We start from the raw sequence: 56,765 nt of genomic DNA, 5'->3' as shown, positions 1-56,765 counted from the left end.
TTGATACCCGGGCCCGCCAGCAGCTCGAAGAGGTGGGCCTGACGCTGTTCGATATTGTGCTCTTCAACCAGATTGTCGGGTTTATCGCCTTCCAGGCGCGGGTGCTCGCCATTTTGCAGGCGCTGCTGGGACAACCGGTGCGCTATATTCCCGGCATGGAGACGCAGCCGCCCGCCGACGCCAGCCTGTTTGCCGATGAAAACGCGGGCTGGCAACCGGCGATTGAGGGGGTTGATCCCCGTGTTTCAAACGCCGCGCAAATGGGCTCCCTTGCCCACTGGCAGCCGCTGCCCGAGCTGCGCCAGCTTGCGCCGCTACTGGCGCACGAGCATCTGCTGCTTAACGAGCTGGGCGAGATTTGCCAGCAGGTGAACGCCATTACGCCGAATAAAACGCTGGGCTGGCTGGTCGGGGCCTCTACAGCGCGCATCAATGGCAGCACCGGCTGTTTTGCTGAACGCCTGCAGCGCGGCGTTCACGCCGCCGGACTACGGGAAGCGCTGCGCCAGGGCGAACCTGCCCTCAGCGCGTTTCTGGCCGATAACGATAAAGAGCGCTCGCTGGTGCAAGCGGTGCAGGTGCTGACCTGCGCGCCGGACAGATTCAGCCCCGCTCAGCTTGCAGCACTCTCAGATGCGGGTTTTAGCCCCCAGATAGCATTCAGTCTGCTGCTGCGCTGTGCCCTGTGCGGCTGGATCAACCGGCTGAAGATCGCCCTCGGCGAGCCTGCGGCGTAAGGCTATAAACCGGGCGGCGCGCAGGAGATTTTGCTGAAAGAGCGCTTGCTGCAACAGGCGGAATCGCGTAAAACTGTCAGCCGCTCTTTTAGCCACGAAAATAGATGATTATGCTCCAGGATAACCCGCTGCTCGCGCAGCTTAAACAGCAGCTCCACTCTCAGACACCGCGTGCAGAAGGTGTTGTTAAAGGCACCGAGAAAGGCTTCGGATTTCTGGAAGTCGATGCTCAAAAAAGCTATTTCATCCCGCCGCCGCAGATGAAAAAAGTGATGCACGGCGATCGTATTGTTGCCGTTATTCACACGGAAAAAGAGCGCGAAAGCGCGGAGCCGGAAACGCTGGTCGAGCCTTTTCTGACCCGTTTCGTGGGCAAAGTGCACAAGAAAGATGACCGCCTGTCGATTGTGCCGGATCATCCTTTACTCAAAGACTCCATCCCCTGCCGCGCCGCGCGTGGCGTGGAGCATGATTTTAAAGAGGGTGACTGGGCGGTCGCTGAGATGCGCCGTCACCCGCTGAAGGGCGATCGCGGCTTCTACGCGGAACTCACGCAATTTATCACCTTCTCCGATGACCACTTTGTGCCGTGGTGGGTAACGCTTGCCCGTCATAACCTCGAAAAAGAGGCGCCAAACGGTGTGGCAACAGAGATGCTCGATGATGGCCTGCAGCGTGTGGATTTGACCGCGCTTGATTTCGTCACCATCGACAGCGCCAGCACCGAAGATATGGATGATGCGCTTTACGCTGAAGAGCTGGCGGACGGCAAGCTGCAGCTGACCGTGGCGATTGCCGATCCTACCGCGTGGATTGCCGAAGGCAGCAAGCTTGACGATGCGGCGAAAATTCGCGCCTTCACCAACTACCTGCCGGGCTTCAACATTCCGATGCTGCCGCGCGAACTCTCCGACGATCTCTGCTCCCTGCGCGCGAACGAAGTGCGTCCGGCGCTGGTGTGCCGCATGACGCTGGACAGCGACGGCACGATTGAAGAGAACATTGAATTTTTCGCCGCCACCATCGAATCAAAAGCCAAACTGGCCTATGACGATGTCTCTGACTGGCTGGAAAACCGTGGCGAGTGGCAGCCTGTTAATGACGCCATCGCCTCGCAGATCCGTCTGCTGAAACGCGCCTGCGATTTGCGCGGCCAGTGGCGTCAGACCCATGCGCTGGTGTTTAAAGACCGCCCGGATTACCGCTTTGTACTGGGCGAAAAAGGCGAAGTGCTGGATATCGTTGCCGAGCCGCGCCGTATTGCCAACCGCATCGTTGAAGAGTCGATGATTGCCGCCAACATCTGCGCCGCGCGCGTGCTGCGCGACAAGCTGGGCTTTGGTATCTACAACGTCCATTTAGGTTTCGACCCGGCGAACAGCGAGCAGCTGGTGGCGATGCTGAAAACCCACGGCGTTGAAGTGAATGCTGAAGAAGTATTGACGCTGGAAGGCTTCTGCAAACTGCGCCGTGAACTCGACGCGCAGCCTTCCGGGTTCCTCGACAGCCGCATTCGTCGCTTCCAGTCCTTCGCCGAAATCAGCATCAATCCAGGCCCGCACTTCGGCCTGGGGCTGGACGCTTACGCGACCTGGACCTCGCCGATTCGTAAGTATGGCGATATGGTCAACCACCGCCTGCTGAAAGCAATCATCAAAGGTGAAACGCCGGTGCGTCCGCAGGATGAGACTACCGTGCAAATGGCGGAGCGCCGTCGCCTGAACCGCATGGCCGAGCGCGATGTCGGCGACTGGCTCTATGCCCGTTTCCTGCAAAACAAAGCCGGCACCGACACCCGCTTCGCGGCAGAGATTATCGATGTCAGCCGTGGCGGCATGCGCGTTCGCCTGGTGGATAACGGTGCGGTCGCCTTTATCCCTGCCCCGTTCATTCATGCCGTGCGTGATGAGCTGGTGTGCAGCCAGGAGAGCGGCACCGTGCAGATCAAAGGTGAAGTGGTGTTCAAAGTGACGGATGTCATTGATGTCACCATCGCCGAAGTGCGCATGGAAACCCGCAGCGTGATCGCCCGTCCGGTGATGTAACGCTTCTACGCTCCTTCCCGTTCGGGAGGGAGCGCTTTTCTACCAATATATCGCGCATTTTTAAGCACTTTCCCTCCCACAAATAGCGAAAACCGACCACACTTCTCATCATGCAGCGGTTTGTTTACCGCCCACATTTGCGTGCGGCAGCCGTCTCTGCTTTTCCACACCAGGTAACGCTTTACTCAACACTCCTATAAAAACAATACGTTAACGGAGAACCGTCCTGTTATTAACGGCGGTTGTCGGTCATCAACAGGTGCCCGTCCTGTGGCGGGTAGGTTGGGAGAACGCATGAGAGAGACGCAGGAACAGAGCGTGCTGTTTCGCTATCTGGGTTCACACAGTCCTTACTGGCGGCTTACGGCTGACAGCAACGCCCTGCATTTCGCCCCTGAAGAGCATGCCGATACGACGCAGGTGGTCGCGCTGACCGATGAGCAGGCGGCGCAGATCCGCGCGATGACGGTGATCACCTCCAGCCTGACCATGCCCCTCACCCTGTTTGGCGAAGAGGTGACGGTTCACCTTGTCGGGCGCAAAATTACCCGTAACGCCTGGGCGGGTAGCGTATCGGCATGGGACGATACCCAGGCAGTCGCTCGCGATCTGGTGCAGGGTCTCTCCTTTGCAGAGCAGGTGGTGTCGGAAGCCAATTCAGTGATTGTCATCCTTGACCGGCTGGGCAACATTCAGCGTTTTAACCGCCTGAGCGAAGAGTACACCGGCCTGAAAGAGCATGAAGTGATTGGGCAGAACGTCTTTAAGCTGTTTATGAGCCGCAGCGAAGCGGCGGCCTCAAAGCGCAACATCACCCAATTTTTCCGCGATGGATCTTCTTATGAAGTGGAGCGCTGGGTAAAGACGCGTAAAGGCCAGCGGCTGTTTATCTTTCGCAATAAGTTTGTGCACAGCGGCAGCGGCAAAAACGAGGTTTACCTTATCTGCTCCGGTACCGACATTACCGAGGAGCGCCATGCCCAGGAGCGGCTGCGGGTGCTGGCGAATACCGATACCGTTACCGGTTTACCCAATCGCAACGCTATCCAGGATCGCATCAGCGATGCGATTGCCGCACGCGGCGACACTCAGGTCGGCGTGGTCTATCTCGACCTCGATAACTTTAAAAAAGTGAACGATGCCTACGGGCATATGTTTGGCGACCAGCTGCTGCAGGCTGTTGCGCTGGCCATATTAGGCTGTCTTGATGAGGGCCAGGTGCTGGCGCGTCTTGGCGGCGATGAGTTTATCGTGCTGGCGACGAATACCTCGCAAATGGCGCTGGAAGCGATGGCATCGCGCATTTTGTGTCGGCTGCGCGCGCCGTTCCGTATCGGGCTGATTGAGATCTACTCCGGCTGCTCGATTGGTATCGCTCTTGCCCCTGAACATGGCAACGATCGCGAAAATCTGATCCGCAATGCCGATACCGCGATGTATACCGCCAAAGAGAACGGTCGCGGCAAGTTTTGCGTATTTTGCGCCGAGATGAACCAGCGGGTGTTTGAGTACCTCTGGCTCGATACCAATCTGCGCAAGGCGCTGGATAAAGAGCAACTGGTGATTCACTACCAGCCGAAAGTGAATCGGGATGGCGAAGTGCGCAGCCTCGAAGCGCTGGTGCGCTGGCAGTCGCCCGAACGCGGGTTGATCCCACCGCTCGATTTTATCTCCTACGCCGAAGAGTCCGGCCTGATTGTGCCGCTCGGTCGCTGGGTGATGCTGGATGTGGTACGGCAAGTGGCGCAATGGCGCGACCAGGGGATTAACCTGCGCGTGGCGGTGAATGTTTCTGCCCGACAGTTGGCCGATCAGACCATCTTTAGCGATCTGAAACGGGCGCTCAGCGAGCTTCATTTTGCTGACTGTCCGATTGATGTTGAATTGACCGAAAGCTGCATAATCGAAAACGAAGCGCTGGCGCTCTCGGTGATACAGCAGTTCAGCGCATTGGGATCGCAGGTGCATCTGGATGACTTTGGAACCGGCTACTCCTCACTGTCACAACTGGCGCGCTTTCCGCTTAACGCTATCAAACTCGACCAGAGTTTCGTGCGCGATATTCATCAACAACCGATTTCGCAATCGCTGGTGCGCGCCATTGTCGCGGTGGCGGCGGCGCTTAATCTGCAGGTGATTGCGGAAGGGGTGGAGAGTGCGCAGGAGGATGCGTTTTTGACCGACAACGGCGTCCATGAGCGGCAGGGGTTTCTGTTCGCCAGACCGATGCCCGCTGCCGCGTTTGAACGTTGGTTTACACGCTACCAGCCACGCAAGGCGCGTTAACCGGCTTTACTGAGCGCAACCGCCGTATGGCGGTTTTGCAACAGCACCAGGCGCTCCATATAGGCGATATCTTTCGCTTGCAGGCAGAAGGCGGCATCTACCCAATCTTCCGTGATATCCATTAGCTCACTGCGTGGCAGTTGCAGCACACGCTGACGCGCTCTGAGCATCGCCCGCACGCCATTCAGGCGGGGTTGCAGCGTATCGATAAAGGTACGCACGGCCATAAAGCCTTGTCCCTCTTCAAACGCGATATCGACCAGCCCTTTTGGCGCATACCATTCCGCCGAATGGGACTCCCCTTTGTAGATAAGCTCTTCCGCCAGTTTCATCCCCGCGCGGCGCGTGACTAATGAGTAGGCTCCCATGCCGGGAAAGAGATTAAAGGCGATCTCCGGGAAACCGAGGCGCGCATCGCGCTGCGCCAGCACAAAATGGTGCGCCAGCGCGGCTTCAAACCCACCGCCGAGCGCGCTCCCTTCGATCATCGCCAGCGAAATTGCGCCGGTGTCAAAACCACGTGAAGCGGCATGCACACAGTCAACGCAGGCGCGGGCATAAGCGCGCAACGCTTCGCGCCGCCCGTTTTTGATGCACTCGACAAAAAAGTGCAGATCGCCGCCGGTGTTGAACATACCGGGAACCAGCGATCCGGTGACCCAGAAGTCGACGGCAAATCCGCTCTGCCTGACCAGCCAGGAGAGGTTCATGATCTCCTCAATCAGTTGGTGGTTGAAGCAGGGACGCGGCCTGGCGCGCAGCATCATCCACACGGTGCGCCGCTCCTCTTCGTAAAAACCTGAGAGTTGCGTGAAACGTTGTTCATCGGTAAAGAGTTTGCAGGTCGGTTGATTACTTATCGTCATTGCGTATTCCTCCAGATAGTGCGCGTTGCGCGCCTGAAAAGACTACGTCACGCGCTGAACCGACCACGGGCGGAGAGATGAATATATACTTCATGCAGAGAAGCCGTTGAGATGCGCTTTTTTCCCTTCTCTTTTTAAACGCTTTTCTGCATCATTGAATTTATTCGTTTTTCGATATGAAGGTGAAGGTATGGCAGAGATCGATGTAAAACAGCTGGCCGCCCGGATCGATACCGTGCTTGATATTCTGGTGGCCGGAGATTATCAGTCCGCTATCCGTAATCTGGAAATTCTTAAGACGGAGTTGCGGGATATCGATAACAGCGACCAGTCCCCCCATTCAGGCACGCAGAAAACGCCCTGGGAAATTTAAGTAATCTCTTTTCGCCATGACGCGGCAGCCGGGAATGCCACCGCAGTCGTGGCGATTTACATTCGCGCGAAAGATAAAAAGTGTGGCTATGAATTCCCGACAACAACTTATTTTGCAAACGGTCATCGACAAAGGTCAGATGAGCGTCGCCGATCTTGCTCGCATGACCGGCGTTTCTGAAGTGACGATTCGCCAGGATCTGAATACGCTGGAAAAGCAGAGCTATTTACGTCGTACCCACGGGTTTGCCGTGCCGCTCGACAGCGAAGACGTCGAAACACGCATGCTGACTAACTATGCCGTTAAGCGCGAGCTGGCTGACTTTGCCGCCTCGCTGGTCAGCGCCGGTGAAACAGTGTTTATTGAGAACGGTAGCAGCAACGCCCTTCTCGCCCGCAAGCTTGGCGAGCAGCGGGACATCACCATCATTACGGTCAGCAGCTATATTGCGCATCTGCTTAAATCGGCGCAGTGCGAAGTGATTCTGCTCGGCGGCATTTACCAGAAAAAGAGCGAAAGCATGGTAGGGCCGCTGACGCGCCAGTACATTTCCCAGGTGCATTTCAGTAAAGCCTTTATCGGGATTGATGGCTGGCAGCCGGAAACGGGCTTTACCGGGCGCGATATGATGCGCACCGATGTGGTGAACGCGGTGCTGGAAAAAGGCAGCGAGGCGATTGTGCTGACGGACAGCTCAAAATTTGGCGTGGTACACCCTTACACACTTGGCCCGGTTGACCGCTTTCAGCGGGTGATTACAGATGATGCCATTTCCGCTGAGGCACAGCGCCAGCTTAAAGAAGCGGCGTTAATTATCGATATAGTTCAAACTCCAACCAATGCCTGATCCCTTTGCCCGCCAGGGCGGGCTATCTCTCTCTTTTCTGAGACGATTCTGAGCATTTTATTAAGAGTTTTTACCTGGTTTGTTGCGTGCCGCTGCGTAAAATTATTATCAGCGATATAACAGGGAGTAATTATCACTCAGGTGATTGCATTACCCCCTGCGCAGCAAGGTTTCACGGAAGATCTTTGAGATTATTTCTAAGACTATACTTAGAGAGCCTCTGGTTCCGTGAATCGATTATTCAGGAGAAAGTATGATGATGTTAACAAGTAAAAAAATGGCCGCGGCAGTACTGGCAGTTACCCTGGCAATGTCTCTGAGTGCTTGTGGTCACTGGGATAAACGTTCTCGTAACACCGCGATTGGCGCGGGTGCGGGTGCGCTTGGTGGTGCTGTATTAACAGACGGCAGCACGCTCGGCACGCTGGGCGGCGCGGCAGTCGGCGGTATTATTGGCCATCAGGTCGGTAAATAATTAGTCGGTATTACGGCAAATAAATATCAAGAAATCTACTTTCTTTCAGGTCTGATTTAAAAAACAGGTAAATAAAAGGCCGCGTGAATAACGCGGCCTTTCTTTTTTTAGCCACCGGCAAGTTTTACTTTCATGCCTTTTGCTTCCAGCAGTGTTTTCAGCAGGTCACGTTTATCACCCTGAATCTCAATAACACCCTCTTTCACTGCCCCGCCGCAGCCGCATTTTTTCTTTAGCTCTGCTGCCAGTTTGGTTAGCGCCTCGTCATCAAGATCGATACCGGTGATTAAACAGACGCCTTTGCCTTTACGTCCGCTGGTCTGCCGCTGGATACGCACAATGCCATCGCCTTTTGGGCGCTCTACGGGCGCTTTCTCTTCATCAATGCGCCCGGTTTCGGTGGAGTAGACCAGACGGCTGTTGTTATCGCTCATGCTCTCCCCTTGCCTAACGAGGCGTTGATTGTTTTCAGGGTTTGCGCCGGATCGACAGACTGCGTAACCGGGCGGCCAATTACCATATAATCAACACCGGCCTGCAACGCCTGCTCGGGCGTCATAATCCGGCGTTGATCGCCTGCGTCGCTGCCCTGGGGGCGAATACCCGGCGTGACCAGTTTAAAGGCGTGCCCAAGCTCGCTTTTGAAACGCACCGCTTCCTGCGCCGAGCAGACCACGCCATCAAGCCCACACTGCTGAGTGAGACGCGCCAGGCGTTCGGCATGCTCCGCAGGCGTGGCGGTAATGCCGATATCCTGTAAATCGCTCGCTTCCATGCTGGTTAACACGGTAACCGCAATCAGCAGCGGTGCATCTGCGCCAAATGGTAACAGCGCCTCTTTGGCTGCGGTCATCATGCGCGCGCCGCCCGAGGCGTGGACGTTGACCATCCAGACGCCAAGATCGGCCGCCGCTTTTACCGCATGCGCCGTGGTATTGGGAATGTCGTGGAATTTCAGATCGAGGAAGATATCGAACCCGCGTTGCTGTAACTCACGCACGAACTGCGGCCCGAAGAGCGTGAACATCTCTTTGCCCACTTTCAGCCGGCAATCGCGCGGATCGATGCGGTCTACAAAAGCCAGGGCGCTGTCGCGGTTGGCGTAATCGAGGGCGACAACGACCGGAGAGTCGGTAACCGCGCGGGAAGTCGATAAAGCAGTGGACGTCATGATCAGACCTTCTGAAATGAGGGCACCCGCTCAGGCGCAAAATGGATAAACGGGCAGCATTCTACCTGCGCCGCGAGCGAAATGACAGTTCCCCTTACCTGCAAAGCGCTGACCGCACAGGAGTTGATGAAACCGTCTTAGAAAATCTCTTAAGTATGTTGTAACTAAAAAAGGCGGTTTTAAAAAATTACTGGCCGTCGAGGCCGCGGATCGGTTTAACCGTCGACCAGGCGCGGCAGGATGGGCAGTGCCAGTACATGGTATAGGCCGTAAAACCGCACTTGTGGCAGCGATAACGCGGCTTGCTGCGTACCTGCTCGCCTACCATCTCGCGCAGCACCATCAGGCTCTCTTTCGCGCGCCCCTCTTCCGCTTCGTTGAGGTGGTAGTCCATCAGTTTATGGAACACACGCATAGTCGGATGACGCTGTAGCTGGCGCGTGACGTATCCCTGCGCGGCATCTGCCCCCTCACGGCGCTCAACGATCTCTGCCAGCATCAGTTCGGCGGCAGCACCGGTATTCTCCTCGACGCAACGCTGCAGGAAATCCGCCCACTCATCGGTTTTACCCAATTGCAAATAGCAGGTTTGCAGCATCTCCAGCGTTTCGCTGACCAGGTCTTTATCCTGATCGATCACCTTCAGCAGGCTCTCTACCGCTTTCGCGTAATCACCGCTGGCCATAAAGACGCGCCCCATCATGATAGAGACGCGCGCGCTATCGCGATCGGCTGCTGCGCCCTTCTTCAGCAGCGCCATGGCGCGATCCATATCTTCATTGCCCATCTGCTGCAGCGCTAGCTCGCAATAGAAGTGGGCAATTTCACCGCGCTGCTTATCTTTACCGAGCTTCACAAGGCGTTCAGCGACGTCGATCGCTTTCTGCCATTCGCTGGTCGCCTGGTAGATCTGCAGCAGCTGTTGCAGCGCGCTGACGCGAAAATCGGTCTCATCCACCAGTTGGTTAAACATATCTTCGGCGCGATCGTACATCCCGGCCGCCATATAATCGCGGCCAAGCTGCTGCACCGCTAACAGGCGCTGATCGTAAGAGAGGGAGGCGCTCTCCATCAGGGTTTGATGGATGCGGATAGCGCGGTCAACTTCGCCGCGCGAGCGGAACAGATTCCCGAGAGTAAGGTGTGCCTCAACCGTGCCGGTATCCTCTTTCAGCATATCGAGAAAGAGGTCTACCGCTTTATCCTGCTGATTGCTCAGTAAAAGGTTAACCCCGGCAACGTATTCACGCGACAGCCGGTTAGCCTCATCCTGTTTAGTTTGTTGAGCATTTCTGCGCCCCATGTACCAGCCATAGGCCGCTGCGACAGGCAACAACAGAAACAGCAACTCCAGCATAAAATATTATTCCTTCACCGCCGGCGTGCCGGGCGTAACCGGAACGTCCGCGGCGGGAGCAATCTGCTGCTCGAGGCGTTTGATTTTACGCTCTGCACGCGCGAGAGAAACACGCACGCGTAGCCAGAAGAGACCGCAAATCAGCCAGCCGATCGCGAAGCCGGTAGCAAACAGCACGGCCAGCAGCGTAGAGATGCGATATTCACCCTGTGCAAGGAGATAATTAAACGTGACTTGCTGATCGTTTTGCGCACCAAGCGTAATCGACACGACAAAAATCGCTAACACCAGTAGAAAAATGAGTAAATATTTCACATTACATCCCGTTATGTGGTTCGTGCGATGAATTTATGTGCAACTGACTGCCACAAGCCTTATAAACTACCATTTTAGCGCCCGCCGCGAAATGGGGATGCATAATGTTAATTTCTGATTTGCGGCCAAAATGATGGAAATCAAGTCTCGCTGTCACGCTCGACGATCTCCGGCACCTCTTCCGCTGGCGGCGTGAGCGGCCCGCAGATGCGCTGTGCCAGCCATGTCGCCAGCGTGACCAGAATCCAGGAGATAAGCGTGGCGACCGCTAAATCGCGCGGCCAGTGCATGCCAAGCAACAGACGGCTGCCCATCACGCTCGTCGCCCAGGCGAGCAGAATCACGATAGTCCAGGTTCTTCTGCGCGGCCACAGCAGCCCGACGCCAAGCAATGCCCAGCTTGCCGCAAACATGGTGTGCCCGGACGGGAAAGCAAATCCGGTCTCTTTTTGCCAGTGGTGACGTAAAAACCCCGGAATATCATGCTGGCTAGCGAGCTGCTCTTTTACCAGCGCGCCGCGCTCTTTGCGCTTCAGGCTGTAGAAGTGATCGGTTGGGACAGCATGCTCTTTTTCCAGCCATAAGACGAAGGGGCGTGGCTCCTGCACCTGCCCTTTGACAAAGGATTTCACCCCCTGCCCGGCCACAATCGCGCAGCCGAGGATGACAAAAAGCATCAATGCGGCTTTCAGGCGAAAACGTAAGCACCACAGGAACCAGGCACAAAGTACAACGTGGGTGATAATGCCCCAAGGCTGCGTCACCGTTTCGGTCATCCAGAAGAGCACACGCAGCCACCAGTGGTTTTGCCCGGGCTCCCAGTGCCAGCCGGAGATCCAGACCGCCAGCGGCATAATTAATAAAATCGCCGCACCGGCGGTTGTTCGCTTAGCAATAGACAGCATCTCATCTCCTTGTGCGTAAGTGACACAATCATAACCGAAAAATGACAGTTTCGCTGAAACGGCGCATTTGTGCGTTTATGCGGTATTCACCGCGCAGATGTAGGCGTCGTCAGGCACCTTGTGGCAAAATGGCGCGACTCAGAAAACTTACAGGTTAACGGTGCGCGTTGCGCCCAAATAATCCGGAGATTCACATGCAACTTAAACGTGTGGCAGAAGCCAAACTGCCAACCCCATGGGGCGACTTCCTGATGGTGGGTTTTGAAGAACTGGCAACCGGACAGGATCATGTGGCCCTGGTGTATGGTGATATTTCCGGGCAGTTGCCCGTTCTCGCACGTGTGCACTCCGAGTGTTTAACCGGCGATGCGTTGTTCAGCCTGCGCTGCGACTGCGGCTTCCAGCTTGAAGCGGCGCTGAATCACATTGCTGAAGAGGGCCGCGGTGTCCTGCTCTATCATCGTCAGGAGGGCCGTAACATCGGCTTGCTGAATAAGATCCGCGCCTATGCGCTGCAGGATCAGGGCTATGACACCGTCGAAGCCAACCACCAGCTTGGCTTTGCCGCCGACGAGCGTGACTTCACCCTCTGCGCTGATATGTTCAAATTGCTGGCGGTGGATGAGGTACGTCTGCTGACCAATAACCCGAAGAAAGTGGAGATCCTGACCGAAGCCGGGATCAATATCGTTGAGCGCGTGCCGCTGATTGTGGGACGCAATCCGAAGAATGAGCACTATCTCGATACGAAAGCGGAAAAGATGGGACATCTGCTGAAGTAATAAAAAAAGGCCTGCAGAAGCAGGCCTTTTTGTTTAGTTGAGCATATTACGGATCACATAGTGCAGGATGCCGTCGTTACGGTAGTACGTAAGCTCTGTCGAAGTATCAATACGGCAGCGGCACGGAATCACCTCTTGCGAGCCGTCGGCACGCGTTAAGGTCACCGGCAGTTCGCCACCCGGTTTGATATTTTGCAGATCGGCAATATCCAGCCGCTCCTCCCCGGTGAGGCCCAGTGTCTTACGCGTGACGCCCTGCGGGAACTCCAGCGGCAGGATCCCCATACCAATCAGGTTCGAGCGGTGAATACGTTCGAAGGATTCGGCAATCACCACGCGAATGCCAAGCAGGCGCGGACCTTTCGCAGCCCAGTCACGGCTTGAGCCGGAGCCATACTCTTTCCCGGCGATCACCGCCAGCGGCGTGCCCTCTTGCTGATAACGCATCGCTGCGTCATAGATAGAGATCACTTCACTACCCGGCAGATGGCGCGTCATGCCGCCCTCGACGCCCGGGACCATCTCATTGCGAATGCGGATATTGGCAAAGGTGCCGCGCATCATCACTTCATGGTTACCGCGACGGGAACCGTAGGAGTTAAAATCACCCCGCTCCACGCCATGGCTTTGCAGATAGCGCCCTGCCGGGCTGTCCGCTTTGATACTGCCCGCCGGTGAGATATGGTCAGTAGTCACTGAATCCCCCAGCATCGCAAGGATGCGGGCACCGTGAATATCCTCAACCGGTTTCGGCTCTGCCAGCATCTCGTCAAAGAAGGGCGACAGACGGATATAGGTGGAATCATCCTGCCAGCTGTAGGTATCGGAGCGCTCAACCTCGATCGATTTCCACTCGTCGGTGCCTTCAAACACCTCCGCATACTCTTTGCGGAACATATCGGTTGATACCTGCTCAACCGCACGCGCAATCTCGGCGCTCGATGGCCAGATATCTTTCAGGTAGACCGGATCGCCTTTGCGATCGACCCCGAGCGGATCGGTGGCAAGGTTGATATTCATATTCCCGGCCAGCGCATAGGCGACAACCAGCGGCGGCGAAGCCAGCCAGTTGGTTTTCACCAGCGGGTGAATACGGCCTTCAAAGTTACGGTTACCCGACAGCACCGCGCCAACAGTCAAATCGCCTTCGCGAATCGCCTGCTCGATAGGTTCCGGCAGCGGGCCGGAGTTACCAATACAGGTTGTGCAGCCGTAGCCGACAAGGTTAAAGCCCAGCTCATCGAGGTATGGCGTTAAACGTGCCTGCGCCAGGTAGTCGGAAACTACTTTCGATCCCGGTGCCAGCGAGGCTTTCACCCATGGCTGGCGTTTCAGCCCGAGGGTTACCGCGTTCTTCGCCAGCAGGCCGGCAGCCATCAATACGCTGGGGTTAGAGGTGTTGGTACAGGAGGTGATCGCAGAGATGACTACCGCGCCGTCCGGCAGCTCATACTGATGGCCTTTGTGAACATAGCTGACCGGTTTGCGATCTTTCTGCGCGGTGTTAAGTTCCAGCTCGGTGCTGGCGGCAAAGGCTTTCGGCACTTCATTAAGGGTTACGCGATCCTGCGGACGCTTCGGTCCGGCGATGCTCGCCTCAACCTCGCCCATATCAAGCGCCAGCGTGCTGGTGAAGACCGGCTCATCGCCCGGATTACGCCACATCCCCTGCGCTTTCGCATAGGCTTCGACCAGTGCGACCTGCTCTTCGCTACGTCCGCTCAACTGCATATAGCCGAGCGTGACGCTGTCAATCGGGAAGAAGCCGCAGGTTGCGCCATATTCTGGTGCCATATTGGCGATGGTTGCACGGTCGGCCAGCGGCAGCGAGTCCAGCCCGTCGCCGTAAAATTCGACAAACTTCCCGACCACACCGTGTTTACGCAGCATCTGCGTCACGGTCAGCACGAGATCCGTCGCGGTAATGCCCTCACTCAACTTGCCGGTGAGTTTAAAACCAACCACATCGGGAATAAGCATTGATACGGGTTGACCGAGCATAGCGGCTTCGGCCTCAATCCCGCCCACGCCCCAGCCCAGCACGCCGAGACCATTGATCATGGTGGTGTGCGAGTCGGTACCTACCAGCGTGTCCGGATAAGCAATCCACTCTTTATCCTGCAACTCGCTCCAGACCGCTTTGCCCAGATACTCCAGGTTAACCTGGTGGCAAATACCGGTACCCGGTGGCACGACGCTGAAGCGGCTAAAGGCTTGCTGGCCCCAGCGTAAGAAGGCATAACGCTCGTGGTTGCGCTCCATCTCCAGACGTACGTTCTCTTCAAACGCGTCATCATCACCGAAGTGGTCGACTGTGACCGAGTGGTCAATTACCAGATCGACCGGTGAGAGCGGGTTCACTTTGGCGGTATCGCCGCCGAGGCGTTTAACCGCTTCGCGCATGGCGGCGAGGTCAACAACGGCCGGTACGCCGGTAAAATCCTGCATCAAAACCCTGGCCGGACGATAGGCGATCTCCCGGTCGGCATGGGCATTTTTCAGCCAGCCGGCCAGCGCCTGGATATCCTCTTCGGTGACGGATTCACCATCCTGCCAGCGCAGCAGGTTCTCAAGTAACACTTTCAGGGACTTGGGTAAGCGCGAAATATCCCCAAGTTGTTTCGCAGCCAGCGGCAAGCTGTAGTAGTGGTACGTTTTGTTCTCTGCCTGCAACGTGTCCTTACTGGCTTCGCGTAGGGTCGACGACATGTGCTCCTCCTTTATTACAGGGATAGCTTTACCCTGATGCTTATCAGGGTCTGTATTAAAGATAACACAAACATATCGTAACGTTTTGATAACACCCTAAATTGCTACAAAAGGGAAAATCTTACGGGCGGGGGTAAGGCGCGGATAATAAAAAACCCCGCCGACGCGAGGTTTTTCAATTCGTTACTGCAGGGCCAGCCAGACCAGCTCACCCCAGATGAGGGCGGAAACCGAGAACGCTGTCAGCCATGACCAATATTTCATACCAAGGTTATTAATCATAAAAATTTACCTCGTGAATCTATTCATCGAAACTGAGTTTTTACTCAATTCATTTATGCTGTGTATTAATTAAAGAGTACAAAAGAGCACGTCAATGAATAGCGGGTTAATTCCCCACATTGATCTTGCTGGTATATTTATTGTTTTTTAATGTCATCTTCAGCAAAGGCGTCAATAAACGCTTTCTGCTGCGGCGTCAGCTTCCAGGAGGCCGGAAGAACGGTCACCGCTTTGTTTTTTGCTTTTGGTGGTGTGTCACGAAGCTGACACACTCGCTTAACGGGTTCGTATCGACCTGCTATCGCCATTTTACCCCCAAAATTTCCAGACCAGTAACGCAACCACTGCCCAGAACAAGGCAGAGCCAAGAAATACCGCTAGCCAGGCTTTACGCTTCAGCTCAGGGTCCCTTTGCGGCTCTTCACTTCCTGTTGGCATTGCTAACCTCGTACAATCGACATCGCTTATCATTCTGTGCACCAACAATCGGTATTAGTAATCATGGGATGAGACAAATCCTAAAAGAACTTTAGCGGAAAATCCAGTGAATTTACTCACCATTTCCAAAGAAATATTAAATCTTTTGACAACAAAGAAATAATTGAAGTAATGAATTTGCAGAGTTGCTATTTAGTTTCTATGTTTGTCGCAAAATAGAGACGGTGCGGATTTGAAATGTGACGTCAATCACTCTGCGGAGGGATTTTATCAGAGTTGATGATAATTCTAATTTAGGTTTAGGCGGCATTATGGGTATCTTTTCGGGTGATAAGATACCCGTCGGTATTATTTCTGCGGCAGCTTAATATCTTTAAACATCGCTTCGATATCGTCATTCGAACGCAACGCTACGGCGGCATCGACCACATCGCGCGTTAAATGCGGCGCAAAGCGTTGAATAAAATCATACATATAGCTTCGCAGGAAGGTGCTGCGACGAAAGCCTATCTTGGTCGTGCTGTGGCTGAAAACACCATCAGCATCAAGTTTCACCAGATCCGGATCTGACACGGGATCAACCGCCATGCTGGCAATCACCCCTACGCCTAAACCGAGGCGGACATAGGTTTTAATCACATCGGCGTCTGTCGCGGTAAAGACAATGCGCGGCGTTAAACCGGCGCGATTGAAGGCGGTATCGAGCTCTGAGCGGCCAGTGAAACCAAATGTATAGGTGACCAGCGGATACTGCGCCAGCTCTTCAATCGACACGGACTGCTTCGCCGCCAGCGGATGATCCGGCGTGACCACAATCGAGCGGTTCCAGTGGTAGCACGGCAGCATCACCAGGTCGTCATAGAGATGCAGCGCCTCGGTGGCAATGGCAAAGTCAGCATTGCCTTTGGAGACCGCCTCGGCGATCTGCGTCGGCGATCCCTGATGCATATGCAACGAGACGCGCGGATAGCGCTCAATAAAGCCTTTAATCACATTTGGCAGCGCATAGCGCGCCTGGGTGTGGGTGGTCGCGACGTAGAGTGACCCCTTATCCGGCCAGGTGTGTTCCCCTGCCACTGATTTAATGGCCTCCACTTTGGACAACACTTCCCGTGCAATGCGGATAATCTCCTGCCCGGCTGGCGTCACCTGCGTAAGATGCTTTCCGCTACGGGCGAAGATTTGAATACCGAGTTCATCCTCAAGCATCCGCACCTGTTTGCTGATGCCAGGCTGCGAGGTATAGAGGCCTTCGGCCGTAGAGGAGACGTTGAGGTTGTGGTTGACCACCTCAACAATATAGCGAAGCTGCTGTAGTTTCATGACAGACCATCCGAATGAGGCAAGCGGTGAGCGCTTAAGACGATTTGATAATAAAAAAGAGAAAAACTATAACCACTATATCATTTATAGCTTCTGTGTATAGCGAGGAACTAAGAATAATAACAGATAATAAAAAGGGCCGGATTATCCGGCCCTTCTCAGTAGGTACTTGATAGCGATTACTTTTTCGCTTCAGTCCATTTGTTGTCGATGTAGAAAGCGGACCAGCCGGTGGCTTTCCCCTCTTTCTCAGAGGCGACGTACTGCTGCTTGGTTTTACGGCTAAAACGCACGATGGTTTTATTCCCGTTCGGATCTTCCTGCGGCGCATCGGCGAGATAGCGCAGCTTCTCCGGCAGGCGATCGCGGAAGCGATAGAGCTCTTCCACCAGCGGCGCACGGGTCTCGCGCGATTTCGGGAAGGTGTTAGCCGCGAGGAAGACACCCGCCGCACCGTCACGCAGCACGAAATAGGCGTCAGATTTCTCGCACGGCAGCTCAGGCAGCGGCACCGGATCTTCTTTCGGCGGCGCGACTTCACCATTGCGCAGGATCTTACGCGTATTTTTGCAATCGTCGTTGGTACAGGCCATGTATTTGCCGAAACGCCCCATCTTCAGGTGCATTTCAGAACCACACTTTTCACACTCAACGATCGGACCATCATAGCCCTTGATGCGGAACTCGCCCTCTTCAATCTCGTAGCCGTCGCAGGTCGGGTTATTACCGCAGACATGCAGCTTGCGTTTCGGATCGATCAGGTAGCTGTCCATCGCCGTGCCGCACTTCTGGCAGCGACGTTTGGCACGCAGCGCGTTGGTTTCGGCGTCGTCGCCTTCCAGCACGTTGAGCACTTCATTTTCCGGGATCAGGTTGATGGTGGTTTTGCAGCGCTCTTTCGGCGGCAGTGCATAACCCGAACAGCCCAGGAAGACGCCGGTGCTGGCGGTACGAATACCCATCTTGCGCCCGCAGGTCGGGCAGTCGATGCTGGTCAGCACCATCTGATTCGGGCGCATACCGCCCTCTTCCGGATCCTGTTCAGCCTGCTCCAGCTGACGCGAAAAATCGCCAAAGAAGCTGTCCAGCACGCTGCGCCATTCAGCTTCGTGGTTAGCGACGCGGTCGAGGCTATCTTCCATCTGCGCGGTGAAGTCGTAGTTCATCAGCTCGCGGAAGTTCTCTTCCAGGCGATCTGTGACGATTTCACCCATTTTTTCCGCGTAGAAGCGGCGGTTTTCAACGCGTACATAGCCGCGATCCTGAATGGTCGAGATGATCGACGCATAGGTAGACGGACGGCCGATACCGCGTTTTTCCAGCTCTTTCACCAGCGATGCTTCGCTGAAGCGCGCAGGCGGTTTTGTAAAGTGCTGGGCAGGTGTCAGTTCAACCAGCGTCAGCTCATCACCTTTATTAACCGCCGGCAGGGTGCGATCTTCATCGCCCTTACGCAGCGCAGGCATCACTTTCGTCCAGCCATCGAAACGCAGGATACGTCCGCGCGCTTTCAGGCGGAAATCGCCCGCGCCAACGGTGAGCGTGGTGGAGTCATATTTCGCCGGTGTCATCTGACAGGCAACGAACTGGCGCCAGATCAGCTGATAGAGCTTCTGCGCGTCCGCTTCCATATCTTTTAACGATTCAGCCAGCACACTCACATCAGAAGGACGAATCGCTTCGTGCGCTTCCTGCGAGTTCTCTTTGCTGGCGTACTGATTGGCGTTTTCTGGCAGGTATTTCTTACCAAAGTTATCGCCGATATAGCTGCGCACCATGCTGACCGCGTCCTGGCTCAGGTTGGTGGAGTCGGTACGCATATAGGTGATGTAACCCGCTTCATACAAGCGCTGGGCCATCATCATGGTTTTCTTCACGCCGTAGCCAAGACGCGTGCTGGCGGCCTGCTGCAGCGTAGAGGTGATAAACGGCGCGCCAGGCTTGCTGCTGGTCGGCTTATCTTCGCGATCGATAACGGTATAGCGCGCTTTTTCCAGCAGGCTGACCGCCGCCATTGTCTGCTCACGGTTAACCGGACGGAAGGCTTTATCGCCTTCGTGGGTCACCTGCAGCGGCAGAGTATCACCGCCTGGCGTTGTCGTTGCCGCGTCAATTTCCCAGAACTCTTCCGGGACAAACGCTTTGATCTCGCGTTCGCGCTCTACCACCAGGCGAACGGCGACGGACTGCACACGACCGGCGGACAAACCACGCGCGATCTTTTTCCACAGCAGCGGCGAGACCATATAACCCACCACGCGGTCCATAAAGCGGCGCGCCTGTTGGGCATTCACACGGTCGATATTCAGCTCGCCAGGCGTTTCAAAGGCCTGACGAATCGCATTCTTGGTAATTTCGTTAAACACGACACGGCTGTAGCGTGTCTCATCGCCACCGATCACTTCCCGCAGGTGCCATGCAATGGCTTCCCCTTCGCGGTCAAGGTCGGTTGCGAGATAGATGTGGTCAGCTTTTTCAGCGAGGGATTTCAGCTCGGAAACCACCTTCTCTTTACCGGGCAGCACTTCATAATGCGCGTCCCAGTTGTGCCACGGGTCAATGCCCATGCGGTTTACAAGCGCGCCCCGCTCATCCTTTTTAGGCTTTTTAGCCGGCTTGGTGGCGGTGGAGTCGGCGCTCTTTTTAGGTGCTGAGCCACTGGTCGGCAAATCACGGATATGCCCTACGCTGGATTTCACCACGTAGTCATTGCCGAGATATTTATTGATCGTTTTGGCTTTTGCCGGGGACTCAACGATAACGAGAGCTTTACCCATATTCACCTTTACCTATTGTATTCTTCCGGAAATGCGTCGCATGTTGCGTCACATCCACTGATAAACAGTCACTATTGCGGCGGCGCCAAGGGATATCAACCCTTTGACGTTGCCGGTCACGCGAATAGAGGTATTCAGGTGACTGAGATTTCAGGCTTTTTCATATCAGCGTGGTATAGCAAGACGATAATCCGGTCGAATGTCAAGCAATTCTGTTGCCAGATTGACGAAAGGGTCACACTGTACCTGATAAAATTTGTTAAGCAACTTTATTAGCATGCAAAAACGCATTGCGCCAGGTTAACGAGACCGTAAGCCCCTCACAAGACAAGGGAAAATTTGCCCCTCATCGCGGCTAGCAGTAAACTCCGACAAAAATTGAGGAGAATGAAAATGAGCGAGACATCTCAGCCTATCGATCGTCAGTCCCTGCTTGAGCTGGCAAATCAACTGATTCGCGATCATGACGACACGCTGGCGGGCATTGAAGCCACTGGTGTGACGCAGCGCAACGGCGTGCTGGTATTCAGCGGAGAGTACTACCTGGATGAGCAAGGATTGCCAACGGGGAAAAGTACGGCGGTATTCAATATGTTCAAATATTTAGCCCATGAACTTTCTGAAAAGTACCACCTGATCGATTAAAGAAGAACGCGAGGCCTGAGCCTCGCGTTTTTGTTTACATCATCGGTTTTTGCCCGCGCTGCCACCAGCGCATCAGCAGATGATCAACGCTTTCTGTTGCGCTACCGGTAAAGCGCTCCAGCAACTTTTTACGCTGTTGGTAACGCACGCCTATCGCTTCATGCTCCTGAATCAGGCCCAGTAACAGCTCATCGCTGGTGCCGACCTCATCCACCAGCCCCTTCTCCAGTGCCTGGCTACCGTACCAGTGCTCGCCGGTCGCCACCTGCTCGATATCAAGCTGCGGCCGCATCTGGCTGACAAAGTCTTTGAAGAGATCGTGCGTTTCATTAAGGTTCTCACGAAACTTCTGCCGTCCCTCTTCGGTATTCTCACCCAGCAGCGTCAACGTGCGCTTATACTGCCCGGCGGTATGCAGCTCGATATCAATATCTTTGCTTTTCAGGAAGCGGTTGAAGTTGGGAACCTGCGCCACCACGCCAATCGAGCCGATGATGGAGAACGGCGCGGCGACAATTTTATCCGCCACGCAGGCCATCATATACCCGCCGCTGGCGGCGACTTTATCCACGGCAACGGTCAGCGGGATCTGCTTGTCACGCAGGCGTTGCAGCTGGGAGGCTGCCAGACCGTAACCGTGCACCACGCCGCCCGGGCTTTCAAGGCGCAGCAGCACCTGATCGTTCGGCGTTGCGACGCTCAGCACGGCGGTTACCTCTTCACGCAGGCCGTGCACTTCGCCGGCATCCATACTGCCTTTAAAGTCGAGCACATAAACGCGCGGTTTGACCGGATCTTTTGACACGCCCGCCTTCGCCTGTGCTTTTGCCGCCTTCGCATCTGCCTTCAGCTTTTTCTTCTGCGCTTTATGCCACTGCTTCTGCTGGTGAGCATCCATCAGGCCGACGGACATCTCCTCCTGCATCTCTTTATAGTGCTCGTTAAAGCGGGTGATCTTCAGCTCGCCGCGCTGACGTTTGCGCTGGCGCAAATTGATGATAAGCGTCATAACGATCGCCACCGCAACCACCACGGTGGCGACTTTGGCTAAAAACAGACCATATTCAGAGAGTAATTCCATGCATACCACCTCGGTGACTTCACTCAATAATCGGCTCAGTGTACATGAGCGCTGCGGGCGCGTCTCGCGCCAGGCGTGCGCCCGCGTCGCCATGTTGCTGAATTTTTTAGCACTCCTTAAGGTAAAGGGTGTGTAACTCTCCCCTTCACCGATTGAAATAGCCGGACGTTTAAGGCATAAAGCCAACACGTGAAGGTGATTACAGGCTGCGGCCTGAGGAGACAGAGTGCACTATCAGCCCAAACGCGACCTGCTAAACGGTCGCATCATTCTTGTCACCGGTGCCAGCGACGGTATTGGAAAAGAGGCGGCATTAACCTACGCCCGCCACGGCGCCAGCCTGATTCTGCTGGGTCGTAATGAAGAGAAACTGCGCCACGTCGCGCAGCAGGTAAAAGACGAAGGCCAGGCCGCACAGTGGTTTATCCTCGATATGGCAACCTGCACCCCCGAAGCGTGCCAACAGCTCGCCAGTGAAATCGCCACCACCACATCCCATCTGGATGGCGTGCTGCATAACGCCGGCCTGCTCGGCGATATCTGCCCGATGAGCGAACAGGATCCGGCCGTCTGGAACGAAGTGATGCAGGTCAACGTTAACGCCACGTTCTACCTTACCCAGGCACTGCTTCCTTTATTACTCAAATCAGACTGCGGCTCGCTGGTCTTTACCTCCTCCAGCGTCGGTCGCCAGGGTCGTGCCAACTGGGGCGCCTATGCGACCTCGAAATTTGCCACCGAAGGGATGATGCAGGTGCTGGCGGAAGAGTACCAGAACCGGCTGCGCGTCAACTGCATCAACCCCGGCGGAACGCGCACCAGCATGCGCGCCAGCGCCTTCCCGACGGAAGATCCGCAGAAGCTTAAAACCCCTGCCGACATTATGCCGCTCTACTTGTGGCTGATGGGCGATGACAGCCGCCGCAAAACCGGCATGACGTTCGATGCGCAGCCAGGCCGGAAACCGGGGATCGCCCAATGAGAGATGAACGTTATCAGCAGCGTCAGCAGAAGGTAAAAGAGCGTGTCGACGCACGGGTTGCCGCCGCCCAGGATGAGCGTGGAATTGTTATTGTCTTCACCGGCAACGGCAAAGGCAAAACCACGGCGGCCTTCGGCACCGCCACGCGCGCCGTCGGGCATGGCAAAAAGGTGGGCGTGATTCAGTTTATTAAGGGCACCTGGCCAAACGGTGAGCGTAACCTGCTCGAACCGCTGGGCGTCGAATTTCAGGTGATGGCCACCGGCTTTACCTGGGACACACAAAACCGCGAAAGCGATACCACCGCCTGCCTTGAAGCATGGCAGCACGCCCAGCGGATGCTGGCCGACCCGGCGCTGGATATGGTGCTGCTGGATGAGTTGACCTACATGGTGGCGTATGACTATTTGCCGCTGGAAAAGGTGTTAACCGCCCTGCAAAACCGCCCGCCGATGCAGACGGTGATCATTACCGGACGCGGCTGCCATCGCGATATTCTCGAGGCGGCGGATACGGTAAGCGAGCTAAGACCGGTGAAGCATGCGTTTGAGGCGGGAATAAAAGCGCAGATCGGCATCGATTATTAGCGATAAAAAAAGGGGCTTGCGCCCCTTTTTCATTAATCGTTTTTAGTGCGTCCGCCACCCGGGCGGCGATTACCACCGGCAGGCTTACCGCCAGTCGGCTGAGCGTGGCGCTTCACGGCACGGCGGATCTGATTCGCTTTCATGCGACGGCGATCTTTCTCCACCGCGACTTTTGATTGCGTCTCAGCGTCCAGCCCGACCAGCTCGCGCAGGTAGTTGGTCTGCGCCAGATCCAACTCGGTCCAGCCGCCGCGCGGCAGCCCTTTCGGCAACGGAATATCGCCGTAGCGTACGCGGATAAGACGGCTTACCTGCACACCGACCGCTTCCCACAGGCGACGCACTTCGCGGTTGCGCCCTTCGGTCAGCGTAACGTTGTACCACTGGTTAATACCTTCACCACCGCTGAATTTGATGGTCTTAAACGCTGCCGGACCATCCTCCAGCTGCACACCGCGCGACAAATCGCGCAGCTTCGCGTCATCCACTTCGCCAAACACGCGCACGGCGTATTCGCGCTCGACTTCGCGGCTCGGGTGCATCAGGCGGTTCGCCAGCTCACCGTCGGTGGTGAAAAGCAGCAGACCGCAGGTGTTGACGTCCAGACGACCGACGGCAATCCAGCGCGCACCGCGCAGTTTCGGCAGACGGTCAAACACCGTTGGGCGCCCTTCCGGATCGTTACGCGTGCAGAGCTCGCCTTCCGGTTTGTAATAAGCCAGTACGCGGCAGATCTGTTCGACGGACTCTTTCACCGAAATGAGATGACCATCGATACGGATTTTCAGCCCCGGTGTGACCTCGACGCGGTCGCCCAGCGTGGCGATTTTGCCATCAACGCTGACGCGGCCTGCCTGGATAATAGTTTCGATTTCACGGCGGGAGCCGTGGCCGGCCCGCGCCAGCACTTTCTGTAGTTTCTCGCTCATAGAGCATCCTTTATGTCGCCTTCACAGGCGTCGAATAGGGTCATCAGCCCGGCTTAAGCCGCGTCTGAAATGGCCGCGTAGTATAGCGACTTGCGCCGCTATAAGAAAGGCCTAACGTCACCGACGCCTTCACGGATCACCACCGGCGCAGCGTCGGTCAGATCGACCACCGTCGTCGGCTGCTGGCCGAGATAGCCGCCGTGAATCACCAGATCCACCAGCTTCTCCAGACGATCTTTAATTTCATCGGGATCCGACTCGGTAAACTCGCTACCCGGCAGCATCAGCGATGTCGAGAGCATCGGCTCATTGAGCGTCTCCAGCAGCGCCAGCGCAATCGGGTTCGACGGCACGCGCAGACCGATGGTTTTACGCTTCTCCTGCAACAGGCGGCGCGGCACCTCTTTCGTCCCTTTCAGGATGAAGGTGTAGTTGCCCGGCGTGTTGTTTTTGATCAGGCGAAACGCCACGTTATCGACGAACGCGTAGGTGGAGAGTTCGGAGAGATCGCGGCACATCAGCGTAAAGTTGTGGCCGTCCGGCAGGTGACGGATGCGGCAAATACGCTCCATCGCCCCTTTATCTTCAAGTTTGCAGCCCAGCGCGTAGCCGGAATCGGTGGGATAGACGATAACGCCGCCTTTGCGCACGATATCGACGGCCTGGTTGATTAAACGCGGCTGCGGATTATCTGGATGAATATAAAAAAACTGACTCATACAACCCTCTCTGTGTTGTTCTGCGGCTGCTCCCACGCCGACCAGACGCCATCGACGCCCGCCGGAAGCCAAAGTTTGCGTCCCAGTTCGATCCAGGGACAGGGCTGATGGAAATCAGACCCCTGCGACCCTAACAGACCAAACTGACGGGCATACTCCGCCAGCTGGGTTCGCTCATTGGGAGCCTGCTGGCATTGGGCGACTTCCATCGCCTCACCGCCGCATTGAGCAAAATGCGCCAGCAGCCTTTTAAGCCATTTGGCAGAAAGATTATAACGCCCCGGATGGGCCATTACCGCCGTTCCACCAGAATGATGAATCACATCAATGGCTTGTTCTATTGTACACCACTGAGGCGGAACGTAACCCGTTTTGCCACGGGCGAGATACTTTTTGAAAACATCGGCCATATTGCCCGCTTTGCCCTGCTCAACCAGGAAGCGGGCGAAATGGCCGCGCGTCACATTCGCCCCCTGCGCCAGGCGCATCGCCCCATCCAGCGCACCGGGAATATGCGCTTTCTCCAGCCGCTCAGCGATAAGCTTTGCGCGCTCGGTGCGGCGCTGTGATTGATGCTCAAGAAAATCACGCATTGCCGGGTGGTCAATATCAATATTCAGCCCAACAATGTGGATCTCGTGGTTTTCCCAAAGCGTTGAGATCTCCACCCCGCTGATTAAATTGAGATCCAGCCCGGCGCGGGCTATCTCAGCGCGGGCGGCAGGAATGGCGTCGGTAGTGTCATGATCGGTGATCGCCAGCGTACCAATGCGCATTTCAACCGCGCGGTGCACCAGCGCCTCGGGGGAAAGCAGGCCATCAGAGGCGAGCGTGTGGCTGTGAAGATCGTAAATAATGGCGTAATTCGTGTCGCTCAAAGCGGCTCCGCTAATTCATCAAACTGCAATTTGTGACCTATCATAACGGGTAGCACACATTTTCTGAATTCATGGTTGACTTTCTTTTCATGAACCAGTTAACTAGTACGCAAGTTCACTGAACAACGGTATCGCAAAAATGAATGCACATATCTTTAACAATCGCTGGTGGCGCACTCCCTGTTAAGGGCTTTGTGATCACGTGCGCATTCAGCATACCGATACCAGGCCCGCTTTTTTCAGCGGGCTTTTTTTTGAACAAATTAATGAGAGCGATGCAGATGCAAAAACCAGCACTCGACCTTCTGACCACCCAGGCGCGTTACCATAACAACCCGACGGCGCTGTTCCACCAGCTGTGCGATGCCCGTCCTGCAACACTGCTGCTTGAATCTGCCGACATCGACAGCAAAGACGATCTTAAAAGCCTGCTGCTGGTAGACAGCGCGCTGCGCATTACCGCATTAGGTGACACCGTCACCTTAACCGCACTGACCGCTAACGGTGCCGCCCTGCTGACACTGCTTGATACGGTGCTGCCTTCAGGCGTAGAAAACCGCGTGCTGGAAAATGGCCGTGAACTGCGCTTCCCGGCGGTCAGCCAGTTGCTTGATGAAGATGCCCGTCTCTGCTCGCTCTCGGTGTTTGATGCGTTTCGTCTGCTGCAGGGTCTGGTTGAACTGCCGGCTGATGAGCGGGAAGCGATGTTTTTCGGTGGCCTGTTTGCCTATGACCTGGTCGCGGGTTTTGAAGATCTGCCGGAGCTGAAGCACGACCGCAACTGCCCGGACTACTGCTTCTATCTCGCTGAAACCTTACTGGTGATCGACCACCAGAAAAAAGAGACGCGTATTCAGGCGAGCCTCTTTACCCCGTCTGCGAGTGAAAAAGATCGCCTGCTGCAACGCGTCGAGACGCTGCGCCAGCAGCTGGATGCGCCGGTCACGCCGCTGCCGGTAGAAACCGTTGAACATATGCAGTGCGACTGTAACCAGAGCGATGACGCGTACGGTGATGTGGTGCGCAAAATGCAAAAAGCGATTCGCGCCGGTGAAATTTTCCAGGTCGTACCGTCGCGTCGCTTCACCTTGCCCTGCCCGTCGCCGCTCGCCGCGTATGAAGTGCTGAAAAAGAGCAACCCCAGCCCCTATATGTTCTTTATGCAGGATGCGGATTTCACGCTGTTCGGCGCCTCGCCGGAGAGCTCGCTGAAGTATGACGCCAGCAACCGCCAGATTGAGATCTACCCGATTGCCGGGACGCGCCCACGCGGTCGTCGCGCCGATGGTTCACTGGATCGCGATCTCGACAGCCGCATTGAACTTGAAATGCGTACCGACCACAAAGAGCTCTCTGAACACTTGATGCTGGTTGACCTGGCACGTAACGACCTGGCACGTATCTGTACACCGGGCAGCCGTTACGTGGCGGATCTGACGAAAGTCGACCGTTACTCCTATGTGATGCACCTGGTCTCCCGCGTGGTCGGCGAGCTGCGTCACGATCTCGATGTGCTACACGCCTATCGCGCCTGCATGAATATGGGCACCCTCAGCGGCGCGCCGAAAGTACGCGCTATGCAGCTGATTGCCGAAGCCGAAGGCACGCGCCGCGGCAGCTACGGCGGTGCGGTGGGTTACTTCACCGCCCACGGCGATCTCGATACCTGCATCGTCATCCGCTCCGCCTGGGTTGAGGATGGTATCGCCACCGTTCAGGCCGGCGCAGGCGTAGTGCTGGATTCCGTTCCGCAGTCTGAAGCCGATGAAACCCGTAACAAAGCGCGCGCGGTTCTGCGCGCAATCGCCACCGCCCACCACGCACAGGAGATTTTCTGATGGCTGACATTCTGCTGCTCGATAATATCGACTCCTTTACTTACAACCTGGCGGATCAGCTGCGCGCAAGCGGACACAATGTGGTGATTTACCGTAACCATGTTCCGGCCCAAACCTTAATTGACCGCCTGGCGACCATGCAAAACCCGGTGCTGATGCTCTCACCTGGCCCGGGCGCCCCTTCTGAAGCGGGCTGCATGCCGGAGCTGCTGACGCGTATGCGCGGCAAGCTGCCGATTATCGGCATCTGCCTCGGTCACCAGGCGATTGTTGAAGCTTATGGCGGATATGTCGGCCAGGCCGGTGAGATCCTGCATGGTAAAGCCTCCAGCATTGAACATGATGGCCAGGCGATGTTCGCGGGCCTCAGCAACCCGCTGCCGGTTGCCCGCTACCACTCGCTGGTTGGCAGTAATATTCCGGCCGGGCTCACCATCAATGCCCATTTTGATGGCATGGTGATGGCGGTGCGTCATGACGCCGATCGCGTTTGCGGCTTCCAGTTCCACCCGGAATCGATTCTCACCACCCAGGGCGCACGCCTGCTGGAGCAGACGCTGGCATGGGCGTTGCAGAAGCTGGAGCAGGCAAACACGCTGCAGCCGATCCTGGAGAAGCTCTATCAGGCCGAAACGCTGAGCCAGCAGGAGAGCCACCAGCTCTTCTCCGCAGTGGTGCGCGGTGAGCTGAAGCCGGAGCAACTGGCTGCGGCGCTGGTCAGTATGAAGATCCGCGGCGAGCAGCCGCAGGAGATTGCCGGTGCGGCGACTGCCCTGCTGGAAAATGCCGCGCCCTTCCCGCGCCCGGAATATGCTTTTGCCGATATCGTTGGCACCGGCGGCGATGGCAGCAACAGTATCAATATTTCCACTGCCAGCGCCTTTGTCGCCGCCGCCTGCGGCCTGAAGGTGGCAAAGCACGGCAACCGCAGCGTCTCAAGCCGCTCTGGTTCGTCGGACCTGCTGGCAGCGTTTGGCATCAATCTGGATATGAACGCGGATAAATCCCGCACGGCGCTTGATGAGCTCGGCGTCTGCTTCCTCTTCGCGCCGAAGTACCACACCGGGTTTCGCCACGCGATGCCGGTTCGCCAGCAGTTAAAAACCCGCACGCTGTTTAACGTACTGGGGCCACTGATCAACCCGGCGCACCCGCCGCTGGCGCTGATTGGCGTTTACAGCGCCGAACTGGTGCTGCCGATTGCCGAAACCCTGCGTGTGCTCGGTTATCAGCGTGCAGCTGTGGTACACAGCGGCGGAATGGATGAGGTGTCGCTGCATGCGCCGACGGTGGTTGCCGAACTGCACGAGGGGGAAATCAGGAGTTATCAGCTAACGGCGGCTGACTTCGGCCTGACGCCATACCACCAGCAGGCGCTGGCGGGCGGCACGCCGGAAGAAAACCGTGACATTCTGACCCGCTTATTACAAGGTAAAGGCGAGCCTGCTCACGAGGCTGCCGTCGCCGCCAACGTCGCCATGTTGATGCGGCTGCACGGCAAAGAAGATCTGAAGGCTAACGCGCAGCAGGTACTGGACGTCCTGCACAGCGGGGCCGCTTACGACAAAGTCACCGCACTTGCGGCAAGAGGGTAAACAATGCAGACCGTTTTAGCGAAAATCGTCGCCGACAAAGCTGTATGGGTTGCGGCGCGCAAGGAGCAACAACCGCTGGCCTCTTTTCAGAACGAGGTGCAGCCGAGCACACGCCACTTCTATGATGCACTGCGTGGAACACATACCATGTTTATCCTCGAGTGCAAAAAAGCGTCGCCCTCGAAAGGGGTGATCCGCGCTGATTTCGACCCGGCGCGCATTGCGGATATCTATCAGCATCACGCCTCGGCAATCTCGGTGCTGACCGATGAGAAATATTTCCAGGGTAGCTTCGACTTCCTGCGTATCGTCAGCGAAATCGCGCCGCAGCCGGTGCTGTGCAAAGACTTTATTATCGATGCCTACCAGATTTACCTGGCGCGCTACTACCATGCCGACGCCTGCCTGTTAATGCTCTCGGTACTGGATGATGAGCAGTACCGCACGCTTTCCGCCGTGGCGCACAGCCTCAATATGGGCGTGCTGACAGAAGTGAGTAATGAAGAGGAGCTGGAGCGCGCAATCGCGCTGGGCGCCAAAGTTGTCGGCATTAATAACCGCGACCTGCGCGACCTCTCAATCGATCTCAACCGCACCCGCGAGCTGGCCCCGCGTCTTGGCGCAGGCGTCACGGTAATCAGCGAGTCCGGCATCAACACCTATGCGCAGGTACGTGAACTGAGCCACTTTGCCAACGGTTTCCTGATTGGCTCCGCGCTGATGTCTCACGACGATCTGGATGCAGCGGTAAAACGCGTCCTGCTGGGTGAAAACAAAGTGTGCGGCTTAACCCGCGCTGAAGATGCGCAGGCAGCATATGACGCCGGAGCGCTTTATGGCGGGCTGATTTTTGTTGCCGCCTCACCGCGCGCGGTGAGCGTTGAGCAGGCAGAAAAAGTGATGCAGGGCGCGCCCCTGAGTTATGTTGGCGTGTTCCGTAATGCTCCAGCCGACGAAGTTGTGGCGACCGCAGCTAAACTTAAGCTGAGTGCTGTTCAGTTGCATGGCGATGAAAATCAGGCCTACATCTCCTCTCTGCGCACACAGCTTGGCGAGCAGACGCAAATCTGGAAAGCCCTGAGCGTCACCACCACACTGCCGCCGCGCAACCTTGAGCACGTCGATAAATATGTGCTGGATAACGGCCAGGGCGGCACGGGCAAAAGTTTTGACTGGTCACTGCTGACCGGCGAAACGCTCGACAATGTGCTGCTGGCGGGCGGCCTGGGCGCGGATAACTGCGTACAGGCAGCGAAAGCTGGCTGTGCCGGATTAGATTTCAATTCTGGCGTAGAGTCGGAGCCGGGTATTAAAGACGCCAGCAAACTGGCCTCGGTGTTCCGTACGCTGCGTGCATATTAAGGAAGCAAGATGACGACACTACTGAACCCCTACTTTGGCGAATTTGGCGGCATGTATGTTCCGCAAATTCTGATGCCCGCGCTGCGCCAGCTGGAAGAGGCGTTTGTCAGCGCGCAGAGCGATGCAGCGTTCCAGCAGCAGTTTAATGACCTGCTGAAAAACTACGCCGGTCGCCCGACGGCGCTGACAAAATGTCAGAACCTGACCGCCGGCACCCGCACCACCCTTTATCTTAAGCGTGAAGATCTGCTCCACGGCGGCGCGCACAAAACTAACCAGGTGCTCGGCCAGGCGCTGCTCGCCAAACGGATGGGCAAAACCGAGATTATCGCCGAAACCGGCGCGGGACAGCATGGCGTGGCCTCTGCACTTGCCAGCGCCCTGCTTGGACTGAAGTGCCGCATCTATATGGGCGCAAAAGATGTTGAGCGCCAGTCGCCAAACGTCTTCCGTATGCGACTGATGGGCGCAGAAGTGATCCCGGTACACAGCGGTTCAGCCACCCTGAAAGATGCCTGTAACGAAGCGCTGCGCGACTGGTCCGGCAGCTACGAAACCGCGCACTATATGCTCGGTACCGCAGCCGGCCCGCACCCCTTCCCGACCATTGTGCGCGAGTTCCAGCGCATGATCGGCGAAGAGACCAAAGCGCAGATCCTTGAAAGAGAGGGACGTCTGCCGGATGCGGTGATCGCCTGCGTTGGCGGCGGCTCTAACGCCATCGGGATGTTTGCCGATTTTATCGAAGAGAGCGCCGTCGGCCTGATTGGCGTGGAACCGGCGGGTCACGGCATTGAGTCTGGCGAACATGGCGCACCGCTGAAACATGGCCGCGTCGGCATCTACTTCGGCATGAAATCGCCGATGATGCAGACGGAAGACGGGCAGATTGAGGAGTCCTACTCGATCTCCGCCGGGCTTGATTTCCCGTCAGTAGGCCCGCAGCACGCCCATCTCAACAGCACCGGTCGCGCTGAGTATGTCTCGATTACCGATGATGAAGCGCTGGAGGCGTTTAAAACGCTCTGCCGCCATGAAGGGATTATCCCGGCGCTGGAGTCCTCTCATGCGTTGGCGCACGCGCTGAAGATGATGCGCGAGAACCCTGAGAAGGAGCAGTTGCTGGTGGTTAACCTCTCCGGGCGCGGCGACAAAGATATCTTCACCGTCCATGACATTCTGAAAGCGCGAGGCGAAATCTGATGGAACGCTATGACAACCTCTTCAACCAGCTCAACGCGCGCCGGGAAGGTGCCTTTGTCCCGTTTGTCACCCTTGGCGATCCGGAACCTGGCCTGTCGCTGCAAATTATCGATGCGCTGATCGAAGGCGGCGCGGATGCGCTGGAGCTGGGCATCCCCTTCTCCGATCCGCTGGCAGATGGCCCGACCATTCAGAGTGCCACGCTGCGCGCCTTCGCTGCGGGCGTTACGGTGGGTCACTGTTTTGAAATGCTGGCGGCGATCCGCCAGAAGCATCCGACCATTCCGATTGGCCTGTTGATGTATGCCAACCTGGTCTTTAGCCGCGGCGTTGATGAGTTTTACGCCCAGTGTGCCAGCGTTGGTGTCGATTCGGTGCTGGTCGCCGACGTGCCGATTGAGGAGTCTGCCCCGTTCCGCCAGGCGGCGATGCGCCATAATATCGCGCCTATCTTTATCTGCCCGCCGAATGCCGATGATGATCTGCTACGCCAGATTGCCTCTTACGGTCGCGGGTACACCTACCTGCTGTCGCGCGCTGGCGTGACCGGTGCGGAGAACCGCGCGGCGCTGCCGCTGCATCATCTGGTAGAGAAACTGACGGAGTACCATGCTGCGCCTGCGCTGCAGGGCTTTGGCATCTCCGCACCGGATCAGGTGGCTTCCGCAATTGAAGCCGGTGCCGCAGGGGCAATTTCCGGATCGGCGATTGTGAAGATTATCGAGAGCAACCTGGATAACCCGACCACAATGCTGGCCGAGCTGAAAGGGTTTGTGCAGCGCCTGAAAGCCGCCACGCTGGCGAGCTAAGGGCGTAAAAAACGGAAACGGGTCTGCAAAGGCCTGTTTCCGTTATTACCATCAGAAGCGGTAACCAGCAGAGAACATAAACACCCACGGATCGAGACGGGTATGCACACTCTGCTGTACGCCGTTCTGTTTGAAGCGCACATCGGTATCGATATCCATCCACCATACAGACATGTTGATCAGCCAGTCGCGGTTAATCAGATAATCCACGCCCGCCTGCCCCGCTACGCCCCACGAATCCTTCAGACTCAAATCAGAGAGCCCTGCGGCTTTGCCGGTGGCGTTAAATTTCTCATCGAAAAAGGTGGTGTAGTTGATACCGGCGCCAAGGTAGGGGCGCACTTTGCTCTGGGCATCAAAGAAGTACCACTGCGCCATCAGCGAAGGCGGCAGATGGCTTACGGTAGCCAGGTCGCCGGTCGGTGCGGTGCCAACGTGGTGGCGAAACGGCGTTGCGGCCAGCAGTTCAATACCGACGTTGTCGGTCGCCATCCATGTCATGGTCAGGCCAAGCTGCGTATTGTTATCGACGTTGAAACTGCCCAGCGCGCCCAAAACGTTATCTGAACCTTCCGTTGGACGGACGGTGGCCGAACCGGCCCGGATGAAAAACTCGCCTGCGTCGTGCGCGTATGCTACCCCGGAAAGGGTGCTCAGGATCAGTGCTGCCACGGCTAACTTCTTCATATCCACTCCATGTTTGAGGTTTTATCGCCGCGCACTATACCTGGTATTAGGTAGGATGTGATCCAATCCGGATCACACTTAACCCTGTAATTTAACATTCATTGATCTGGGTTAATTTTTGCGTTTCGTTACACTCCTTAACTTTTGTTGTTGCATCAATTTTTGCCTTATGAAGGCAAAAAAATATTCTTTTCGCCCCCTCTTGTGCGCCCGTTTGAGCAGCGATAATTTATCTGCCTGACTTTTCCTGTTGATGCGTCGTTAAGTGCAGGTGCGCTATGAGTGATCTCAACCCGTGCATGTCGTGCGGAGCCTGTTGTGCGTATTTTCGTGTCTCTTTCTACTGGGCTGAAGCGGATGATGCTGGCGGCCCGGTTCCGGTTCAGTTAACTGAACCCCTCACCCCATTTTTGCGCTGTATGAGCGGAACCAATCAAAAACAGAGCCGCTGTGTGGCGCTGGTCGGTACGCCGGGGGAAAACGCCTCCTGCAGCATTTATGCGCAACGCCCTTCGCCGTGCCGTGAATTTCAGATGTCAGGCGAAGCGGGCCAGGTAAATGAAGCCTGCGATCGGGCGCGGGCGCGCTACGGTTTAGCGCCCCTTTACAAAGATATGCTTTTCCATACAAGCCGTGATGCTGCCACTGAGGGGCTATTCGGGGTACAATCGCCCGTCAATTAATATCGCCATACTCAAGGAGAGTGCATGTCTATCACGGCGAAATCCGTTTACCGTGACACGGGGGATTTTCTTCGTTACCAGTTCATTACAATCTTACTGATTGTGCTGTCGTGTACCGTTATCACCGCAGTCATCGGGCACGTCCTTTCACCCAGTGAAGAGCAGTTCTCCAACGTAATGGATGCTGACAACCTGGCGGAAACAAATAATCCATTCGAGCTGGTGCAGAGTATGACGCTGGAACAGCAAAAAATGCTGTTACACACCTCGGCTGCGGCAACGATTGCCGGATTGACGGGGTATGCGCTGCTGATAGGCGCGCTGGTTGTGCTGATGCAAAGGGTTACAGCCCGGCAGCCTGTCAGCGCGTTAAGTGCAATGGGAGCCAGCGTGCCGACGGCACCGAAGCTCTTTTTACTGCTTCTGCTGACCATTTTTATCGTGCAACTCGGCATGCTGTTCCTTTACGTTCCGGGCATATTTCTGGCTATTTTCCTCGCCCTTGCGCCGATTCTGCTGGTGCAGGAGAAAATGGGCGTCTTTGCCTCGATGCGTAGCAGTATGCGCTTTAGCCGGGCAAATATGCGTTTCGTCGCTCCGCCGGTAGTAGCCTGGCTGCTGACGAAATTTCTGATGCTGAGATATGGTCACCATCTCATCGCGTTTTCGCCGGAAGGTGGCGCGATAATTGCCAATGCACTGAGTAATCTCTTCTCGGCAGTGCTACTGATTTACCTTTTCCGCCTCTATATGCTGATGCGCAAATAATTATCCCGGTCCCCCCTCCGGGTGACCCTTTTGATGGAATCGTAGAATGAAGCAGTTTCTTGATTTTCTGCCGCTGGCGCTCTTTTTTGTGGTCTACAAGATGTACGACATTTTCACCGCCACCAAGGTGCTGATTGTCGCGTCGGCCATCGTGCTGATCTACTGCTGGATCCGCTATCGCAAGGTAGAAAAAGTTGCGCTGATTACCTTTGTGCTGGTCGCCGTGTTTGGCGGGCTGACAATTAAATTCCATGACGTGGAATTTATTAAGTGGAAAGTGACGGTGATCTACGGTCTGTTTGCCACAGCGCTGCTCTTCAGCCAGTGGGTGATGAAGAAGACGCTGATCCAGCGCATGCTGGGCAAAGAGCTGACGCTGCCCGACGCCGTCTGGTCGAAGCTCAATATCGCCTGGGCGCTCTTCTTTATCGTCTGCGGGCTGGCGAATATCTATATCGCGTTCTGGCTGCCGTTTGACGTGTGGGTCAATTTCAAGGTCTTTGGCCTGACGATCCTCACCCTGCTGTTCACCGTGCTGAGCGGCGTCTATATCTACCGGCACATGCCGGCGCAGGATGAGAAATCCTGATGCTGAAAGCCAGGCGCAATGCCTGGCTTTTTTCTTTCCGAACCTCCCACATTCGTAGTAGCATCCCGCCGGAAATCCCTCATCACAGAAGAGATAACAATGACAACGCCTTCAACTGCGCCTCAGGGCGAACTTGTACTACGCACACTCGCAATGCCCGCCGATACCAACGCTAACGGCGATATTTTTGGCGGCTGGTTAATGTCGCAAATGGATATGGGCGGCGCTATTCAGGCAAAAGAGATTGCCCACGGGCGCGTAGTGACCGTGCGGGTAGACGGCATGACCTTCCTGCGCCCGGTCGCGGTTGGCGATGTGGTCTGCTGCTACGCCCGCTGCGTCAAACGCGGCAATACTTCCATTACGATCAACGTCGAAGTGTGGGTGAAAAAAGTGATGTCTGAACCGATTGGTCAGCGCTATAAAGCCACCGAAGCGCTGTTTATCTATGTCGCGGTGGACAATGAAGGCAAACCGCGTCCGCTGCCCGCGCAGCCATAAAAAAAGCCTCCGCAAGGAGGCTTTTCTCTTATTCCATCGAGGTGCTGCCATCGAGGCGGAAGACCACATTGACGATCAGCCCCGAGCCGGGCTTACCGGCTTCATAGCGCCATTTGCGCATTGCGGCCTTCACTTCGCGCTCAAACATATTCGCCGGTTGCGCCGAGAGGATCTGCACGTTCTCAACACGTCCATCCGCCGTGACGTCAAATTTCACTCTTACACGCCCTTCAATGCGCAGCGCCTGCGCACGCGGTGGATATTGCGGCTGGTTGCGGCTTAATGCGCGCGGGCCTGCCGGAACCGACGGTGCCGGTTTTGTCGCGGTGGAGGTCGTGGTGCTTGCCGCCGGACGCGACGGAGCACTGTTCTCAAACGGATTCGCCTGCTGCGGCTCAACCGGCTTACTTTCGCGCTTCGGCTGCTCCACTTTTTTCACCGGCTTGGGTTTAGGCTTCGGTTTGGGTTTGGGCTTTGGCTTCTCAATCACCACCGGCGCCTCTTTAGGCGGCTCGGGGATCGGCTCTGGCTCGACGACCGGTTCGGGTTCAGGCTCAACAACCGGCTGCGGCGGTGCCGGGGCGGGAGCAGGCTCCAGCTCCGCAGGCGAGACCATAGTGACAGAGATAGGCTGCGCGGGTGCGGGCAGTTCAACAACCTGATGTACCGAGGTATAAAGCAGACCCGCCACAACAGCACCGTGAATGGCGACGGAGAGCAGCGTCGGCCAGGGAAAGCGGCGAGGTAAATCCAGGGTCATTGAAGTCATAATCATGTCAGTTAAAAAACCAGGGCTCGATTTTAAATGCAAATAGCAATCATATTCAACAAGCCAGCCTGGTGCAGATCAAATTTATCGCTGAAGCGGGTAAAAAAGCCCCGTTAATTGGCAGGGTTGCCTGCCCGTTGCAATCTTTGCATTGCAGTCACTGCACCTTTCACTTACGTTATGCCTTTCTGAAAAGACAGGAGCTTGCTCTGTGCTATACGTTATTTTTGCTGAAGATATTGCCGATTCTCTGGAAAAACGCCTCTCCGTACGTCCGGCCCACCTTGCACGCCTGCAACTGCTGCGTGATGAAGGCCGTCTGTTAACCGCAGGCCCACTGCCGGCAGTCGACAGTAACGATCCTGGTGTTGCCGGGTTTAGCGGCTCAACGGTGATTGCTGAGTTTGAATCGCTGGAAGCGGCGAAATCCTGGGCGGAAGCCGATCCCTACGTGGCGGCGGGCGTCTATCAGAGTGTCACGGTCAAACCCTATAAAAAAGTTTTCTAAGTCAGTCCGGGGCAATGCAGGTCATTGCCCCGCATGGCTTCAGCGCTTGCTTAGCGCTAACCGGGTAGCAAAAAGCAGGAATACGATACCCGTGCAGCGATCCATCCAGCGGATCACACGCGGCTTACGCAGGAAGGTTGCCAGTGGCCGGGTCGCCGAAATCAGTGCCGTTGACCAGCATGTGCCAATCAGCACATGAATCATCACCAGGCCGAATGTCCAGGCAATAAGCGGTTGCCCGTGAGGGATAAACTGCGGCAGAAACGAAACGTAAAAAATCCCTACCTTCGGATTAAGTACATTGCCAAGCATCCCTTTGATAAACCAGTTCTGCGAAGGGTTCTCAACGCTATTGATACCGGTCAATGCCCCGCGCGGACGCAGCAGCATAGTTAACCCCAACCAGCATAAGTACGCGGCACCGCAATATTTAAGGACATTGTACGCCAGTTCTGAAACGGCAATTAGCGCCCCAAGTCCGAATGCCACCATTGCACCCCAGATCAGGCAGCCGGCATTAATCCCCATCTGCGCCTGAAAAGCCTGTTTACGCCCTTCTACCGAGGCTGTGCGCAAGATCAGCGCGGTATCAAGACCCGGCGTGAGCGTTAAGAGCGTAGCGGCAAAGGTAAACGCCATAAGGCTGTCGATCACGGACATCATCTCTCTCCTGAAACTAAGGGGCTAAAAACGACCGCGGGCACCTTTTTGGTGCCCGGGATTCAGATATCGTAGATGGCAAACAGCAGCACATTACGATGGCGATTAACGCCGCATTTCCTGATGCTGTGGATTCGCATATTACGGCGGGACTGCGCTTCCAGCCAGCGCGCTTTCCGGCGGCCAACCTGACGCAGCATACGCCAGCGCCCCACTTCCGTTCGACTACGCTTCATTGTAACAACTCTATACAAAATAGAAGCCGCCATTATAGTCTGTCGCCTCTTTCAGGCCAGCGCTTTTCGGCGTTTTTATTTGCCAGATGAATTCGTATGCGTAAACTCAACCAATACAGATTGTAAAAGGATTTTTGTCGATGTCCGCGTTTTACACCGTAATGAGTTGGCTCATTGTTGTTGGTTACTGGTTGCTTATTGCTGGTGTTACGCTGCGTATTCTGATGAAGCGCCGGGCGGTCACGTCGGCCATGGCGTGGCTGCTTGTCATCTATATCCTGCCGCTGGTGGGCATTATCGCTTACCTCTCGCTGGGCGAGCTGCATCTCGGTAAACGGCGCGCGGAGCGTGCGCGTGCAATGTGGCCCTCAACCGCTAAATGGCTCAGCGATCTTAAACACTTCAACCATATCTTCGCCACCGAGAACAGCAGCGTTGCCTCCTCGCTGTTTAAGCTGTGCGAGCGCCGCCAGGGTATCGCCGGGGTCAAAGGTAATCAGCTGCAACTGCTGACCTCCTCAGATGACGTGATGCAGGCGCTGATCCGCGATATCCAGCTCGCCCGCCACAATATCGAGATGGTTTTCTATATCTGGCAGCCCGGCGGTATGGCCGACCAGGTGGCAGAGTCGCTGATGGCGGCAGCGCGCCGCGGTGTGCACTGCCGTCTGCTGCTGGACTCAGCAGGCAGCGTCACCTTCTTCCGCAGCCCGTGGGCGGGAATGATGCGCAATGCGGGCATTGATGTCGTTGAAGCGCTGAAGGTCAATCTGATGCGTGTCTTCCTGCGCCGCATGGACTTGCGCCAGCACCGGAAAATCGTACTGATTGATAACTATATTGCCTATACCGGCAGCATGAACATGGTCGATCCGCGTTACTTTAAACAGGACTCCGGCGTCGGTCAGTGGGTCGACCTGATGGCGCGCATGGAGGGCCCTATCGCCACGGCTATGGGCATCGTCTACTCCTGCGACTGGGAGATTGAGACCGGCAAGCGCATTCTGCCGCCGCCGCCCGATGCCAATATCATGCCGTTTGAAGAGGCCAGCGGGCACACTATTCACACCATTGCGTCGGGGCCTGGCTTCCCGGAGGATTTGATCCACCAGGCGCTGTTGACGGCGGTATATGCGTCGCGTGAATATTTGATCATGACCACCCCCTACTTTGTCCCGAGCGACGATCTGTTGCATGCGATTTGTACCGCCGCGCAGCGCGGAGTGGATGTGAGCATTATTCTGCCGCGCAAAAATGATTCCGTGCTGGTCGGCTGGGCCAGCCGCGCATTCTTTACCGAGCTGCTGGCCGCCGGGGTGAAGATCTACCAGTTTGAAGGCGGATTGCTGCATACCAAGAGCGTGCTGGTCGACGGCGAGCTAAGCCTGGTCGGCACGGTGAACCTCGATATGCGCAGCCTGTGGCTCAACTTTGAGATTACGCTGGTGATTGACGACGCGGGATTTGGCGGCGATCTGGCGGCGGTGCAGGATGATTACATCTCCCGCTCGCGCTTGCTGGATGCGCGCTTGTGGGTAAAACGGCCCTTCTGGCACCGCATTGCTGAACGACTGTTTTACTTCTTTAGTCCGTTGCTGTAAAACGTGCCCAACAGACGTGATGAGGTAACTTATGGAAATGGACCTGAATAACCGCCTGACGGAAGATGAAACGCTTGAGCAAGCGTATGACATCTTCCTGGAACTGGCGGCGGACAACCTGGATCCGGCGGACATCATTCTTTTCAACCTGCAGTTTGAAGAGCGTGGCGGTGCAGAACTGTTCGATCCCGGCGAGGACTGGCAGGAGCATGTGGATTACGATTTAAATCCGGATTTTTTTGCTGAGGTAGTGATTGGCCTGGCGGAGACGGATGGCGGTGAGCTGAATGATGTCTTTGCGCGCGTGCTGCTGTGCCGCGAGAAAGACCATAAGCTGTGCCATATTCTCTGGCGCGAATAAGCACCGAAAAGAAAAAGGGCTGACATATTGTCAGCCCATTTTTTTATGCCTCGCTTAAAGCGGGTCGACCTTCAGGCAGGAGACCGCGTGGCGGAAGCTGCCCTCCAGCACCGGACGGGTTTTCGCACACTCCGGCCCGGCAATCGGGCAACGGGTGCGGAAGACGCAGCCCGATGGCGGGTTGATCGGCGATGGCAGATCCCCCTCCAGCAGCTGGATAGTTTTGTTCTTCTCGACATCCGGATCGGGCACCGGCACCGCTGACATCAGCGCTTTGGTGTAAGGGTGCAGCGGATTCTGGTACACCTCATCATAGGTGCCCAGCTCTACCGCATGGCCCAGGTACATCACCAGCACGCGGTCGGAGATGTGCTTAACCACCGCCAGATCGTGGGCAATAAAGATCAGCGACAGCCCCATTTCACGCTGTAACTGCTGCAGCAGGTTGACTACCTGCGCCTGAATTGACACGTCGAGCGCGGAGACTGGCTCATCGCAGATAATCAGTTTCGGCTCAAGGATCAGCGCGCGTGCGATGCCGATACGCTGGCATTGACCGCCGGAGAACTCATGGGGATAGCGGTTGATCAGGTTAGGCAGCAGGCCGACCTTCATCATCATCGCTTTGACGCGGTCTTTCACTTCCTGACGCGGCATCTTCGGATGGTAGGTGCGCAGCGGCTCGGCGATGATTTCACCGATGGTCATACGCGGGTTCAGCGAGGCCAGTGGATCCTGGAAAATCATCTGGATATCGCTGCGTACGGCGCGCCACTCATCCGGCTTCATGCCCAGCAGATCGCGCCCCAGCCAGGCCACTTTTCCGTCGGTCGCTTTCACCAGTCCGATAATCGCGCGCGCGAAGGTTGATTTGCCGCAGCCGGATTCACCGACCACGCCAAGGGTTTCGCCTTCATAAAGGCGCAGCGTTACGCCATCGACCGCTTTCAGGGTTTTCGGCGGCTGCCAGAACCACTGTCTGCCATCTTTAATATCGAAATGCACCTTCAGATCGGCGATTTCGAGCAGCACTTTTCTCTCTTCGGTTACGGCGTTCATACTAACTCCTCCACCGGCTTAAAGCAGGCGCGCAGACGGCCCGGCGCAAACTCTTCCAGCGGCGGCGCGTTATGACAGATCTCCATCGCGTGCGGACAGCGCGGCTGGAACGGGCAACCTTTCGGCAGACGCAGCAGGTTTGGCGGGTTGCCAGGAATGGTCAGCATCGCTTCGCCATCGGCATCCAGACGTGGTACCGCATGCAGCAGGCCGATAGAGTACGGGTGCGACGGCTGATAGAAGACATCGCGCGCTTTGCCATACTCCATGGTTCGACCGGCATACATCACCAGCACTTTATCGCAGATACCCGCCACCACGCCGAGGTCATGAGTGATCATGATAATCGCGGTGTTGAATTCGCGCTTCAGTTCATTGAGCAGCGTCATAATCTGCGCCTGCACGGTAACGTCGAGGGCGGTGGTCGGTTCGTCGGCAATCAGCAGCTTTGGCCTGCACATCAGCGCCATGGCGATCATTACGCGCTGACGCATCCCGCCGGAGAACTCGTGCGGGTACATGCGCATGCGCTTACGCGCTTCCGGCATTTTGACCGCGTCGAGCATTTTTACCGACTCCTCAAACGCTTCGGCTTTGTTCATGCCTTTGTGCAGCATCAACACTTCCATCAGCTGTTCGCCAACGCGCATGTACGGGTTCAGCGAGGTCATTGGATCCTGGAAAATCATCGAGATCTGCTCGGCGCGCAGTTTGTTCAGCGCATATTCCGGCAGATTAAGGATCTCTTTGCCGTTGAACAGCGCCGAGCCACCAATACGCCCGTTAGAAGCCAGCAGCCCCATCAGCGCAAATGCGGTCTGGGATTTACCGGAGCCCGATTCGCCCACGATGCCCAGCGTCTCGCCTGCACGCAGGGAGAAGTTCAGGTCGTTGACCGCGGTGACATCGCCATCCGGCGTGCCAAAAGTCACACGGAGATCTTTCACATCCAGCAGGAGGTCCGTTTGCTGCCGCGTCGTTGACGCTACTACGGTTTCAGTCATGCTCATAACGGCACTCCTTAACGATCTTTCGGGTCGAGGGCATCACGCAGGCCATCGCCGATAAAGTTGAAACAGAACAGGGTGATCACAAGGAAACCCGCCGGGAAGAGCAGCAACCATGGAGAAACCTCCATTGAGTTTGCGCCATCGCTTAACAGCGCGCCCCAGCTGCTGAGCGGCTCCTGCGTACCGAGGCCGAGGAAGCTGAGGAAGGATTCGAACAGGATCATGCTCGGCACCAGCAGCGAGGCATACACCACCACCACGCCCAGCACGTTCGGCACGATATGGCGCATCACGATATTGGCGGTAGAGACCCCACCCACCTGCGCCGCTTCGATAAACTCTTTACGCTTCAGGCTCAGGGTCTGGCCGCGCACAATACGCGCCATATCCAGCCAGGAGACCATGCCGATAGCCACAAAGATCAGCAGGATGTTCTGCCCGAAAAAGGTGACCAGCAGGATAACGAAGAACATAAACGGGAAGGAGTTGAGGATCTCCAGCAGACGCATCATCACCGAGTCGGTTTTGCCGCCCAGATAGCCAGAGAGCGAACCGTAGAGCGTACCGAGAACTACCGCCACCAGCGCCGCGGCGATACCGACCATCAGCGAGATACGCCCGCCGATAGCAACGCGCACCAGCAGATCGCGCCCGGAGGAGTCGGTGCCGAAATAGTGCCCTGACTCCATATCCGGCGCGTTAGACATCATCGCCCAGTCGGTATCAAAGTAGCTGAACTGCGACAGCATTGGTGCCAGCGTCACGAACAGCGCAATCAGCACCAGTACAAACAGGCTGGCGACCGCTGCGCGGTTGTGCATAAAGCGACGACGCGCGTCCTGCCAAAGGCTACGCCCTTCGACTTCGAGTTTCTCACTGAAGTTTTCCAGCGCCTCGCTGTTTTTCTTACTTAACATCATGGCGAACTCCAGTCTCAATAACGAATTTTCGGATCGATGATGGCGTAGAGCACATCAACAATCGCGTTGAAGGTGATGGTCAGCGCGCCGACCAGAATCGTCAGGCTCAGCACCAGCGAGTAGTCGCGGTTAAGCGCGCCGTTCACGAACAGCTGGCCGATACCCGGCAAGCCATAAATCGTTTCGATAACCATGGAGCCAGTAATGATGCCGACAAAAGCCGGGCCCATATAGGAGAGTACGGGCAGCAGCGCCGGTTTCAGCGCGTGACGGAAGATGATCCGGCGCATCGGCAGCCCTTTCGCGCGCGCGGTGCGGATGAAGTTGGAGTGCAGCACTTCAATCATTGAACCACGGGTGATACGCGCGATGCTGGCGATATAGGCGAGCGAGAGCGCGACCATCGGCAGGATCATAAATTTAGGTGCCCCGCCATTCCAGCCGCCGGCCGGTAACCACTGCAGCACAATGGCAAATATCATCACTAACAGAGGAGCGACAACGAAGCTGGGTATCACTACCCCGGTCATGGCTAACCCCATTACCGTGTAGTCCCATTTGGTGTTCTGGTTCAAGGCGGCAATAACGCCTGCCGTCACGCCGAACACAATCGCGAGGATAAACGCCGCGGCGCCCAATTTGGCGGAAACCGGGAAGCTCGCCGCCACCAGGTCATTCACGGTGTAATCTTTGTATTTAAACGACGGACCAAAATCCAGATGCGCCAGCTGTTTCAGGTAGCTGAAATACTGGGTGGTGATGGGATCGTTCAAATGGTATTTCGCCTCGATATTGGCCATTACTTCCGGCGCAAGCGCACGTTCACCGGTAAAAGGACTTCCCGGCGCAAGACGCATCATAAAGAACGAAATCGTAATCAGAATAAAGAGTGTTGGAATCGCTTCAAGAAAGCGACGCAGAATAAATTTCAACATTGCCCGTACCTTCTGGCCTGTGCCTTTTACACATTCTCTTTCAGACGACCCAGGTGCCGTCTGCGACCGATGTGTGTTCTGGTGCGATAAAAATAAGACACTGTGAGGCAGGTTGCCCTGCCCCACTCATTGCCATTAATGCTTGATAATATACAAGTTTTTCACGTAGATATTATCTAACGGGTCTTTACCGGTGTAGCCACCCACCCACGGTTTCACCAGACGGGCGTTCACGTAGTAGTAGACCGGAACGATGGCGGAGTCTTTATCAAGCTGCTGTTCAGCTTTGGAGTAAAGCTCAGCGCGCTGCGCTTCGTCGGTCACTTTCAGCGTGTCGCCAATCAGCTTGTCAAACGCCGGGCTCTTATAGTGCGCGGTGTTGTTCGAGCTGTCTGAAAGCATGGTGTTCAGGAAGGAGGTCGGCTCATTGTAATCCGCGCACCAGCCGGCACGTGCAACATCAAAGGTGCCCTGATGACGCGTGTCGAGGAAGGTTTTCCACTCCTGGTTCTCCAGCTTGACGTTGGCACCGAGGTTTTTCTTCCAGATAGAGGCAACGGCAATCGCCAGTTTTTTGTGCAGATCGGAGGTGTTATACAGCAGGCTGAAGCTCAGCGGTTTGTCGGCTGTGTAACCCGCTTCGGCGAGCAGTTTTTTCGCTTCGGCGTTACGCTGCTCCTGGGTCATTTTGAACCAGGCCGGTTCGGTCAGTTTTGCACCATCGGTATACGGCGGGGTGTAGCTGTAAGCAGGCAGGTCGCCCTGGTTTTTCACTTTATTAACGATGATATCGCGATCCAGCGCCAGTTTAAGGGCGGTACGCACGCGAACGTCAGTGAATGGCGCTTTCTGGTTGTTGATCTCATAGTAATAAGTACAGAGGTACGGATCGACGTGAACTTCTTTCGGGATCTCTTTTTTCAATTTCTGGAACAGTTCAATCGGCATGTTGTTATAGGTCATGTCGATTTCGCCGCTGCGGTAGCGGTTAACGTCCGTCACTTCTGCCGAGATTGGCAGGTAGGTCACCTGGGTAATAACGGTTTTGTCGTTGTCCCAGTAATTGGTGTTGCGCTCAAGAACAATACGTTCGTTGACCACCCAATCTTTCAGCTTATAAGCGCCGTTGGTGACGATATTTGCAGGCTGGGTCCACTTATCGCCAAATTTTTCAATCGCGGCTTTTGGCACAGCGGAAACGGACGGGTGAACCAGCAGTTTATAGAAATAGGGAACCGGCTCGCTCAGCGTGACTTCGAAGGTATTATCATCGATCGCTTTTACGCCCAATTCGCTGGTCGGTTTTTTACCGGCGATAACATCATCGATATTGGCGATATGGCCATATTGCAGATAGCTGGCGTACGGAGAAGCCGTTTTAGGATCTGCCAGGCGCTGCCAGCTATAGACGAAGTCATGGGCGGTAACCGGGGTGCCGTCTGACCATTTTGCGTTTTTACGCAGATGGAATGTCCAGACTTTAAAATCTTTGTTTTCCCATTTTTCAGCAACACCGGCAGTCGGGTGGCCTTCAACATCGGAAATAAGCAGACCTTCAAACAGGTCACGGCTAACGTTTGATTCCGGAACGCCCTCGATTTTATGCGGATCGAGAGATTGCACTTCAGCACCGTTATTGCGCACCAGCGTCTGTTTTTCCGCCAGTTGAACGCCAGCCGGTACGTCGGCCGCGAAGGCGGCGTTACCGGAAATTAGCGCTGCTAAAATACCCGCTGCAACTACGCTTTTCTTTGTGATGATGGACATTGTGTTGTGACTCCAATCATTATAATTACCGACATTTATGCCAGCTGTATCATCCCCTGTTCGGGGGCCTGAATAGCGCAGGAGCTTTTGGCGCTTTCAGACATCTTTTTTTTACTTCTGCTATCACCGACTTTTTTATTACGGATCGCTCGAACGGCAATCTCGCGTCGATTCATTAACGCGCCTCCCCTGTCGAGACGCGTTGTATTCATGGTATTTATTTTCTAATTGAAAACGATTCTCAACAAATCGCTTTACGCTGTAAATTATGAGGCTGATAAAGACATTCGCCGGAAAATAACAAATGCCCGAGACCGCCGCCAATACATTTTGCAAATTTGTTAACCATTTCTCTTTTACGGCGTAGCGACAGCCGCAGCGAGATGACGACTGCGTCTCCCTGTTGGTTTTTTCTTATGAATTATCAATCAGATAAAGAAGTATCACCGCCTTGTGATACTTTTTGGCTGCCTTCACAGAGATTTGCACAAAAAATCAACAATTGACTACTTTTTAGCACATTACTCTGCGAGGAGATTGAAAGTACTAATATCATTTCGATAATGACTCGGCAAGCCCAATAGTATGATGTGAGAGAAATAACAGAGTTAATTGCTCAAAATGCAGACATTAATGATTCATGAAACTTATAATTCTATGATAGAAAACAGCTTTTCTGATTATTGTAATTTGTTATGCCTGCCGCCCTTCTGCTGATTGTTCATATCTTTTGCTAATTATGCGAGCAGGCTTACATTCGAAAGCGCGATGTTCTCGCGCCCCGAAAAAATAAAACCTATATAAATGAAAGAATGAATCAATTCAGCAGGCCGGGGAAAAGCGACTTCGCGCCAGCAACAATAAACTCAATACCTAACGCCATCAGCAGCAACCCCATAATACGCGTGATAACGTTAATGCCGGTTTGCCTGAGCAGGCGCACCAGCCACGGCGCAATGCGGAACAGCCCCCATGAGCAGAGAGCAAATAGTGCAATCGCCAGTGAGAAGCCAATCAGGTGTGCAAGGGTGTGATAACGCGTCCCCCAAACGATGGTGGAGCTGATTGCACCCGGCCCTGCCATCAAGGGCAATGCCAGCGGCACCACACCCACGCTTTCACGGATAGCGGTTTCTGATTTCTCCTGCTTGTTCTGTTTATCCTCCCCCAGCTTGCCGCTGATCATCGACATTGCGATGGTAACGACCAGAATACCGCCAGCTATACGGAAAGAGTCAATTGAGATACCAAACAGCTGCAGGATGGTGTCGCCCAGAAAGAGTGACGTCCAGAGAATGATAGCGACCGAAACATTCGCCGTAAGGTTAGTTTTATTACGGGCATCGGCCATTTGATAACTGGTCATACTGATAAAAACCGGGATGATGCCAACCGGGTTCACCAGCGCAAAAAGACCGACGAAAAATTTAAAATAGAGAGGAAAATCAAACCCAAAGTGATCCACAGCAAGCTCCGCGTTATCGCCAGTACTTTAGAAACAATAGCGTGACAGGAAAATCCATGCAGAAGATACGCGATTTTTTTGTGGAGTCCACCAGTTTATTCGCTAATAACCCTGATAAAACAGTGTGTTATTGAGTTAAGGCAAATGTGAAAAATCCGAGCCTTCTTTAGCGGATAAACGTTAACAATTGATACAACTCGCCAGTAATGGCCAAGCTGAAAGGTGTCAGCCTAGTGAAAACTTGATATGGATCACGCATTATTTACTCAGAAGTGGGTAATCTTGATGCCACGAATAGAGAGCAGAAATGTCAATAATTGCTCCCGGTTCGTTAAGGCTCTTTTAGTAAACCAGCGGTATTTATGCTGTGTAACTTATTGACTTACATAGCTTTACACAACCTGTTTCGGCGCTGTCTATACTGACAGTTTGCGCAGATGGTTTACTAAAAGAGTTTAAACATTATCAGGAGAGCATTATGGCTGTTACTAATGTCGCTGAACTGAACGCACTCGTTGAACGTGTGAAGAAAGCCCAGCGTGAATATGCCAACTTTACTCAAGAGCAAGTAGATAAAATCTTCCGCGCCGCCGCCCTGGCTGCCGCAGATGCTCGAATCCCCCTCGCGAAAATGGCCGTAGCTGAATCCGGCATGGGTATCGTCGAAGATAAAGTGATTAAAAACCACTTTGCTTCCGAGTATATCTACAACGCGTATAAAGATGAGAAAACCTGCGGCGTATTATCGGAAGATGATACCTTCGGTACGATCACTATCGCTGAGCCTATCGGCATTATCTGCGGTATCGTACCGACCACTAACCCCACCTCTACTGCAATCTTTAAATCACTGATTAGCCTGAAAACCCGTAACGCGATCATCTTCTCTCCGCACCCACGTGCAAAAGATGCCACCAACAAAGCAGCGGACATCGTGCTGCAGGCGGCCATCGCGGCAGGTGCGCCGAAAGACCTTATCGGCTGGATTGATCAGCCTTCCGTCGAACTCTCCAATGCGTTAATGCATCACCCGGATATCAACCTGATCCTCGCGACCGGCGGTCCGGGCATGGTGAAAGCCGCTTACAGCTCCGGTAAACCGGCTATCGGCGTGGGTGCGGGTAACACCCCGGTTGTTATCGACGAAACCGCCGATATCAAACGCGCTGTCGCGTCAGTGCTGATGTCGAAAACCTTCGACAACGGCGTTATCTGTGCTTCTGAACAGTCTGTTGTGGTTGTCGACTCCGTGTATGACGCCGTGCGTGAGCGTTTCGCCAGCCACGGCGGCTATATGCTGCAGGGACAGGAGTTGAAAGCGGTTCAGGACATCATCCTGAAAAACGGCGCGCTCAACGCGGCTATCGTTGGCCAACCGGCGCACAAAATTGCTGAACTGGCGGGCTTTAGCGTACCGGCAAGCACCAAAATTCTTATCGGTGAAGTCACCGTGGTGGATGAGAGCGAACCGTTTGCACATGAAAAACTCTCTCCGACCCTGGCAATGTATCGCGCGAAAGATTTCGACGACGCGGTGGTGAAAGCGGAGAAACTGGTCGCCATGGGCGGTATCGGGCACACCTCCTGCCTCTACACCGACCAGGACAACCAGCCTGAGCGTGTTGCGCACTTCGGCCAGATGATGAAAACCGCGCGTATCCTTATCAACACCCCTGCTTCTCAGGGTGGTATCGGTGACCTCTACAACTTCAAACTTGCGCCTTCCCTGACTCTGGGTTGTGGTTCATGGGGTGGTAACTCCATCTCAGAAAACGTTGGTCCTAAGCACCTGATCAACAAGAAAACCGTTGCTAAGCGAGCTGAGAACATGTTGTGGCATAAACTTCCGAAATCAATCTACTTCCGCCGCGGCTCTCTGCCAATCGCGCTGGATGAAGTGATTACTGATGGTCACAAACGCGCAATGATCGTGACCGACCGTTTCCTCTTCAACAACGGCTATGCTGACCAGATCACCTCCGTGCTGAAAGCTGCGGGCGTGGAAACCGAAGTGTTCTTCGAGGTGGAAGCGGATCCGACGCTGACCGTGGTGCGTAAAGGCGCTGAGCTGGCGAACTCCTTTAAACCGGACGTGATTATCGCCCTCGGCGGCGGCTCCCCGATGGATGCTGCGAAAATCATGTGGGTAATGTACGAACATCCGGAAACCCACTTCGAAGAGCTGGCGCTGCGCTTTATGGATATCCGTAAACGTATCTACAAGTTCCCGAAAATGGGCGTCAAAGCGAAAATGATCGCCGTGACCACCACCTCCGGTACCGGTTCTGAAGTGACGCCGTTTGCGGTTGTTACCGATGATGCTACCGGCCAGAAATACCCGTTGGCGGATTACGCCCTCACCCCGGATATGGCGGTTGTTGACGCCAATCTGGTGATGGATATGCCGAAATCCCTCTGCGCCTTTGGTGGCCTGGATGCGGTAACCCACGCGCTGGAAGCGTACGTCTCGGTACTGGCTTCTGAGTTCTCCGACGGTCAGGCGCTGCAGGCACTTAAGCTGCTGAAAGAGAACCTGCCAGCTTCTTACAACGAAGGGTCGAAAAACCCGGTTGCCCGTGAGCGTGTGCACAGTGCTGCAACCATCGCTGGTATCGCGTTCGCTAACGCCTTCCTCGGTGTGTGTCACTCCATGGCGCACAAACTGGGCTCGCAGTTCCATATTCCGCACGGCCTGGCTAACGCCCTGTTGATCAGCAACGTTATTCGATACAACGCGAATGACAACCCGACCAAACAGACCGCGTTCAGTCAGTATGACCGTCCGCAGGCACGCCGCCGTTACGCAGAGATTGCCGATCACCTGGGTCTTTCTGCACCGGGAGACCGTACCGCTGCGAAAATTGAGAAACTGCTGGCCTGGCTGGAGAGCCTGAAAGCGGAACTGGGTATTCCGAAGTCGATTCGGGAAGCTGGCGTACAGGAAGCAGACTTCCTGGCCAACGTCGACAAACTCTCTGAAGATGCGTTTGACGACCAGTGCACCGGCGCCAACCCGCGTTACCCGCTGATCGCAGAGCTGAAGCAGATCCTGCTGGATACCTTCTACGGTCGCGAATATAAAGAGGGTGAAGCCGCTCCTGCACCAAAAGTGGAAGCCGCACCGGTTAAAGCTGACAAAAAAGCGAAGAAACCCGCTTAATGGTATAGCGTCATAAAAAAACCCGCTTCGGCGGGTTTTTTATTTCCTGCTTATCAGAAGGTATTTACTCGGGTACCGACAGTGCAATCACTACCCTCTTACCCGCGCCTGTATTGTCGCAAGAGAGCCTTCTGACAGCGCTTCCTTATAATGTTTACGGCAAACGGAGACGTAGCGCTCATTGCCGCCAATAACCACCTGCTCGCCTTTATTATCAGGACGCCCCTCGTGATCGAGTCGCAGCACCATGCTTGCCTTGCGTCCGCAAAAACAGACGGTTTTAAGCTCAACTAATTTATCTGACCACGCCAGCAAATACTGGCTCCCGCCGAAGAGTTCACCGCGGAAATCGGTTCTCAGCCCATAACAGAGCACGGGAATATCAAGCTCATCCACCACTTCTGAAAGAGCGTATACCTGCTCTCGCGTTAAAAACTGGCATTCGTCCACCAGCACACAGTGCACGGCTTCTTGCTGGTGTTGAGCTTTAATGTCGTCAAACAGCGAGGTGTGCTGATTAAACAGACGTGCGGGCGAGGATAAACCAATCCGGGAACTGACTTTCCCTGCACCAAAGCGGTTATCAATTTCTGCGGTATAAACTACCGTTCTCATGCCTCGCTCTTGATAATTGTACGAGGACTGTAGTAATGCCGTCGATTTCCCTGCATTCATTGCTGAATAGTAGAAATAAAGCTGTGCCATTGCGCGCAAAACCCTAATCAAAGTGTGATGATCCTGCGGCGAATTGTATCATGTTTTAACTGCCGGACCTGAGCAACCGTTGTAGCTTAGGTTAATCCTGTAGACAGATTTACGCATAAATGCGCACTTTCCGATCGCAGCGGTTGTAGCTGCAAAAGAAACAGCCATAACAAATTCAGGAAGTTAGCATACTGTTCTTATGCGATGATTCTCATCATATCATTCAGAAATTATTAATATTTTACTAAAGTAACCGCATTTAAGCGGGTAATAAACGCGGTTGTTATTTATCCATTATGGCTATTTCTCCCAAAGGAATAATCAAAAAATATCGCTTCTCCTTTGCATATGACCGAACCTGCATTGCACGCTTATACCTGTTTGGCAGTGTGGTTGTTGATTAACAATTTAAGATAACGGTATTTAGAAAAAACTTAAATAAAGGGCCATTTTGAATTCCTTACATTCGCGGCTATTGCACTGCTGAATTTAACGCTCTATTATTAGCCCAACAAACCACCCCAATATAAGTTTGAGATTACTACAATGAGCGAAGCCCTTAAAATTCTGAACAACATCCGTACTCTGCGCGCACAGGCAAGAGAATGCACGCTGGAAACACTGGAAGAGATGCTGGAAAAATTAGAAGTTGTGGTTAATGAGCGTCGTGAAGAAGAGAACGCTGCCGCAGCTGAAGTTGAAGAGCGTACCCGTAAACTGCAGCAGTACCGTGAAATGTTAATTGCTGATGGTATTGACCCGAATGAATTGCTGAACAGCATGGCTGCGGCTAAAACGGGTACCAAAGCAAAACGCGCTGCGCGTCCGGCTAAATATAGCTACGTAGATGAAAATGGCGAAACGAAAACCTGGACCGGCCAGGGTCGTACTCCAGCAGTAATCAAAAAAGCTATCGATGAACAAGGTAAAAAGCTGGAAGATTTCCTGCTCGCGTAAGTGAGTAAACTCTTATCTGCTTTTAATATCCCGCCGCTGGCGGGATTTTTTTTATCCGTTCTACACAATTTCTTCACAAATAGCCCGGACAATCACGTCGTTTCTTTTCGTCATGGGCAGCGCTCAAAAACCCGCCACTTTTATTACCAACATTATACGCTTTTTCTTATCCCCCTTTTCACAGCGGGCCGCTGATAAACGCGCAATAAAAAAGGCCGACGATAAACAGTGCTGAGCACGATTAACGTCGACCTTATTTACTGTCTGCGCTGGGGGTTATGCTTTAGCAGCGCCTACTGTTTCGTTCAGCCAGGCTTTAAACTCTTCGCCCAGTGATTTATGGCGAATGCCATATTCTACAAAGGCGCGCATATAGCCGAGTTTATTACCACAGTCATGGCTTTTGCCTTTCATGTGATAGGCTTCAACGGTCTCTTTTTCGATCAGCATATCGATAGCATCGGTAAGCTGGATCTCATCACCGGCTCCCGGAGGCGTTTTCGCCAGCAGCGGCCAAATCTCAGCGCTCAGGACATAACGGCCAACAACTGCCAGATTTGACGGCGCGACGTTCGCTTTCGGTTTCTCAACCACGCCAACCATCGGCACGCTGTCACCCGGGTTCAGCGTGGCGCCTTTGCAGTCCACTACGCCGTAAGCGGTAACGTCATCTACCGGCTCAACCATGATCTGGCTGGCACCGGATTCGTCGAAGCGTTTGATCATCTCAGCGAGGTTATCCTGCGACAGATCGGACTCGAACTCATCAAGGATAACGTCTGGCAGGATTACGGCGACCGGCTCGTTGCCGACAACCGGATGCGCGCACATAACGGCATGACCCAGACCCTTCGCCAGACCCTGACGCACCTGCATGATGGTCACGTGCGGCGGGCAAATAGATTGCACTTCTTCAAGAAGCTGACGTTTAACGCGCTTCTCCAGCATTGCTTCAAGCTCAAAGCTGGTATCGAAGTGGTTTTCAATAGAGTTTTTAGATGAATGTGTTACCAGAACGATTTCAGTAATACCCGCAGCAATGCACTCATTGACCACGTACTGAATTAATGGCTTATCAACCAGCGGCAACATTTCTTTCGGAATTGCCTTCGTAGCTGGTAGCATCCTCGTTCCCAACCCCGCGACCGGGATTACTGCTTTAGTCACTTTCGAATTTATTGCAGCCATTGAAATCTCCTGGACTGTCCATGATTTGAACAGGTTCATGAATTAACTCGCGTCTGAGTATATCAGTACCAACCCAATGACCAGGTCTGAAAAGGACGCGCTAACAACTAATTAGGATTAATACGAAGAAACTGCGGCGATATTAGCACCCGTTTTTATATGACGGGTAAATCTATCTGAGCTTCGCCACGCGATCGCTCATTCCGCGTTCAACATTAAGCGTAACCGCCCGCCTGCACCCCAGACCTGGCATTGCCACGCTTCGCTGCGCTGACTTACCTGGTTGAGATAGGTATTCCCAAGCGTACCGAGAGGAACACCACTGCTGATTTGAATTTGATGCTCTCCGGTATTTAACGTGGCGTTTAAACCGGCCGAGACTAATAACAAATTCTTAAGCTCACTGTGGTAATACCCCACCAGTAACGGGAACTGCCCCGGCAAATTTGCCTGGTGCAACAGTTGGTTTACCTGCTTAAGTAAAGCACCCATTTCAGGTAAGCGCTGGCGTTGATGTGACAATTGTTCCTGAAGTAAGCCATTAAATAATGCGCGCAACAGCAGCGCGGCCAGCACGCCATTATTGCCGGCGCGGGTAACATCAAGACAATAGAAGGCGAGATCGTGTCCGGAAAGCGGTGCAATATCCAGCACCAGCCCGGGGCTTTCTGCCGAAACAAGCTGGCGATAATTTACGCGGCAGCCGGAAATGACCTGCTGAACAGGCGGCTGAAGCTCTTTTAATAAATTGGCTGCGGCCTGCGGGTTATCCACTAGCGCATCCCAATCCTGGAATAAACGCTCCTCCTCTTCGACCCGGGAATTAAACATATTTGGGTAGATGCAGGCGAAGATGGTTTCCCGCAGACGATTGAAATCTTTAACGGGCTTCAGCACGACATCCTGCACGCCAAGACGCAGCGCTTTTGCAATGTCGGCCATATTTTCGGTAGCGGAAATCACCAGCACCGGCGTCTGCATGCCCTGGTTGCGCAGCGCTTCAACCAGCGCAAGACCATTCATACGCGGCATGGCCAAGTCGCAAATAATTAAATCAGGTTGATTGCCAGCCATCTGCTCCAGCGCATCCACCCCGTCTCCGGCCAGCAACGTCGTTGCGCCAAGCGATTGCAACCATGAATCCAGCAGCGATCGGAAAACGAGTTCGTCTTCCACTATCAATATCTGTTTCCCGACCAACGGCTGCGTCATCTCTTCTCCCCTGCCTGACAGTAGATCAATAGTGGCATGCTTCGCCGACACTCGCCTGTCAGAATTTGCTGAAGTCTTATAAAAATTATGTTCACGCTAAAGTCCGCACCAGCGGAAGTAACTCGTCCATGCTCTTTTCCACCGCTAATTGCCCGGCGGCAATGGCCGCATCAGCACGATGAAAATCGAGAGTGGATATTTGCGGACAAATGGGTTGCAACAAAATATCCGGCGGATCGCCCGCCATACGGTTGCGCTTAAGGCGGTTTTCCAGCACCTGGATCGACGTGGTCATGATCTCCATCGCGGTCGGCGTCACCGGGCGCTTCGGCGTGGTGCGGCTAAGCCGCTCGCGCAGGCGCTGATGCCAGCGCAGAGCTTCACCGCTGCCTTTTTCCATCTCGCTATCGGAGGGCGTTACGGAGAGCAAATCCTGCTGCATCAAGTGGGCATCATGCTGGAGATCAACGGCTATGACGATGTCAGCGCCCAGCGCGCGGGTTAATGAGACCGGCACCGGGTTGACTACCGCGCCATCGACCAGCCAGTAGCCATTATGCGCAACCGGCGACATCAAACCGGGAATACTGCATGAGGCGCGCACAGCTCGGTGCAGATCGCCCTCGGTAAACCATAACTCACGCCCGGTGCTGAGATTGGTTGCGACCGCGCCAAAACGCTTTTCGCAGTGGCTAAAGTCGTCGAAAGGAAGGAGCTGACGGTATTGATTGAACACGCGTTCACCGCGCAGCAAACCGCCGCGGCGCCAGGAGAGATCCATAAGCCGCAGTACGTCCCAGTAGCGGAAAGAGCGCACCCAATTCTCCAGCAGAGACAAACGTCCACAGGAGTATGCCGCGCCAACTAATGACCCGATTGAGCATCCCGCCACGACATCAATAGTAATGCCGGCGCGCGCTAACGCATTAATGACGCCGATATGCGACCAACCTCTGGCTGCGCCAGAACCCAGCGCCAGACCGATTTTTACCGTTCTCATTCCGCGTGCTTCACTTCCCCCGGCTTACTGTAGCCACAACGCGGCGGCTCAGTTAACATATTGCCACCCTGGCGCGTGCTGCGCCGTTATTATTGTTTCAGGAATGCTGTTTTGTCTCAAACATGTCCTTGCGGTAGCGCTCAGGAGTATAGCGTATGTTGCCAGCCTTATCTGTCTGGTCAACACGCAGCGCCGGATCCTTCTCGCCTGATGCGTTCTCGCTATACCGCTTTTGTCTTACATCAGACGGATTATCTGGTGAAAACCTGGCATCCCTCCTGCGCGGCACACACCTTTCGGGAACAGATTGAGGCCGGTTTCGCCGCCACAACCTGGCTCGGACTGACGCTATTTGAGCACGCTTACGGTCACGATGACAATGAAGGTTATGTCAGTTTTGTTGCTCGCTTTCGCGAGAATGACAAAAATGGCGCAATTATTGAACGTTCCCGTTTTTTAAAGGAAAACGGCGAATGGTACTACATTGACGGTACGCGCCCGCAGTTTGGTCGTAACGATCCCTGCCCCTGCGGGTCAGGTAAAAAATTTAAAAAGTGCTGCGGGCAATAAGCCGCCAGCACCCTTAACAAACACACTCAACAGGATTTACCCGGCAATGCACTCTTTACAACGTAAAATTCTGCGCACCATCTGCCCCGATCAGAAGGGCCTTATCGCTCGTATTACTAACATTTGTTATAAGCACGAGCTGAACATTGTTCAGAATAATGAATTTGTCGACCACCGTACCGGCCGCTTCTTTATGCGTACCGAGCTTGAGGGCATTTTTAACGATGCCACGCTGCTGGCCGATCTCGACAGCGCGCTGCCGGAAGGCTCTGTTCGTGAGCTGAACGCGGCGGGTCGTCGTCGGGTGGTGATTCTGGTGACCAAAGAGGCGCACTGCCTGGGCGATCTGCTGATGAAAGCCAACTATGGCGGCCTGGATGTGGATATTGCGGCAGTCATCGGCAACCACGAAACGCTGCGCCCGCTGGTTGAACGCTTCGACATTCCTTTCGAACTGGTCAGCCACGAAGGCTTAACGCGTGAAGCGCACGACAATCTGATGGTGAAAGCGATTGAAGCCCATCAGCCTGATTACGTGGTGCTGGCGAAGTATATGCGTGTACTCACGCCGGACTTTGTTTCGCGCTTCCCGAATAAGATCATCAATATTCACCACTCCTTCCTGCCGGCGTTTATCGGCGCACGCCCTTATCACCAGGCTTACGAGCGCGGCGTAAAAATTATTGGTGCTACGGCGCACTACGTGAATGACAACCTGGATGAAGGTCCGATCATCATGCAGGACGTGATTCATGTCGATCACACCTATACTGCTGAAGATATGATGCGCGCAGGTCGCGACGTCGAGAAGAACGTGCTCAGCCGCGCGCTCTACCAGGTGCTGGCCCAGCGCGTCTTCGTTTACGGCAACCGGACGATCATTCTTTAAGCACTTACTCTTGAGGTTGCCTGGCTTTACAGCGTTACGGGTAAAAAGCAGGCAACCGATTCATTTTTCACGATTGAATGCTTTACAGAGACGCGTCATTTGGTATGATGCGCCGCGCTTCCCGAGAAGGAAGCGGCCAGTAAAATGTAGTGACCCCGTGGTGGGGTTCCCGAGCGGCCAAAGGGAGCAGACTGTAAATCTGCCGTCATCGACTTCGAAGGTTCGAATCCTTCCCCCACCACCATCTAC

Annotated in this window: 56 protein-coding genes, 1 tRNA gene and 1 other annotated feature (1 of these 58 running past the window's edge); of the genes, 27 read left to right on the top strand and 30 right to left on the bottom strand. The window is 54.9% G+C overall.

From position 1 onward, the window contains the following. The 3 genes from SOM48_RS12580 to pdeR form a co-directional block, all read left to right on the top strand. Positions 1-737, top strand: partial view of a CMD domain-containing protein gene (locus tag SOM48_RS12580; protein ID WP_320512048.1) — the 3' portion only. 424 nt of this gene lie to the left of the window's left edge; 737 of the gene's 1,161 nt are visible here — the last part of the coding sequence; its start codon lies off the left edge, out of view; its stop codon occupies positions 735-737. Positions 738-847: 110 nt separating this feature from the next. Beyond that, positions 848-2,782, top strand: a complete 1,935-nt coding sequence (locus SOM48_RS12575) for an exoribonuclease II (RefSeq protein ID WP_042714825.1) — start codon at positions 848-850, stop codon at positions 2,780-2,782. A gap of 294 nt (positions 2,783-3,076) precedes the next feature. Further along, on the top strand, positions 3,077-5,068 hold the full coding sequence (gene pdeR / locus SOM48_RS12570; RefSeq protein WP_054803437.1) for a cyclic di-GMP phosphodiesterase: 1,992 nt from the start codon (positions 3,077-3,079) through the stop codon (positions 5,066-5,068). Here the strand turns inward: pdeR and SOM48_RS12565 are convergent. Beyond that, positions 5,065-5,934, bottom strand: coding sequence for a crotonase/enoyl-CoA hydratase family protein (locus SOM48_RS12565; RefSeq protein ID WP_054803438.1), 870 nt, complete (start codon positions 5,932-5,934; stop codon positions 5,065-5,067). The genes pdeR and SOM48_RS12565 overlap by 4 nt on opposite strands. 190 nt (positions 5,935-6,124) lie before the next feature. Here SOM48_RS12565 and yciZ point away from each other — a divergent pair, with 190 nt between their 5' ends. The 3 genes from yciZ to osmB all read left to right on the top strand — a co-directional run bounded on the left by yciZ (position 6,125) and on the right by osmB (position 7,629). After that, entirely contained in the window at positions 6,125-6,307 is a 183-nt protein-coding gene (gene yciZ / locus SOM48_RS12560; protein ID WP_128482875.1) for a protein YciZ/DeoL, read from the top strand. A gap of 88 nt (positions 6,308-6,395) precedes the next feature. Further along, positions 6,396-7,154: a DNA-binding transcriptional regulator YciT gene (gene yciT, locus SOM48_RS12555; RefSeq protein ID WP_313161446.1), complete on the top strand. Its 759-nt coding sequence runs from the start codon at positions 6,396-6,398 to the stop codon at positions 7,152-7,154. Between the two features lie 256 nt (positions 7,155-7,410). Further along, complete coding sequence (gene osmB / locus SOM48_RS12550; RefSeq protein ID WP_034812242.1) at positions 7,411-7,629, top strand: osmotically-inducible lipoprotein OsmB; 219 nt, start codon at positions 7,411-7,413, stop codon at positions 7,627-7,629. A 107-nt stretch (positions 7,630-7,736) separates the two neighbouring features. Here osmB and yciH read toward each other — a convergent pair whose 3' ends face one another. The 5 genes from yciH to pgpB form a co-directional block, all read right to left on the bottom strand. Further along, complete coding sequence (gene yciH, locus SOM48_RS12545) at positions 7,737-8,063, bottom strand: stress response translation initiation inhibitor YciH (RefSeq protein WP_139966272.1); 327 nt, start codon at positions 8,061-8,063, stop codon at positions 7,737-7,739. Next, on the bottom strand, positions 8,060-8,800 hold the full coding sequence (pyrF, locus tag SOM48_RS12540) for an orotidine-5'-phosphate decarboxylase (RefSeq protein ID WP_312198709.1): 741 nt from the start codon (positions 8,798-8,800) through the stop codon (positions 8,060-8,062). Before pyrF ends, yciH begins: the two co-directional genes overlap by 4 nt. A 187-nt stretch (positions 8,801-8,987) precedes the next feature. Then, on the bottom strand, positions 8,988-10,157 hold the full coding sequence (gene lapB / locus SOM48_RS12535; protein WP_023478853.1) for a lipopolysaccharide assembly protein LapB: 1,170 nt from the start codon (positions 10,155-10,157) through the stop codon (positions 8,988-8,990). Between the two features lie 6 nt (positions 10,158-10,163). After that, the gene (locus SOM48_RS12530; RefSeq protein WP_023478720.1) at positions 10,164-10,472 is read right to left on the bottom strand and encodes a LapA family protein; all 309 of its coding nucleotides are present in this window, start codon (positions 10,470-10,472) and stop codon (positions 10,164-10,166) included. A gap of 140 nt (positions 10,473-10,612) precedes the next feature. Then, positions 10,613-11,377, bottom strand: coding sequence for a phosphatidylglycerophosphatase B (gene pgpB, locus SOM48_RS12525; protein WP_054803443.1), 765 nt, complete (start codon positions 11,375-11,377; stop codon positions 10,613-10,615). A 194-nt stretch (positions 11,378-11,571) separates the two neighbouring features. Here pgpB and ribA point away from each other — a divergent pair, with 194 nt between their 5' ends. Further along, complete coding sequence (gene ribA, locus SOM48_RS12520) at positions 11,572-12,159, top strand: GTP cyclohydrolase II (RefSeq protein WP_054803444.1); 588 nt, start codon at positions 11,572-11,574, stop codon at positions 12,157-12,159. A gap of 33 nt (positions 12,160-12,192) precedes the next feature. Here the strand turns inward: ribA and acnA are convergent, their stop codons facing one another. The 6 genes from acnA to topA form a co-directional block, all read right to left on the bottom strand. Further along, positions 12,193-14,868 (bottom strand): aconitate hydratase AcnA, encoded by a 2,676-nt coding sequence (gene acnA / locus SOM48_RS12515; RefSeq protein ID WP_313161441.1) that lies wholly within the window; start codon positions 14,866-14,868, stop codon positions 12,193-12,195. A 183-nt stretch (positions 14,869-15,051) separates the two neighbouring features. Beyond that, positions 15,052-15,150 (bottom strand): small membrane protein YmiC, encoded by a 99-nt coding sequence (gene ymiC, locus SOM48_RS12510; RefSeq protein WP_225975715.1) that lies wholly within the window; start codon positions 15,148-15,150, stop codon positions 15,052-15,054. A 137-nt stretch (positions 15,151-15,287) separates the two neighbouring features. Next, positions 15,288-15,458, bottom strand: a complete 171-nt coding sequence (locus SOM48_RS12505; protein WP_094419789.1) for a hypothetical protein — start codon at positions 15,456-15,458, stop codon at positions 15,288-15,290. Position 15,459: 1 nt separating this feature from the next. Then, complete coding sequence (locus SOM48_RS12500; protein WP_076769923.1) at positions 15,460-15,621, bottom strand: YmiA family putative membrane protein; 162 nt, start codon at positions 15,619-15,621, stop codon at positions 15,460-15,462. A gap of 315 nt (positions 15,622-15,936) precedes the next feature. Beyond that, positions 15,937-16,911: an HTH-type transcriptional regulator CysB gene (cysB, locus tag SOM48_RS12495; protein WP_023478728.1), complete on the bottom strand. Its 975-nt coding sequence runs from the start codon at positions 16,909-16,911 to the stop codon at positions 15,937-15,939. 179 nt (positions 16,912-17,090) lie between these two features. Next, positions 17,091-19,688 carry a type I DNA topoisomerase gene (topA, locus tag SOM48_RS12490; RefSeq protein WP_094419788.1) on the bottom strand — a complete coding sequence of 866 codons (2,598 nt, stop codon included), beginning with the start codon at positions 19,686-19,688 and terminating at the stop codon, positions 17,091-17,093. 393 nt (positions 19,689-20,081) lie between these two features. Here topA and SOM48_RS12485 point away from each other — a divergent pair, with 393 nt between their 5' ends. After that, a complete protein-coding gene (locus SOM48_RS12485) occupies positions 20,082-20,333 on the top strand; it encodes a YciN family protein (RefSeq protein WP_023478774.1) in 252 nt (83 codons plus the stop codon). 34 nt (positions 20,334-20,367) lie between these two features. Here SOM48_RS12485 and sohB read toward each other — a convergent pair whose 3' ends face one another. After that, the gene (gene sohB / locus SOM48_RS12480; RefSeq protein WP_054803480.1) at positions 20,368-21,414 is read right to left on the bottom strand and encodes a protease SohB; all 1,047 of its coding nucleotides are present in this window, start codon (positions 21,412-21,414) and stop codon (positions 20,368-20,370) included. A gap of 226 nt (positions 21,415-21,640) precedes the next feature. On the opposite strand from sohB, the gene SOM48_RS12475 reads away from it, so the two are divergent. After that, positions 21,641-22,396: a YciK family oxidoreductase gene (locus tag SOM48_RS12475; protein ID WP_128482867.1), complete on the top strand. Its 756-nt coding sequence runs from the start codon at positions 21,641-21,643 to the stop codon at positions 22,394-22,396. Then, positions 22,393-22,983 (top strand): cob(I)yrinic acid a,c-diamide adenosyltransferase, encoded by a 591-nt coding sequence (cobO, locus tag SOM48_RS12470; protein WP_320512047.1) that lies wholly within the window; start codon positions 22,393-22,395, stop codon positions 22,981-22,983. Before SOM48_RS12475 ends, cobO begins: the two co-directional genes overlap by 4 nt. Positions 22,984-23,015: 32 nt before the next feature. On the opposite strand, the gene rluB is transcribed toward cobO, so the two are convergent. The 3 genes from rluB to rnm form a co-directional block, all read right to left on the bottom strand. Further along, complete coding sequence (rluB, locus tag SOM48_RS12465; protein WP_054803447.1) at positions 23,016-23,912, bottom strand: 23S rRNA pseudouridine(2605) synthase RluB; 897 nt, start codon at positions 23,910-23,912, stop codon at positions 23,016-23,018. A gap of 98 nt (positions 23,913-24,010) precedes the next feature. Further along, positions 24,011-24,631 (bottom strand): L-threonylcarbamoyladenylate synthase, encoded by a 621-nt coding sequence (locus SOM48_RS12460; protein WP_023478797.1) that lies wholly within the window; start codon positions 24,629-24,631, stop codon positions 24,011-24,013. Continuing rightward, complete coding sequence (gene rnm / locus SOM48_RS12455) at positions 24,628-25,509, bottom strand: RNase RNM (protein ID WP_320512046.1); 882 nt, start codon at positions 25,507-25,509, stop codon at positions 24,628-24,630. Before rnm ends, SOM48_RS12460 begins: the two co-directional genes overlap by 4 nt. A gap of 160 nt (positions 25,510-25,669) precedes the next feature. Then, positions 25,670-25,765: a sequence feature (Trp leader region), on the top strand. Positions 25,766-25,784: 19 nt separating this feature from the next. Between rnm and SOM48_RS12450 the strand changes: the two genes are divergently transcribed. From SOM48_RS12450 to trpA, 5 genes are read left to right on the top strand one after another with little or no spacing between them, the layout of a single operon-like run. After that, entirely contained in the window at positions 25,785-27,347 is a 1,563-nt protein-coding gene (locus tag SOM48_RS12450) for an anthranilate synthase component 1 (protein ID WP_076769926.1), read from the top strand. Then, on the top strand, positions 27,347-28,942 hold the full coding sequence (gene trpD, locus SOM48_RS12445) for a bifunctional anthranilate synthase glutamate amidotransferase component TrpG/anthranilate phosphoribosyltransferase TrpD (RefSeq protein WP_320512045.1): 1,596 nt from the start codon (positions 27,347-27,349) through the stop codon (positions 28,940-28,942). Before SOM48_RS12450 ends, trpD begins: the two co-directional genes overlap by 1 nt. Before the next feature lie 3 nt (positions 28,943-28,945). Beyond that, on the top strand, positions 28,946-30,304 hold the full coding sequence (trpCF, locus tag SOM48_RS12440; RefSeq protein ID WP_320512044.1) for a bifunctional indole-3-glycerol-phosphate synthase TrpC/phosphoribosylanthranilate isomerase TrpF: 1,359 nt from the start codon (positions 28,946-28,948) through the stop codon (positions 30,302-30,304). Positions 30,305-30,313: 9 nt separating this feature from the next. Then, positions 30,314-31,507: a tryptophan synthase subunit beta gene (gene trpB / locus SOM48_RS12435; protein WP_023478707.1), complete on the top strand. Its 1,194-nt coding sequence runs from the start codon at positions 30,314-30,316 to the stop codon at positions 31,505-31,507. Beyond that, positions 31,507-32,316, top strand: a complete 810-nt coding sequence (trpA, locus tag SOM48_RS12430; RefSeq protein ID WP_054803451.1) for a tryptophan synthase subunit alpha — start codon at positions 31,507-31,509, stop codon at positions 32,314-32,316. The genes trpB and trpA overlap by 1 nt, the downstream gene beginning before the upstream one ends. 51 nt (positions 32,317-32,367) lie before the next feature. Here the strand turns inward: trpA and ompW are convergent, their stop codons facing one another. Further along, positions 32,368-33,003, bottom strand: coding sequence for an outer membrane protein OmpW (ompW, locus tag SOM48_RS12425; RefSeq protein ID WP_312198689.1), 636 nt, complete (start codon positions 33,001-33,003; stop codon positions 32,368-32,370). 278 nt (positions 33,004-33,281) lie between these two features. Between ompW and SOM48_RS12420 the strand changes: the two genes are divergently transcribed. From SOM48_RS12420 to yciA, 4 genes are all read left to right on the top strand, one after another. Then, positions 33,282-33,686 (top strand): YkgJ family cysteine cluster protein, encoded by a 405-nt coding sequence (locus SOM48_RS12420; protein ID WP_054803452.1) that lies wholly within the window; start codon positions 33,282-33,284, stop codon positions 33,684-33,686. Positions 33,687-33,710: 24 nt separating this feature from the next. After that, entirely contained in the window at positions 33,711-34,454 is a 744-nt protein-coding gene (locus SOM48_RS12415; RefSeq protein ID WP_320512043.1) for a YciC family protein, read from the top strand. A 46-nt stretch (positions 34,455-34,500) separates the two neighbouring features. Next, positions 34,501-35,043: a septation protein A gene (locus SOM48_RS12410; protein WP_023478762.1), complete on the top strand. Its 543-nt coding sequence runs from the start codon at positions 34,501-34,503 to the stop codon at positions 35,041-35,043. A 99-nt stretch (positions 35,044-35,142) separates the two neighbouring features. Next, positions 35,143-35,544 (top strand): acyl-CoA thioester hydrolase YciA, encoded by a 402-nt coding sequence (yciA, locus tag SOM48_RS12405; protein ID WP_076769929.1) that lies wholly within the window; start codon positions 35,143-35,145, stop codon positions 35,542-35,544. A gap of 28 nt (positions 35,545-35,572) precedes the next feature. Here the strand turns inward: yciA and tonB are convergent, their stop codons facing one another. After that, a complete protein-coding gene (gene tonB / locus SOM48_RS12400; RefSeq protein ID WP_167552481.1) occupies positions 35,573-36,304 on the bottom strand; it encodes a TonB system transport protein TonB in 732 nt (243 codons plus the stop codon). 220 nt (positions 36,305-36,524) lie between these two features. Here tonB and SOM48_RS12395 point away from each other — a divergent pair, with 220 nt between their 5' ends. Further along, positions 36,525-36,821: a YciI family protein gene (locus SOM48_RS12395; RefSeq protein ID WP_054803453.1), complete on the top strand. Its 297-nt coding sequence runs from the start codon at positions 36,525-36,527 to the stop codon at positions 36,819-36,821. Between the two features lie 39 nt (positions 36,822-36,860). On the opposite strand, the gene SOM48_RS12390 is transcribed toward SOM48_RS12395, so the two are convergent. Together SOM48_RS12390 and SOM48_RS12385 are read right to left on the bottom strand one after the other, a co-directional pair. Beyond that, positions 36,861-37,481 (bottom strand): LysE family translocator, encoded by a 621-nt coding sequence (locus SOM48_RS12390; protein ID WP_312478923.1) that lies wholly within the window; start codon positions 37,479-37,481, stop codon positions 36,861-36,863. 62 nt (positions 37,482-37,543) lie between these two features. Then, positions 37,544-37,717 (bottom strand): YciY family protein, encoded by a 174-nt coding sequence (locus SOM48_RS12385; protein ID WP_023478828.1) that lies wholly within the window; start codon positions 37,715-37,717, stop codon positions 37,544-37,546. A 140-nt stretch (positions 37,718-37,857) separates the two neighbouring features. On the opposite strand from SOM48_RS12385, the gene cls reads away from it, so the two are divergent. Both cls and SOM48_RS12375 read left to right on the top strand, forming a co-directional pair. Then, positions 37,858-39,318 carry a cardiolipin synthase gene (gene cls, locus SOM48_RS12380; protein ID WP_023478590.1) on the top strand — a complete coding sequence of 487 codons (1,461 nt, stop codon included), beginning with the start codon at positions 37,858-37,860 and terminating at the stop codon, positions 39,316-39,318. A 31-nt stretch (positions 39,319-39,349) separates the two neighbouring features. After that, the gene (locus SOM48_RS12375; RefSeq protein ID WP_042713297.1) at positions 39,350-39,679 is read left to right on the top strand and encodes an HI1450 family dsDNA-mimic protein; all 330 of its coding nucleotides are present in this window, start codon (positions 39,350-39,352) and stop codon (positions 39,677-39,679) included. Between the two features lie 54 nt (positions 39,680-39,733). Here SOM48_RS12375 and oppF read toward each other — a convergent pair whose 3' ends face one another. From oppF to SOM48_RS12345, 6 genes are all read right to left on the bottom strand, one after another. After that, entirely contained in the window at positions 39,734-40,738 is a 1,005-nt protein-coding gene (gene oppF, locus SOM48_RS12370; RefSeq protein ID WP_023478603.1) for a murein tripeptide/oligopeptide ABC transporter ATP-binding protein OppF, read from the bottom strand. After that, complete coding sequence (gene oppD / locus SOM48_RS12365) at positions 40,735-41,748, bottom strand: ABC transporter ATP-binding protein (protein WP_320512042.1); 1,014 nt, start codon at positions 41,746-41,748, stop codon at positions 40,735-40,737. Before oppD ends, oppF begins: the two co-directional genes overlap by 4 nt. Positions 41,749-41,759: 11 nt before the next feature. Continuing rightward, positions 41,760-42,668, bottom strand: a complete 909-nt coding sequence (gene oppC, locus SOM48_RS12360) for an oligopeptide ABC transporter permease OppC (protein ID WP_023478831.1) — start codon at positions 42,666-42,668, stop codon at positions 41,760-41,762. Between the two features lie 14 nt (positions 42,669-42,682). Beyond that, positions 42,683-43,603, bottom strand: a complete 921-nt coding sequence (oppB, locus tag SOM48_RS12355; protein ID WP_054803454.1) for an oligopeptide ABC transporter permease OppB — start codon at positions 43,601-43,603, stop codon at positions 42,683-42,685. A 135-nt stretch (positions 43,604-43,738) separates the two neighbouring features. Further along, entirely contained in the window at positions 43,739-45,370 is a 1,632-nt protein-coding gene (gene oppA / locus SOM48_RS12350) for an oligopeptide ABC transporter substrate-binding protein OppA (RefSeq protein WP_076769933.1), read from the bottom strand. Between the two features lie 817 nt (positions 45,371-46,187). Next, positions 46,188-46,835 carry a YchE family NAAT transporter gene (locus SOM48_RS12345; protein ID WP_054803455.1) on the bottom strand — a complete coding sequence of 216 codons (648 nt, stop codon included), beginning with the start codon at positions 46,833-46,835 and terminating at the stop codon, positions 46,188-46,190. A gap of 478 nt (positions 46,836-47,313) precedes the next feature. On the opposite strand from SOM48_RS12345, the gene adhE reads away from it, so the two are divergent. Continuing rightward, complete coding sequence (gene adhE, locus SOM48_RS12340) at positions 47,314-49,995, top strand: bifunctional acetaldehyde-CoA/alcohol dehydrogenase (RefSeq protein WP_128482861.1); 2,682 nt, start codon at positions 47,314-47,316, stop codon at positions 49,993-49,995. Between the two features lie 90 nt (positions 49,996-50,085). Here the strand turns inward: adhE and tdk are convergent, their stop codons facing one another. After that, on the bottom strand, positions 50,086-50,700 hold the full coding sequence (tdk, locus tag SOM48_RS12335; RefSeq protein WP_076769935.1) for a thymidine kinase: 615 nt from the start codon (positions 50,698-50,700) through the stop codon (positions 50,086-50,088). 546 nt (positions 50,701-51,246) lie between these two features. On the opposite strand from tdk, the gene hns reads away from it, so the two are divergent. Continuing rightward, a complete protein-coding gene (gene hns / locus SOM48_RS12330; RefSeq protein WP_023478663.1) occupies positions 51,247-51,657 on the top strand; it encodes a histone-like nucleoid-structuring protein H-NS in 411 nt (136 codons plus the stop codon). 276 nt (positions 51,658-51,933) lie between these two features. On the opposite strand, the gene galU is transcribed toward hns, so the two are convergent. The 3 genes from galU to rssA form a co-directional block, all read right to left on the bottom strand. Next, positions 51,934-52,845 (bottom strand): UTP--glucose-1-phosphate uridylyltransferase GalU, encoded by a 912-nt coding sequence (gene galU / locus SOM48_RS12325; RefSeq protein WP_094419769.1) that lies wholly within the window; start codon positions 52,843-52,845, stop codon positions 51,934-51,936. Between the two features lie 198 nt (positions 52,846-53,043). Further along, complete coding sequence (rssB, locus tag SOM48_RS12320) at positions 53,044-54,057, bottom strand: two-component system response regulator RssB (RefSeq protein WP_054803457.1); 1,014 nt, start codon at positions 54,055-54,057, stop codon at positions 53,044-53,046. 91 nt (positions 54,058-54,148) lie between these two features. Beyond that, positions 54,149-55,057: a patatin-like phospholipase RssA gene (gene rssA / locus SOM48_RS12315; RefSeq protein ID WP_128482859.1), complete on the bottom strand. Its 909-nt coding sequence runs from the start codon at positions 55,055-55,057 to the stop codon at positions 54,149-54,151. 111 nt (positions 55,058-55,168) lie between these two features. Here rssA and SOM48_RS12310 point away from each other — a divergent pair, with 111 nt between their 5' ends. From SOM48_RS12310 to SOM48_RS12300, 3 genes are all read left to right on the top strand, one after another. After that, positions 55,169-55,627, top strand: a complete 459-nt coding sequence (locus SOM48_RS12310) for a YchJ family protein (protein ID WP_139966252.1) — start codon at positions 55,169-55,171, stop codon at positions 55,625-55,627. Positions 55,628-55,673: 46 nt separating this feature from the next. Beyond that, a complete protein-coding gene (gene purU / locus SOM48_RS12305) occupies positions 55,674-56,516 on the top strand; it encodes a formyltetrahydrofolate deformylase (RefSeq protein WP_312198674.1) in 843 nt (280 codons plus the stop codon). A 159-nt stretch (positions 56,517-56,675) separates the two neighbouring features. Next, a tRNA-Tyr gene (locus tag SOM48_RS12300) sits at positions 56,676-56,760 on the top strand. Positions 56,761-56,765 lie beyond the last annotated feature (5 nt).

This window comes from Kosakonia sp. CFBP8986, assembly GCF_034044935.1.
GTDB lineage: Bacteria > Pseudomonadota > Gammaproteobacteria > Enterobacterales > Enterobacteriaceae > Kosakonia > Kosakonia cowanii.
Note: the sequence above shows the minus strand (reverse complement) of the source record. Positions and strands in the feature narration are given on the sequence as shown.

Bases quoted from the DNA above. Each gene is read 5' to 3' on its own strand.
- SOM48_RS12575 (WP_042714825.1), top strand. From the start codon at position 848: ATGCTCCAGGATAACCCGCTGCTCGCGCAGCTTAAACAGCAGCTCCAC.
- pdeR (WP_054803437.1), top strand. From the start codon at position 3,077: ATGAGAGAGACGCAGGAACAGAGCGTGCTGTTTCGCTATCTGGGTTCA.
- SOM48_RS12565 (WP_054803438.1), bottom strand. From the start codon at position 5,934: ATGACGATAAGTAATCAACCGACCTGCAAACTCTTTACCGATGAACAA.
- yciZ (WP_128482875.1), top strand. From the start codon at position 6,125: ATGGCAGAGATCGATGTAAAACAGCTGGCCGCCCGGATCGATACCGTG.
- yciT (WP_313161446.1), top strand. From the start codon at position 6,396: ATGAATTCCCGACAACAACTTATTTTGCAAACGGTCATCGACAAAGGT.
- osmB (WP_034812242.1), top strand. From the start codon at position 7,411: ATGATGTTAACAAGTAAAAAAATGGCCGCGGCAGTACTGGCAGTTACC.
- yciH (WP_139966272.1), bottom strand. From the start codon at position 8,063: ATGAGCGATAACAACAGCCGTCTGGTCTACTCCACCGAAACCGGGCGC.
- pyrF (WP_312198709.1), bottom strand. From the start codon at position 8,800: ATGACGTCCACTGCTTTATCGACTTCCCGCGCGGTTACCGACTCTCCG.
- lapB (WP_023478853.1), bottom strand. From the start codon at position 10,157: ATGCTGGAGTTGCTGTTTCTGTTGTTGCCTGTCGCAGCGGCCTATGGC.
- pgpB (WP_054803443.1), bottom strand. From the start codon at position 11,377: ATGCTGTCTATTGCTAAGCGAACAACCGCCGGTGCGGCGATTTTATTA.
- ribA (WP_054803444.1), top strand. From the start codon at position 11,572: ATGCAACTTAAACGTGTGGCAGAAGCCAAACTGCCAACCCCATGGGGC.
- acnA (WP_313161441.1), bottom strand. From the start codon at position 14,868: ATGTCGTCGACCCTACGCGAAGCCAGTAAGGACACGTTGCAGGCAGAG.
- ymiC (WP_225975715.1), bottom strand. From the start codon at position 15,150: ATGATTAATAACCTTGGTATGAAATATTGGTCATGGCTGACAGCGTTC.
- SOM48_RS12505 (WP_094419789.1), bottom strand. From the start codon at position 15,458: ATGGCGATAGCAGGTCGATACGAACCCGTTAAGCGAGTGTGTCAGCTT.
- SOM48_RS12500 (WP_076769923.1), bottom strand. From the start codon at position 15,621: ATGATAAGCGATGTCGATTGTACGAGGTTAGCAATGCCAACAGGAAGT.
- cysB (WP_023478728.1), bottom strand. From the start codon at position 16,911: ATGAAACTACAGCAGCTTCGCTATATTGTTGAGGTGGTCAACCACAAC.
- topA (WP_094419788.1), bottom strand. From the start codon at position 19,688: ATGGGTAAAGCTCTCGTTATCGTTGAGTCCCCGGCAAAAGCCAAAACG.
- SOM48_RS12485 (WP_023478774.1), top strand. From the start codon at position 20,082: ATGAGCGAGACATCTCAGCCTATCGATCGTCAGTCCCTGCTTGAGCTG.
- sohB (WP_054803480.1), bottom strand. From the start codon at position 21,414: ATGGAATTACTCTCTGAATATGGTCTGTTTTTAGCCAAAGTCGCCACC.
- cobO (WP_320512047.1), top strand. From the start codon at position 22,393: ATGAGAGATGAACGTTATCAGCAGCGTCAGCAGAAGGTAAAAGAGCGT.
- rluB (WP_054803447.1), bottom strand. From the start codon at position 23,912: ATGAGCGAGAAACTACAGAAAGTGCTGGCGCGGGCCGGCCACGGCTCC.
- SOM48_RS12460 (WP_023478797.1), bottom strand. From the start codon at position 24,631: ATGAGTCAGTTTTTTTATATTCATCCAGATAATCCGCAGCCGCGTTTA.
- SOM48_RS12450 (WP_076769926.1), top strand. From the start codon at position 25,785: ATGCAGATGCAAAAACCAGCACTCGACCTTCTGACCACCCAGGCGCGT.
- trpD (WP_320512045.1), top strand. From the start codon at position 27,347: ATGGCTGACATTCTGCTGCTCGATAATATCGACTCCTTTACTTACAAC.
- trpCF (WP_320512044.1), top strand. From the start codon at position 28,946: ATGCAGACCGTTTTAGCGAAAATCGTCGCCGACAAAGCTGTATGGGTT.
- trpB (WP_023478707.1), top strand. From the start codon at position 30,314: ATGACGACACTACTGAACCCCTACTTTGGCGAATTTGGCGGCATGTAT.
- trpA (WP_054803451.1), top strand. From the start codon at position 31,507: ATGGAACGCTATGACAACCTCTTCAACCAGCTCAACGCGCGCCGGGAA.
- ompW (WP_312198689.1), bottom strand. From the start codon at position 33,003: ATGAAGAAGTTAGCCGTGGCAGCACTGATCCTGAGCACCCTTTCCGGG.
- SOM48_RS12420 (WP_054803452.1), top strand. From the start codon at position 33,282: ATGAGTGATCTCAACCCGTGCATGTCGTGCGGAGCCTGTTGTGCGTAT.
- SOM48_RS12415 (WP_320512043.1), top strand. From the start codon at position 33,711: ATGTCTATCACGGCGAAATCCGTTTACCGTGACACGGGGGATTTTCTT.
- SOM48_RS12410 (WP_023478762.1), top strand. From the start codon at position 34,501: ATGAAGCAGTTTCTTGATTTTCTGCCGCTGGCGCTCTTTTTTGTGGTC.
- yciA (WP_076769929.1), top strand. From the start codon at position 35,143: ATGACAACGCCTTCAACTGCGCCTCAGGGCGAACTTGTACTACGCACA.
- tonB (WP_167552481.1), bottom strand. From the start codon at position 36,304: ATGACCCTGGATTTACCTCGCCGCTTTCCCTGGCCGACGCTGCTCTCC.
- SOM48_RS12390 (WP_312478923.1), bottom strand. From the start codon at position 37,481: ATGTCCGTGATCGACAGCCTTATGGCGTTTACCTTTGCCGCTACGCTC.
- SOM48_RS12385 (WP_023478828.1), bottom strand. From the start codon at position 37,717: ATGAAGCGTAGTCGAACGGAAGTGGGGCGCTGGCGTATGCTGCGTCAG.
- cls (WP_023478590.1), top strand. From the start codon at position 37,858: ATGTCCGCGTTTTACACCGTAATGAGTTGGCTCATTGTTGTTGGTTAC.
- SOM48_RS12375 (WP_042713297.1), top strand. From the start codon at position 39,350: ATGGAAATGGACCTGAATAACCGCCTGACGGAAGATGAAACGCTTGAG.
- oppF (WP_023478603.1), bottom strand. From the start codon at position 40,738: ATGAACGCCGTAACCGAAGAGAGAAAAGTGCTGCTCGAAATCGCCGAT.
- oppD (WP_320512042.1), bottom strand. From the start codon at position 41,748: ATGAGCATGACTGAAACCGTAGTAGCGTCAACGACGCGGCAGCAAACG.
- oppC (WP_023478831.1), bottom strand. From the start codon at position 42,668: ATGATGTTAAGTAAGAAAAACAGCGAGGCGCTGGAAAACTTCAGTGAG.
- oppB (WP_054803454.1), bottom strand. From the start codon at position 43,603: ATGTTGAAATTTATTCTGCGTCGCTTTCTTGAAGCGATTCCAACACTC.
- oppA (WP_076769933.1), bottom strand. From the start codon at position 45,370: ATGTCCATCATCACAAAGAAAAGCGTAGTTGCAGCGGGTATTTTAGCA.
- adhE (WP_128482861.1), top strand. From the start codon at position 47,314: ATGGCTGTTACTAATGTCGCTGAACTGAACGCACTCGTTGAACGTGTG.
- tdk (WP_076769935.1), bottom strand. From the start codon at position 50,700: ATGGCACAGCTTTATTTCTACTATTCAGCAATGAATGCAGGGAAATCG.
- hns (WP_023478663.1), top strand. From the start codon at position 51,247: ATGAGCGAAGCCCTTAAAATTCTGAACAACATCCGTACTCTGCGCGCA.
- galU (WP_094419769.1), bottom strand. From the start codon at position 52,845: ATGGCTGCAATAAATTCGAAAGTGACTAAAGCAGTAATCCCGGTCGCG.
- rssB (WP_054803457.1), bottom strand. From the start codon at position 54,057: ATGACGCAGCCGTTGGTCGGGAAACAGATATTGATAGTGGAAGACGAA.
- rssA (WP_128482859.1), bottom strand. From the start codon at position 55,057: ATGAGAACGGTAAAAATCGGTCTGGCGCTGGGTTCTGGCGCAGCCAGA.
- purU (WP_312198674.1), top strand. From the start codon at position 55,674: ATGCACTCTTTACAACGTAAAATTCTGCGCACCATCTGCCCCGATCAG.